We start from the raw sequence: 45,417 nt of genomic DNA, 5'->3' as shown, positions 1-45,417 counted from the left end.
GGTAGAGCACTGGATGGGCTAGGGGTCCTACCAGATTACCAAACCTAACCAAACTCCGAATACCGTCAACTTCTATTGTGGGAGTCAGACTACGGGAGATAAGTTTCGTGGTCGAGAGGGAAACAGCCCAGACCGCCAGCTAAGGTCCCTAAATATGCGCTAAGTGGGAAAAGAAGTGGAAATGCAGAGACAGCCAGGAGGTTGGCTTAGAAGCAGCCACCCTTTAAAGAAAGCGTAACAGCTCACTGGTCAAGTGATTCTGCGCTGAAAATATAACGGGGCTCAAGCGCATTACCGAAGCTGCGGATTCTTCGATTTATCGAAGGATGGTAGGGGAGCATTCCATCCGGGTAGAAGCTGGACCGTGAGGACCAGTGGACCGCATGGAAGAGATTATGCTGACATGAGTAACGATAAAGCGGGTGAGAAACCCGCTCGCCGTAAGCCTAAGGTTTCCTGAGTAAAGTTAATCTTCTCAGGGTTAGTCGACCCCTAAGCCGAGGCCGAAAGGCGTAGGTGATGGGAAACAGGTTAATATTCCTGTACCACCATGCTGGCGTTTGAGTGATGGGGGGACGCAGGAGGGTAGGCCAGTCGGGTGATGGACGTCCCGATTCAAGCCTGTAGGTGGAAGGAGTAGGCAAATCCGCTCTTTCTTAACACCGAGAGGTGATGAGGATCCGCTTTGCGGAACAAACTGGTTGATCCCATGCTGCCAAGAAAAGCCTCTAGCGAGTCAGTAAGGTGATCGTACCGCAAACCGACACAGGTAGGCGGGGTGAGTATCCCAAGGCGCTCGAGAGAACTCTGGTTAAGGAACTCGGCAAATTGACACCGTAACTTCGGGAGAAGGTGTGCCCTCGCTAGGTGAAGAAATTCGCTTTTGGAGCCGAAGGGGGTTGCAGAGAAATGGGGGTGGCGACTGTTTACTAAAAACACAGGACTCTGCTAAGTCGCAAGACGATGTATAGGGTCTGACGCCTGCCCGGTGCTGGAAGGTTAAGGGGATTTGTTATCTGCCCCTCGGGGTAGAGAAGCTTTGAACCGAAGCCCCAGTAAACGGCGGCCGTAACTATAACGGTCCTAAGGTAGCGAAATTCCTTGTCGGGTAAGTTCCGACCTGCACGAATGGCGTAACGACTTCCCCACTGTCTCGACCAGGGACTCGGTGAAATTGAATTAGCGGTGAAGATGCCGTTTACCCGCGAAAAGACGGAAAGACCCCGTGAACCTTTACTATAGCTTGACATTGGACTTTGGGCTAGTATGTGTAGGATAGGTGGGAGACTGTGAAATCTCGACGCCAGTCGGGAGGGAGTCGCCCTTGAAATACCACCCTTACTAGTTTAGGGTTCTAACCTTGACCCGTTATCCGGGCCGGGGACAGTGTCTGGTGGGTAGTTTGACTGGGGCGGTCGCCTCCCAAAGAGTAACGGAGGCGCGCGAAGGTTCCCTCAGGCTGATTGGAAACCAGCCGCAGAGTGTAAAGGCATAAGGGAGCTTGACTGTGAGAGAGACATCTCGAACAGGTACGAAAGTAGGTCTTAGTGATCCGGCGGTTCCGAATGGAAGGGCCGTCGCTCAACGGATAAAAGGTACTCCGGGGATAACAGGCTTATCGCCCCCAAGAGTTCACATCGACGGGGCGGTTTGGCACCTCGATGTCGGCTCATCGCATCCTGGGGCTGGAGCAGGTCCCAAGGGTTTGGCTGTTCGCCAATTAAAGCGGTACGTGAGCTGGGTTTAGAACGTCGTGAGACAGTTCGGTCCCTATCTTTCGTGGGCGTAGGATATTTGAGAGGATCTTTCCCTAGTACGAGAGGACCGGGATGGACGAACCTCTGGTGTACCAGTTGTCGCGCCAGCGGCATCGCTGGGTAGCTATGTTCGGAATGGATAACCGCTGAAAGCATCTAAGCGGGAAGCCAACCTCAAGATTAGATATCCCTCTCCGGATTCGTCCGGGGACTGAAGACCCCTCGTAGATGACGAGGTTGATAGGCCAGAGGTGTAAGTGTGGCAACACATTTAGCTGACTGGTACTAATTGGTCGTGCGGCTTGGCCATATTTTCACCATCCAAATGAATGAGACCTTTGATTGCTTGTCCTGTATCAGCTTTACTTTTGCTGGAGTTTTTCGGTGGCAATGGCGAAGAGGAAATACCCGTTCCCATCCCGAACACGGAAGTCAAGCTCTTCAGCGCCGATGGTACTGCGTGGGAGACTGCGTGGGAGAGTAGGACGCCGCCGAATTGCCTTTTAAAGCCCATCGCTTTGCGATGGGCTTTTTTTTTGGGTGCGCCCGGCAATGCGCCCTGCCTGGACCGAATCATTCTGTATGCCCGCAGTTTCGGATACATCGGTTGTGAGGGTTTTGATCCATCCTTTTCTGGAGGCTTGCACCCCGTATCGGCGCGGAGCATTCTGTGCTTGACGTGGACCTGCGGGGGATGTTTATTGATTTTCCGCCCGGAAATGTTCTTTTTTGCCCATCTCGGCGTCCATCTGCACATCTGCTTTCTCGGTGGCTTGCAGATCGCCTCCGCACAAACGATTGATTGTCTTGATCTTGGCAAAAAATATTCATTTCCCGGGTGAGCGCGATTTCATGTTCAAAGCTTCGTTGAAGAAGGAGGACCGAGTACCGGAGGTCTGTCTGGCCCCCTCTATTTCCGGGATACAAGAAGGGTGGTCCGCCGGATGGACACGGTGTGTGGTGTTGGAGAAAATTCTTGAAACAAGGAAGGTTTGCTGGCCGCCGCTCTGAAATCATGGAGGATCTTTGTGGCGTGGACGCCGCAAGGGTGGTCTTAGGGCCCCTAATGTGGGTTGCGTGTTGTGAACGATCGAGCTGAAGCGATGGGAGGAGTTGCGAGCGGGGCATCTTGCCCTTACCGGGATCTTTATATCTACGCTTTGGAGGGGAGGGTCCTTCCTGCTGATGAGTCGGGATTTGGATCCGAATTCATCGGCAATTGGGTGGAAGGAGACAGTTCATTTCTCTTTTTCAGTGAACCTGCCGATGAGCGTGTCGCCCGTCTGCTTGCACAAGGTCCTGAACTCACGCTGAGCGAGCGGTACCAGTTTGATTATGAGGAGTGGCAGGGCGGGGGACTGGATTGCATATCCGCAGGAGGGGTTACCTTCCGGGCGCCGTGGTCCCGGTTCGGAACAGATGACGGCAGGACCCTGCTCCTGGACCCCGGAGTGGTTTTCGGAAACGGCGTACACCCGACGACCCGTGACTGTTTGAGCGCCCTGGCTGACGCGCACGCGAGGTTTCCTTTTCATAGTGTGCTCGATCTCGGAACGGGGACCGGGATTCTTGCCCTTTATGCCGTGGCCGTGGGTGCTGAGCGTGTCCTTGCGGTGGATCTGAATCCCCTGTGCGTACGGACCGCCGTTCGGAACGTTGCCCTCAATGGATTTTCCGATGTGGTCCAGGTAGTGGAGGGGCGGGCAGAGGACTTTTGCCGGAACGGGGTCGACGTCGTGGTCGCGAATATCCATGCCGAGGTGATCAAGAGCCTGCTCGCCGTGGAGGCGTTTCTGCAAAGCCCGGTGCTCATCATCTCGGGTCTTTTGAGGACTCCTTTTCGGGAGATCCGCGAGAAGATCAGAGCGGCAGGCTATGACATACACAGGGTTTATGAACACGAGATGACGTGGCACACGCTCATGGCTGTGAGGCCGGCGCCTATCGACAGGGCCATGGGCTGATTTCAAGGTGAGTTTTGAGCGATAAGCTCCCGGCCCTGAAAGGGCAGCGCGGCTGCTTTTGACAACGGAGAGAACTTGAAGATGACCGAAAAACGGCGATATATCGAGAAACCTGTCGGCCACCACTGTTTTGGCTGTGGAACGGCCAACCCGGTGGGGCTGAACATGCAGTTCTATCCCTGCGGCGATATGCTCTGTTCCGATGTCGTCCTGAGGGGAGAGCACGTCGGCTGGGAAAACATCGCGCACGGCGGTATCATTTCGACCTTGCTGGATGAAATCATGTCCTGGTCGATCATCTACTTTCGCAGGGTGTTTTTCGTTACGCGGAAGATGGAGGTGAAATACGTCGCCCCCGTTCCTGTAGGGGCCCCGTTGACCGCCAGGGGGCGCATCGTGGATCCGGCCGACCCGCGGCATCTCAAGCTGGCCGGAGAACTGGTCGATGCCGGGGGGCGGGTTCTTGCGAAATCCAAGGGGGATTTTGTGGAACTGTCGCTCGAAAGACTGCCGGGGGTGCCGGAGGTGGTAAAAGAGGAAATGATGCGGCTGTTCTCCATTTATGCATCCGCCGGCAACGCTCGAGTGTCTGCGGAAGGGGCCGGGAATGGATAAACGGCTCGTTTCGGTTGTCCGCTATGATGAGGCGGCCCGCTCCGTCGAGGGTGCCGTGGCGCTTTGCGACGGATTAAAGGGCGTCCCACGGGACGCAAGGACCTTCATCAAGCCGAATATCGTCTTTTGGACCCGCCGCGTACCGTTTCCGAAATGGGGGGTCATCACCACTTCCCGCGTGGTGGCGGATGTGGTGGCTGTTTTAAAGGCCTACGGGATCGAGCATGTGACCATCGGAGAGGGGATGGTGACCTACGATCCGAAAGATGTCGCGACCCCGGCCCATGCCTTCGAGATGCTCGGCTATCGCCGGCTTGAAGAGCGTTACGGGGTCCGATGCGTGAATATCCACGAACGTCCCTTCAGAACGGTGGATCTCGGGGAGGGCATCCGCGCAAAGGTCAATGCGGATATCCTGGAAAGCGATTTTGTCGTGGACCTGCCGGTGCTCAAGACCCATTCTCAGACGGTTGTGAGCCTCGGGGTCAAGAACCTGAAAGGCTGCCTGGATATCGCTTCACGGAAGGCCTTTCATGATACGAGGGATGGACTCGGTTTGCACCGGAAGGTGTCCGGGCTGCCTGGCATGCTGCCGGAGCGTTCTCTGAGCATCGTGGATGGGATTTTCACGAACGAGCGTGGCCCCGGCTTCGACGGGCGGATCAGGCGGAAAGATATCCTGGTGGCCTCCGCGGACTGGCTCTCCGCCGACCTGGTGGGGGCGGCCCTGCTTGGCTACACCCCTGAAGAAGTGCCGCATCTGGACTATCTGGTGAAGAAAATGGGCCGGGCGCCGGATCTGCGAGATATCGAGATCCGCGGAGAAAAGATCGCGGATCAGCGTCTGTTGCACGCCTATGCCTTCCCTTATACGAAGGACGGCTCGCTGCCTGTGCCCATGAAGCGCATGGCCATCGAGGGGTTGGCTTACCGTCAGTATGACCAAACCCTCTGTACCTACTGTGCCCTGCTCAGCGCGGCCCTCGTGCCGGCGGTCGCCAGGGCATGGAAGGGGGAGCCCTGGAACGAAGTGGAGGTGCTGACCGGCAAGGTAATGCGCCCGACACCAGGAAAGAAAAAGACGATCCTGCTTGGCAAATGCATGTATCTGGCCAACCGGAATCATCCTGATATCGCTGAGATGCTCGCTGTGAAGAGCTGTCCTCCCTCGCCGGAGGAGGTCGTGGATGTCTTCCACCGCGCCGGAATCTTCATTGAGCGGGGCTTGATAGAGGACATCGAGGCGGTTCCAGGCTCGTTTATGCAGAAGTATGAGGGCAAACCCGAGTTTGACGAAAGGCTTTTCAGGATTCCTTGACGCTGTCCTGCCAGCCGTGGATGCCGATGAGGTCCACGAAGCGGCATCCGCCCAGGCCCTTTTCAACGAACTGGCCGTTTTTGCGGGTGATCCGCACGAGTTCCTGGCTGTACCGGTTGCCGATCGGAATGACCAGTCGGCCGCCGTCAGCCAGTTGATCCAGCAGGGGTTGGGGCATTTTTGGGGCGCCGGCGGCCACAATGATGGCGTCATAGGGCTCGTATTCCTTCCATCCGAGCGTGCCGTCGAACGCCTTGAAGAAGACGTTTCTGTAACCTAGCTCGGTGAGGATCCGCTTTGCATTCTCCATGAGGGGCCGAATCCGCTCGATGGTGTATACCCACCGGGATAGCTCGGCAAGGATCGCCGTCTGGTAGCCGCTTCCCGTGCCGATCTCGAGAACGTTTTCGTCGCCCTTCAGTTCGAGGGCTTCTGTCATCAGCGCCACAATATAGGGCTGGGAGATGGTCTGCCCGTGCCCGATCGGCAGGGGGTAGTCGTTGTAAGCTTCGCCGACGAGGGCTTCCTGCACGAAGCGGTCCCGCGGGATTTTGCCGATGGCCTGAAGCACACGCGGGTCCTTTATGCCACGGGTGATCAACTGGTTCTTGACCATTTTCTCCCGTGCAAGGCGATAGTCGATCCGTCCGTTCATCGTATCTCCTGCGGTGCCCCTGACTGTCGCCCGTCGAAAAACGATCCGGGGCAGGGGCTTGTTTTCGATTCGGCACCCGAATCGAGCCTCACATCTCATTCTCTATCACATGTTTCCCATCGATGCAATCCGGTCCATGCGGACCCTCCGGAAATCGGGATGGACGAGCGTTTCTCCTGCCGCCGTAGCTTCGAAGCCGCTTGACATCCTCTCTGACGTACCTTAGTTTTAGGGATACTTTCAACGGCTTGCGGTCAATAGGTTCGTAATGGATGGAATCCCGGGGATTCCATCGAGGCAAGCGTGTGCGGCGGGGGCTGACATGAAGAGGCATTTTCCCGTGAGTGAGAATGGGATTCAGGTGCCCTGTTGACATGTCCGACGACCAGAAATGATGACCCGAACAGGACGGAGGTTGAAGAATGGATAAGTACGTTTGCACGGTATGTGGGTATGTCTACGATCCTGCTGAAGGAGACCCAGACAACGGCATCGATCCCGGTACAAGCTTTGCGGATCTTCCCGGTGACTGGACATGCCCGGTTTGCGGCGCATCCAAGGATCAGTTCGAAAAGGAGTAATCCCGGAGTGAGGCCTTGATTGAAGAGCATGGGCAAGACAGAGAAGTACTTTGACCAGAATGAAGAATTGGTTTTTCTCAAACATGCGGTCGAGAATACCAATGAGGCCTTTGTCACGATCGACAAAGACCATAAGGTTTTGTTTTTCAACAAGGCGGCCGAGAGGATTTTCGGCTATGATCGGAAGGAGGTGGTGGGTCATGATCTGGACGTGATCATGGCCCCTACCTGCAGCCGAAATCACCGCGAGGCCGTGGCGCGCTATGTGGAGACCAAGGTGCCGCGGCGGATCGGGCATGAGACCGAGATCCTGGCGATGCGGAAAGGGGGAGAGATGTTCCCTGCATCCATCTCCTTTTCCGTCGCCGAGGTGGAGGGGCGTGTGATCTTTACGGGCATCGTGCGCGACATGACCGAGACCCGCGCCCTTCAGGAAAAGATCATGCAGTCAGAGCGCTTGGCGGCTTTGGGCCAGCTCGTCGCCGAGATCTCGCACGAGATCAAGAACCCGTTGATGATGATCGGGGGGTTTTCCCAGCAGTTGCTGCGGTCCGTAAGTGATCCCAAGGACAGAAACAAGCTCGAGATTATCGCGAAAGAGGTGAAGCGCCTCGAAAACCTGCTGGCAGATCTGAGGGAGTTCCACGGGAGGCGGGCCCTGGAGGCGGCTCCAGTCGATTTGCACAGGCTTCTGCAGGACACCATCGCCATCGTGAGAGAAAATAATCCCGAGAAGTCCGTCAACATCGAACTGATGGAAGATCCTGACGGTCGGTTTGTGTTCGGGGACGAAGAGCGACTGAAACAGGTGTTTTTGAACCTCATGAAGAATGCCAGCGAGGCGGTGGAAAGCGGCGGCAACATCCTGGTCGTCACCCGGGTTGCGGACGACAAGGTCGTGATCGACATCCAGGACAACGGATGCGGAATACCGCAGGAGCACCAGCAGAAGATTCTTTCCCCTTTTTTTACGACCAAAGAGAACGGGACCGGGCTCGGATTGTGCATTTCGAAGCGGATCATCGAGGAGCACGAGGGCGGCGGCCTCGAAATAGACAGCCAGGTCGGGCGAGGTACGACCATCCATCTGAAACTCCCCCTGTACCGGGAACCTAAAAACGCTTAGAGCCAGTCGATTCCATTGCTTAAGGCTGCTTGAAGGGATGGATTCCGACCTGATCGATGCCCTGTGCATAAAGGGTATCCATCCGGAAATGATTTCCTGGTAGAACTCAGTTTCCAATCCGGAAAGGAACACGATCTGACAGGCATCGTCACCTTTTCACAGTCGCGCCGCCTTGACAGGCAGAGTCATTTTGGCGGCGGCTGGCGGAGAGGTAGGTCAGGCGCAGGCAGAATGCCGGTTCGTAAATTCGAAACAAGAAGCAGGCACCAGGGGATTGACCGATGAGCTTTGAATCCGGAAAGAAATGCCGTGATTGCCGTGAATGTCAAGACTGCGCCGTCACCCGATGCCGGCAGTGTTTGAAGGGCAGGCATGCGGAGCCGGCTTCGCTTGGGCCGTTTCTCACGCGGGGGGATTACCTGGCCTGGCGCCAGGGGCGGGAATGCCTCGAAATTGGGGAATGCCACGAAGGAGAAGACCCTTGAAAGAGGCTCCGGTCATCAATTTGAAGGTGTGCACGGACTGCGGTTCCTGCCTGGAAGTCGCGCCGGGGATCTTCGCCCGGCGGACGGAGACGGGCGAGATCACCGTGCTCGAAAGGGATGACTACCCGGACGAAGACGTCCATGCCGCCGTGGCGATCTGCCCGGCGGACTGCATTACCCCCGGCGGCGAGTGAGACGTTCGGGGGATGAGGATTCTGATGGGCCGCCCTGGTTTTCCTTTGCGGCACGTGGAGGGGCAAGGCGGCCCTACCCCGGCCGAGCGGGGCAAGGATTTTTTCACGTAAACGGAGAGATATGGGCGGCCACCCTTAAGAGACGGCGGTTTTCAGCTATGCGTTTCTTTATCACCGGAGGAAGCGGTTTTGTGGGCTCCAGCCTGACGGCCGGACTGGTCGCGATGGGGGGATCCGTGACCATTCTCACGCGGCGCATCAAAGAGGGAGCCGTCGCGCCTGAAGGTGTCCGGTTCATAGAAGGGGACCCGACGCAGGAAGGTCCGTGGCAGGATGCCATCGCCGACCATGACGTGGTCATCAACATGGCCGGAGAGACGATCTTCCAGCGTTGGAACAGGGAGACCAAGCGGCGGATCTATGAGAGCCGCATCCTTACCACCCGCAATCTTTCGAAGGCGCTCAGACTCGCCTCCGGGTCCGCACGGACGCTCATCAGTACCTCGGCAGTCGGCTATTACGGCTTCAGCGGGTCTGAGGCCCTGGGTGAATCCAGCCCCGCCGGCGATGATTTCCTCGCCCAGCTTGCCCGGGATTGGGAGGGCGAAGCGTTCAGGGCTGCCGAAGGCGGCGCGCGCGTCATCATCTGTCGGTTCGGAGTCGTTTTCGGGCGGCGGGGCGGTGCGCTGGGGGAGATGGTGCCGATGTTCCGCAAGGGGCTCGGCAGTTCCCTGGGCTCCGGGCGGCAGTGGATCTCGTGGATTCACGAGAAGGATCTGGTGGGGATCTATCTTTTCTTGCTGGGTCAGTCCGAGATTTCAGGCGCCATCAACTGTACCTCGCCCAATCCGGTGACCAATCGCGAGTTGACCGAGACCCTGTCCACAGTCCTGGACAAACCGGCGTTTCTGCCTGCAGTCCCAGCATTCGTGCTCAGATTGAAGGTGGGCGAAATGGCCTCGATCCTCCTTAATGGGCAAAAGGTCTGTCCCATGAAACTCCTCGATATGGGATATCGTTTTCAGCATCCGACTGTGGAAGACGCCCTGACGGATCTTTTGACATAATGGATCGGGTTCTTGAGTAAGCGTTCGCACGACATGCAGGTCGAGGGTCTGGCCCGCTTCCTGGTTTACGTCCTGGGACGTCAGCCGGATGAGTTCGGCCTGGTCCCCGATGCAGACGGGTATATTTCTTTCAAGGAACTCCTCAAGGCCGTTCAGGAGGATTCGGAGTGGCGCCATGTGCGGCAGGCAGGCATCCGTGAGGTGCTGATGGGGGAGAAACGGGGCTGGTTCGAGGCGGACGAGCGGAAAATCCGCGCCGTCAAAAGGTCGTGGGCCTTGCCCGGGAGCGGTATGCCCTTGAGCGAGGTCCCCAGGATGCTTTTTGCGGCGGTGAGGCAAAGAGCCCATCCTGTCGCGATGGAGAAGGGTCTGATGCCTCAGGCCGACCCATTCGTGGTCCTTTCAGACGACCGGGAGATGGCTGCACGGCTTGGACGGCGCCGGGATCCGGAGCCGGTCGTGTTGGAGATCCGTGCATCGGCCTCCAGGGCGAAAGGGGTCCTTTATTTCGGGTTTGGCAGGCTGTTTCTAAGTCCAGGCATCTCGGCCGAATTCATCGCCGGTCCGAAGGTCGATCGAGCGCTGCTCGAGGCGCGGGCGCTGCGCCGCGAACAGAAGGAAAAGACCGCCGCGCCACAGCCGAATTTTACACCCGGGAGCTTTCTGCTCGAGCCTATGCGTGACCCGCAGGATCAGCGCAAGCGGAGCGGCAGAAAACGGAAGGGGTGGAAGGAAGAGAGCCGCAAGGTCCGGCGCAGGTGATGACTCCGTTTCTCGGTGGGTTTTTCGCTGTTGGCTCCAACGCCCGCAACCGCCCAGCATACCCTTCCGTCCCGAAATGGCCTCTTTTGTCCATTTCGGCGTTCATTTGCCCTTTTGGTTGTGCCATGTGCCGCAGATCTCCTTAGCACAAACGGTTGAGTTCTTCGATAATGGATCAGCCGGGACCCGCTCTTTCGAGCACGCGCCCCCAAAGCCCTTTCGGTGCGGTGCGTTCCGCCTTGACGGCCAGGAGCCGCCCCGATGCCCCCGATGCCCCCTCGAAAAAGACCGGTACGTAGTTGTCGCTCGTCCCGTGCATCACCCTCTCGGTCTCCGAATGCCAGCCCTCCGCCAGGACCTCCATCACGTCCCCGACATTCCTGCCGTAAAAATCCCTGCGCTTGCGCTCTCCTAGCGACCGGATCCGGGCCGCCCGCTCTTTGATCGCCGTCGGGTGAACCTGGTCCGCCATGTCGAAGGCCGCCGTCCCTTGCCGGCGCGAAAAGGGAAAGACGTGCAGATAGGAGATGGGCAAATCCTTCAGGAGCCCCGCCGTCCGCTGATGGGCCTCCTCGTCCTCTCCGGGAAAGCCTGCCATGACATCGACTCCGATGGCGGCCTGCGGCAAAGCCGAATAGATCCGTTCCACCAGGCGCGCGAAATCCTGCGGCCGGTAGCGGCGGTGCATCCTCTCCAGGGTGGTGGCATCCCCGCTCTGGAGCGGGATGTGAAAGTGCCGGCACAGCCAGGCCTCGCTGCCGGCCATCTCGATCAGGTCGGGGCCGATCTCGGTCGGCTCGAGGGAACTCAACCGGATTCGCAGCGGGAGCCGCTCCCTGCCAATGGATTGGAGGAGACCGGGCAGGCCGGGGCTGCGAGGGTCGCCGCATCCGTATTTGCCGAGGTGAATGCCCGTGAGGACGACTTCACGGTAACCGGTCTCGGCCAGGGCGGCCAGGGCGGCCAGGACCCCGGCCTCGGGGAGGCTCCGGTAGGGCCCGCGTCCGAACGGGACGATGCAGTAACTGCAGAAGGCCTCGCAGCCGTCCTGGATCTTCAGGTAGGCCCTCGCACGCCCTGAAAACCGGGAGACCGGCATGGGATCGAACGGAAGACCCGGCTCCAGATCCGGAACGCTCACCCGGCAGGTACCGGTCCGCGGGTGGGCCGAAATCCAGTCGAGAAGACCGGCCTTGAGCCGGTTCCCCGCGACGAGGTCCAGTCCTTCGATCCAGGCCAGTTCGCCGGGGGCGACCTGGGCATAGCAGCCGGTGGCGACGATCAGTGCCGCCGGATTTTCCCGGATGGCCTTGCGGAGCGCCTGGCGCGACTGATGGACGGCCTGCTGCGTGACCGCACAGGTGTTGATGATGACCAGATCGGCAGGGGTGGTGCCGGAGCCTTTTTGCCAGCCGGTGTTTTGGAGGGCCTCTTCCAGAAAGGCCGTTTCGTACTGGTTTACCTTGCAGCCGAGGGTGAAGGTCTTGAAGACGGGTGCCATGTTATACACTTTCAGGATTGAAATGATCGGACGATCCACCCGCCGCCGAGCACCGTCTCGCGGTCGTAGCAGACCAGGGCCTGGCCGGGGGTGACCGCCCACTGCGGTTCGTGAAAGGTGAGGAGGATCCGGTCCGGACCCGTGACCTCCAGTACGGCGGGCGCGGCCCTGTGCCGGTAGCGGATCTGGGCGAGGACCTCGATTTTCGTTTTGATGCGACCGATTCCCCCGGTCCAGACAAAACTCTCAGCCGCAACACGCGAGGAATAGAGATCTTCCTTTCGTCCGACCACCACCTCGTTTTGCTGCGCCCGGATTTCCATGACGTAATAGGGTCTGGGTGAGGCGATGCCGAGCCCGTGCCTCTGCCCGATCGTGTAACGGTAGGCCCCGGAGTGGATTCCGACAGTGGCCCCACGGGCATCGACGATCCGGCCCGTGGCGGGCGTAGGGGTGTCACTCTCCTGGATCAGATCGCGGTAATCCGCTCCCCCCAGGAAACAGATCTCCTGACTTTCGCAGCCGGGCTCAACGGGCAGCCCGAGCCGGACGGCCTCCCGCTCGGCATCGGCCTTCGTCATCGCGCCGAGAGGGAAACGGGTCCTGGTCAGAAGGCCCCCAGACAGCCGGTGGAGAAAATAGGACTGCTCCTTGCCGGGATCCGCCCCGCGCGCAATGACGGGCCGACTCCCTTCGGCGGTTGCGATGGCGTAGTGGCCGGTGGCGATCAGAGGGGCCCCCAGACGGTCCGCCTCAACAGCCAGCTGGGGGAATTTTACCCGTTCATTGCACAAGACGCACGGATTCGGTGTCAGCCCGCTGAGATAGGCCGCCCTGAAAGGTGTGATCACCTCTGTGCGGAACGCCTCTCGTACGTCACGGAGCAGGAGCGGTATGCCGAGGTGTTCGCAGATCCTGCGGGTCTTCGCGATCAGGGCCTCCCGCAGGTTTTCACGGCCGGGCAGCAGGAAGTGCACGCCGCAGACCCGTCGGCCCTCCCTTTTGAGGATGGCGGCGGTGAGGGCACTGTCGATCCCGCCGCTCACGGCGACCAGAATATCGGCTGAAGGGTTCATTCTGCGGGAAGCCTCGGGGTCGATGGGCCTTGCCTCCACCGGCGCCGCTCCGAAGGGCCGCGGGACTGCGTTCGCCTGCCCTCTTGTGTGGGTTTGAAACGAAACGCGCCGGCATAGATCGGTCTGCCGGCGCTCTGGATCGGAAGCGGAGGCCTATGCGCCTCCGCTTCGATCTTGAGACAGGGTTGTCGAGGCGCTTGTTCAGGAAAGAAGCGCCTTGTTGAAACGCACCTCCATGGCCCTGGCCGGGCAGACGGAGACGCAGAGTTCACAGGCGCTGCACTTTTCGCGATCGAAGATCACCTCCATCTCCGGGCGCTTGATCCAGAGCGCTCCCGTCGGACAGACGGCGGTGCAGGCGCCGCACTGGAGGCATTTTTCCTCGTCGCGCTTGATGTCCTGTGCGATGCTTTCCACCATGATCCCGAGGCCTTTCAGATACTGGACGCCCCGGGCGAAATCCTTTCGGTGCCCGCTCAGTTCGAGGACCATCAGACCCTCTTTACGGGGATAGATGGTGGCCTTGAGGATGTTGAAGGAAAGATCGAACTTCTTGACCAGATTGACCGCGATCGGTTCGTTGACGATGGCCTTCGGAAATCTGAGCGACAGGATCTTGGAATACATCCCGTTCTCCTCTCTGCTGCCTGAGATCCCGGTTCAGCGGTATTTCTTCATGACCTTGGCGAACCCGGGGATGGAGCGTTCGATGGTGCTGTCATTTACACAATAGGCGATCCGGAAATGTCCTGGGCCGCCGAAACCGCTGCCCGGGACCGTCAGGACATTCTCGTCGCGCAGTTCGCCTACGAAGGCGACGTCATCTTCGATGGGGGAGCGCGGAAAGAGGTAGAAGGCGCCTTCCGGTTTGGTGAAGACGTAGCCCGCCTGGCTGAGCCCCTTGCAGAGGAGGTCCCTCTTGCGCTGGTAGGCGCTGATATCGACGCTTTCCTCGAGCAGGCGCGGGATCGCGCGCTGCATGAGCGCCGGGGCGTTCACGTACCCGAGGATCCGGTTGCACAGGACGAGGCCCTGAATGATCCCGGACCGGTCGGAGATCTCCGGATGCGCGGCTACATAGCCGATCCGTTCGCCCGGAAGCGAGAGATCCTTCGAGAAAGAGGTCACGACGAAGCTTTCGGGATAGACGTCGAAGATGCTGGGGACTTCCACCCCGTCATAGACGATCTTGCGGTAGGGTTCGTCCGAGATCAGGTAGACGGTCTGTCCTGTTCGCTTTCTATAATCGGTGAGGATTTGCCCGAGCGCACGCAACTCCTCGACGGAGTAGACGCGTCCGGTCGGATTGTTGGGCGAATCGATCAGGACCGCCCGAGTCCGCTCGGTCAGCGCGCCGGCGATGGCGTCGAGGTCCAGTGAAAAATCGGGTTTTGTCGGCACGAGGGACGCGGCGCCCTGGTGGTTGTCGAGGTAAAAATTGTACTCGACGAAGTAGGGCTTGGGGATGACCACTTCCTCCCCCGGATTGAGGAGGGTTTTGAGGACGACGTTCAAACCCCCTCCGGCCCCTACGGTCATCACGATATCGTCGGCCGTGAAGCGGCAGCGGTTGTGCTTGTTCAGGTAGGCCGCGACGGCCTCCCGGGTTTCTGGATACCCCGCGTTCGACATGTAGGCGTGGGTGCCGGGATGGGGGTCTTTCACCAGTTCCAGCATGACCTCCTTGAAGCGCGCCGGAGGCTCCAGGTTGGGGTTGCCGAGGCTGAAATCGAAGACGTTCTCGGCTCCGAAGCGCTTCTTTCGCTCGTTGCCTTCTTCGAACATCTTGCGGATGAAAGACGATTTTTCGATGGATGCCAGGACCTTCCGGGACGCGGGCATAAAGGAACCTCCTTATTATGAACTAAAACAACCACATTAACCTTTTCTGTTGTCATGTCAACAAAAATGCGGCCCTTGCGGGCCCGCTCAGGGGCGCATTCGTTGGCTTTGACGCGGTTCTGGAATGCGCTTGACAGGTATGATAAACTCTTTTAGTTTGAGATGCTTGAGCGGCGGCTCCGGACGGCGGGTGACACGGTCGGCCGCAGAGAGAGCCGGGCCCCATGCAGATTCGGCACGGATGGAGAGTGCACAGGAAGCCATCACCAGGACGGGGTGAGAGATGAACGGCACAGCGACTGAAAAACCGGTCATTGCTATTCTGACGGGGGGCGGGGATGTCCCCGGCCTCAATCCGTGTATCAAAACCGTGGTTTACCGGGCGGCGAGCGAAGGCATCCGGGTCCTCGGAATCCGAAGGGGGTGGGCCGGTCTGTTGGAATACAATCCGGACGATCCGGAGGCCGCTTCGCAATGCTTCCAGGAGTTGACGCCCGCCGAGGTCAGGACCATCGACCGCTACGGCGGGACGTATCTCCACACGTCCCGCACCAACCCGAGCGCCGTCAAGAAGAAGAACGTCCCGGAGTTCTTGGCCCGGCAATTCAAGAAAACCGAGAAGACGAAAGACTTCACGAAACATGTGCTCACGAACCTGGAGCGGCTTGGTGTCCGGGCGATCATCCCCATCGGCGGGGACGACACGCTCAGCTTTGCCGAGCGGATCCACAAGGAAGGCTTTCCCGTGATCGCCATCCCGAAGACCATGGATAACGATGTCTTCGGGACGGACTACTGCATCGGTTTTTCGACGGCGGTCACGCGCGGCGTCGAGTTCATCCATGCCCTGCGCACCTGCACCGGCTCGCACGAGCGGATTGCGGTCATCGAGCTTTTCGGACGGTACTGCGGGGAGACCTCGCTGATATCGGCCTATCTGGCAGGGGTCGACCGCGCGATCATCTCGGAGGTGCCTTTCGATCCGCACCGTCTGGCGGAGTTGATCATGCAGGACAAGCGTGCGAACCCCAAGAACTACGCCATGATCACGATCTCGGAGGGCGCGCGGATGATCGGCGGGGATCTGGCGCTCTCGGGCGTCTCCGACGCGTTCGGCCACCGGCGTCTGGGCGGGATCGGCGAGGAAACGGGGGCCGTGCTCAAAGAGTTGACCGGCGAGGATGTGCTCAATCAGAGGATCTCGTATCTGATGCGGAGCGGGGCCCCGGACTCTCTGGATCTGATGGTGGCCGTCAATTTCGCCAACATGACGATCGATCTGTTCCTCAAGTCCACCTTCGGCCGCCTGGTGGCCCTGAGCGGCGGGATCTACACGGATATCCCCCTGAGCACGATCTCGAGCGGACAGAAGCGGGTGGACGTAAGAGAACTCTACGACGCGGACGAGTATCGTCCGAAGGTGCGGCATGTGAGCGGCAAGCCCATGTTCCTGTATTGAAGTCAGCCTCTCGGAAAGGCCCCCGCTGAACGGAAGGAAGCCTGCCCCACGGCCCTGCGCGGCCTGCCGGCAAGAAACGGGATTCGTAAGCCGCAACCATGATTCAGACCTGCGCGTCCCCCCTTCGATACCCATAGACCTGTTCGACCTTTGACCCGAAGCGATCTGCGCCGGGCGAGGGGGAACCTCAGGATTCGTCATGTTGGAGAGCATCCGGCGGCGCAGGACGCGCCGCATCGAAATCGGTTCGGTGCCCATCGGGGACGGAGCGCCGATCGCCGTGCAGTCCATGACCAACACGGATACCCGCCGGGTCGACGCCACCGTCGGTCAAATCCAGGCCCTGGCGCAGGCCGGCTGCGAGATCGTCCGGGTGGCGGTTCCGGATGCGGAGGCGGCCGCTGCGTTGCGGGAGATCCGGTCGCAGATCGGCCTGCCCCTGATCGCCGACATCCACTTCGATCACCGGTTGGCGATTGCCTCCATCGACGCCGGGGCGGACGGGCTCAGGATCAACCCCGGCAATATCGGCGGGCGGGCAGCCCTTGCGCGGGTGATCCACGCGGCCCGTGAACGGCGCGTGCCGATCCGGATCGGGGTCAACGCCGGCTCCCTTCAGAAAGACATTTTGGAAGCCTATGGTCATCCCACGCCGGAGGCCATGGTGGCGAGCGCCCTCGAATACATCCGCTTCTTCGAGGCGGAGGGTTTTACCGACATCAAGATTTCCCTCAAGTCCTCGCGGGTGCTCGACACGATCCGCGCCTATGAACGGTTCAGCGAAACAGCCGACTACCCGCTTCATCTCGGGGTGACGGAGGCCGGGACCCTGATCTCGGGGACGGTCAAGAGCGCGATCGGGATCGGGTATCTGCTCGCCGAGGGGATCGGGGACACCTTCCGGGTCTCTTTGAGCCGGGACCCCGTCGAGGAGGTCAAGGTGGCCTACGAGATCCTCCGGGCGCTCGACCTGCGGCACAGGGGCCCCGAGATCATCTCATGCCCGACCTGCGGACGCTGCGAGATCGATTTGTTCCGTCTGGTCGAAGAGGTGGAGACGGCCCTCGGCGGGATGACCGCGCCCGTCAAGATCGCGATCATGGGCTGCGTCGTGAATGGGCCCGGGGAGGCGCGCGAGGCCGATGTCGGGATAGCGGGCGGCCGCGGGCAGGGGATCCTCTTCCGGAAGGGCGAGGTGGTGTGCAAGGTCCCGGAGGCGGATCTGGCAAGGGTCCTCCTGGAGGAGGTGCAGAAGATCACATCCCGATAGAAATTCATCAGCAGAAAGGGCAGGTAGCGGTTTATGCGTTTCACGCAGTATTTCATTCCAACCTTCAAGGAGATCCCGGCCGACGCGGAGGTCGTCAGCCACCAGCTGATGCTGCGGGCGGGCATGATCCGCAAACTGACCTCCGGGGTCTACACCTATCTTCCGCTCGGGCTGCGGGCCGTCCGCAAGGTGGAGCGGATCGTCCGCGAGGAGATGGACCGCTCGGGGGCGATCGAAGTCCTGATGCCGACGGTGCAGCCGGCGGAACTCTGGCAGGAAAGCGGCCGGTGGGAGTACTACGGGCGCGAACTCCTGCGCCTGAAGGACCGCCATGGCCGTGAAGGCTGCCTTGGCCCCACCCATGAAGAGGTGATCACGGACCTGGTCCGGAGGGAGATCCACTCCTACCGGCAGATGCCGGTGAATTTCTACCAGATCCAGACCAAGTTCCGGGACGAGATCCGTCCGCGCTTCGGCCTGATGCGCGGCCGGGAGTTCATCATGAAGGACGCCTACAGCTTCGACTGCGACGAGGCCGGGGCCAACCGGAGCTACGAGATCATGCGCGAGACCTACCAGCGTATCTTTGCGCGCTGTGGGCTCCGCTTCAGGGCGGTCGAGGCGGATACCGGCACCATCGGCGGCAGCTATTCGCACGAGTTCATGGTGTTGGCCGACACCGGTGAGGACGTGATCGTGAGCTGTAACCAGTGTGACTATGCCGCCAACCTCGAACGCGCCGAGGTGCTGCCGCCCGCAGAAGGTGGCCCTCCGGCTGTGGCCGCGGCGGTGGAGGCGGTTGCGACCCCCGGCAGGCGGACGGTTGAGGAGGTTACGGCCTTCCTGGGGGTGAGGCCCGACCAGCTGATCAAGACCCTGATCTTCCTGGCGGACGGGGAGGCGGTGGCCGCGCTCGTCCGCGGGGACCACGAACTGAACGAAGCCAAGCTGAAGCGCTTCCTCGGCGCGCAGCAGGTGGAACTCGCCGGTGCGGCGCTGGTGGAAGAGGCGACCGGCGCGCCGATCGGGTTTGCCGGGCCGGTCGGGTTGAAGGCCAGGATCGTCGCCGACCACGCGGTCATGGCGATGGCCGATGCGGTCACCGGCGGCAACCAGGTCGATCTCCACCTGCAGCACGTGCATCCGTCGCGGGATTTCAAGGCGGCGGGGGTGGGGGATCTGCGGGTGATCACCCCGGAGGACCCCTGTCCACGCTGCGGCGGCGAAATCCAGTTCAGCCGGGGGATCGAGGTCGGCCATATCTTCAAGCTCGGCACCAAGTACAGCCGGGCGATGAAGGCCCTCTTCCTGGACGAAAACGGACAGGAACTCCCCATCATCATGGGGTGCTACGGGATCGGCGTCGGGAGGACGGTGGCGGCTGCCATCGAGCAGAACCACGACGCCGATGGGATCATTTTCCCGGTTCCGATCGCCCCCTTCGATGTGACCGTGCTGCCGCTGCAGATGCACGACAACGATGTGGTGGCGGCTGCGGAGAAGATCTACGCCGAACTCCAGGCTGCCGGTCTGGATGTCCTTCTGGATGACCGCGACGAGCGGGCGGGCGTAAAATTCAAGGACGCCGACCTGATCGGGAGTCCGGTCAGGGTCACCATCGGGGCGCGGGGCATCCGGAACGGGGAGGTGGAGGTGAGGCTTCGCTCCGCGGCCGAAAGCACGGCGGTGCGCCTGACAGAGGCGGTTGGCGTTGCCCGCCGAAAGGTCGCCGAAGGGTATGATTCGGTTAAATGACATCACCGAAAAGCTGCTGAGCTACCATCCCAAGGCGAATATCGCGCTGGTGGAGAAGGCCTACGTCTACTCGGCCAAGGTCCACCACGGACAAGTCCGCCTGTCCGGAGAACCCTATCTCTCCCATCTCCTCGAGACGGCCTATATCCTGGCTCGCCTCAAGATGGACGTGACCTGCATCGTCGCCGGGCTGCTGCACGACACGATCGAGGACACCAAGGCCAGCCCCGCGGATGTCGAGCGTCTCTTCGGACCGGAGGCCGCCCTGATCGTGGACGGGGTCACCAAGATCAGCCAGATGCAGTTTTCGAACCGCGAGCAGCGCCAGGCCGAGAACATCCGTAAGATGATCCTGGCCATGTCCTCCGATATCCGGGTCATCATCGTCAAACTGGCCGACCGCCTGCACAACATGCGGACCCTCGGATACCACACGTCCGAAAAGCAGAAGCTCATCGCCTCGGAAACCCTGGACATCTATGCCCCGCTCGCAGGGCGCATGGGGATCTACTGGCTGAAGTCGGAGCTGGAAGACCTTTGCCTCTACTACCTCGAGCAGGAGGCCTACCAGACCATCAAGATGGAGATAGCCCAACGCCGCGACGAGCGTGAGAAATTCATCCGCGAGGTCAAGGAACTCCTGGTCGCGAAGTTCAAAGAGGTGGGGATCGAGGCGGTCGTCAAGGGACGTTACAAGCATTTCTACAGCATCTATAGGAAGATGGTGGACCAGGACCTGACCGTCAGTCAGGTCTTCGATGTCTTGGCCTTCCGGGTGATCGTCGACAGCGTGAAGCACTGCTACGAGGCGCTCGGGCACATCCACGCGATGTGGAAGCCGATCTCGGGGCGGTTCAAGGACTACGTCTCGATGCCGAAGGCCAATATGTACCAGTCTCTGCACACGACGGTCATCGGCCCCTGGGGGGAGCGGATGGAGGTGCAAATCCGCACCTGGGACATGGACCGGGTTGCAGAGGAGGGGATCGCCGCCCACTGGAAATACAAGGAAGGGGCTGCGGCGCGGCAGACGGACGACAAGCAGTTCGCCTGGCTGCGGCAACTGCTCGAGTGGCAGAAGAGCCTCGATGATCCGGCGGAGTTTCTGGACACCGTCCGGATGGATCTCTTCCCGAACGAGGTCTATGTTTTTACGCCGACCGGCGAGGTCAAGGAGTTTCCCAAGGGGGCTACACCCATCGACTTCGCTTACAGCATCCACTCCGAGGTGGGTGAAAAATGCATGGGGGCGCGCGTCAACGGCAAGATGGTGCCGATCCGCTACATGCTTCAGAACGGCGACATCGTGGAGATCATCACCTCCCCCAAACAGCATCCCAGCAAGGATTGGCTGGACTTCGTCAAGACCTCACGGGCCAAGAACAAGATTCGGCATTGGATCAAGAACCAGGAGAAGGAGGAAAGCATCCAGCTCGGCCGTAGCGTCCTCGAAAAGATGCTGGAGCAGGAGAACATCGCGCTTCCGAGTATCATGAAAAACGATGTCCTGTCGGAGGTGGCGAAGGACGTCTCCTTCCATTCGATCGAGGAGATGCTGGCCCAGATCGGCTTCGGCAAGGTTTCGGCGAGGCAGGTGGTCGGGCGGCTCAAGACCAAGCTCGGCATCAAGGAGGACAAGGCGCCGGGACTGGTCGAGAAGGTCGTCAGCAGGATCCGCCGGAAGCGGGGCGGCACAGGGATCAAGGTGCGGGGGGTGAGCGACATGCTGGTGCGCTTCGCCAACTGTTGCCATCCGATCCCCGGGGAGAAGGTGGTCGGGTTTATGACGCGCGGGCGGGGCATCACGATTCACCAGAAGAACTGCCGACACATCCTGCATGCGGATCCGGACCGCGTGGTGGAGATATCCTGGGATACCGAACAGGATGACGCCCATATCGCCCGGCTCAGGGTCACGAGCATGGATCAGAAAGGGATCCTGGCGGATTTGAGTGCGGTCATGACCCAGAAGAACGCCAATATCGTTCAGGCCGATGTCAAGACCACGATCGACAAGAAAGGCGTTGCCCTGTTCACGTTGGAGGTGGAGAACTTCCAGCAGCTCCAGGATATCATCGCAGGACTCAAGCGGGTCAAGAACGTCCTCAAGGTGGAGAGGCTGTGACCCGCTTTCGGCGGGGCGGAGATCAGGCCTTGATGATGCGTCCGGACTTGATGCAGTCGGTGCATACACGGATCCTCACGGGCTGCCCGTTCTTGAGGCACCGCACCTTCTGGAGGTTCGGGTACCAGCGCTTCTTGGTCTTGTTGTGGGCATGGCTGACGTTGTATCCCGTTACAGGTTTTTTTCCGCAGATTTCACAGACCTTGGCCATGACAGAGCCTCCTTCGAAACACGACACATCGGCTTTCGGATGTGTTGGATGGTATGAGTGTTGCGGGCGTTTCGAGGCGATTCCCCCCGCTGCTTCGACGGGGCGGGGCATCGAAAGGCCCAACCGTCTTTATAAACATCAAACTCCAAAGCATACTGATTCTTTTTGAAATAGCAAGTCATTTTTGACAGGACTGTCTGTTAAAGGCCACAGGCCGGCCCCGCCAAGCGGGACTGGTCCCCATGCACACAGCGGATCGGCCCTCGGACTGTTCCTCCTCCCGGGTTTCTGTGCGGCCTGCGGGGACGGAAAAGGCCCTGTTGTGCGGATCGACCGCGGGAAGGAGTGCCTTGGCTCAAACGCTTACAATCGACGAGAGGAAACCGCTTCTGGATCCCGGCCTGAACCGCCTGCCCGGGAGGGCCGGTAGGATTCACCTGATGGGGATCTGCGGGACCGGGATGGCTTCCCTGGCAGGCATGTTGAAGGAGCGGGGCTGCACCGTCACCGGCTCGGACCAGAACACCTACCCGCCCATGAGCGATTTCCTGGAGGGGCTTGGGATTGCGGTGCGGCAAGGGTACGCTGCGGCGAACCTGACGCCGCGGCCGGACCTCGTCATCGTGGGAAACGTCATCACCCGGGAAAACTCCGAGGCCGTCGCCCTCGCTTCGGCGGGCATCCCCTATCTGTCTTTTCCGCAGGCCCTCCAGGCCTTTGCCTTCAAAGACAAGCGCTGCATCGTCGTCGCCGGGACCCATGGGAAGACCACCACCGCCTCCCTGGCGGCCTGGGTACTCACCTGCGCCGGTTTGCAGCCAGGGTTCATGATCGGCGGGATCCCGGGCAATTTCGAGCGGAACTTCAACGCGGCGGCCGGGCCTTATTTTGTCATCGAGGGGGATGAATACGACACGGCCTTCTTCGACAAGGGCCCCAAGTTCCTCCACTACCGGCCCTGGGTGACCCTCCTGACCAGCATCGAATTCGACCACGCCGACATCTACCGGGATCTCGGGCACGTCCGGGAGAGTTTCGCGCGGCTCATCCGGCTCATCCCGCCGGACGGCCGCCTCATCGTGAACGGGGAGGATCCCGTCGTGATGGAGGAGGCCCGGGGGTCCACGGCGCCGATCCTCCGCTATGGTTTTTCGGCCGGGATGGACTGGCGCGCCGAGGGGATCCGGACGATCGGGGCGGCGACGCATTTCGACGTCTTCAAGGGGGGCGAGCGGGTCATGCGCTGCGAGACCCCGCTTTACGGCCGCCACAATATCGCGAACGCGCTTTCGGTCATCGCCCTGGCGGATGCGCTCGGGATCGACGGTTTTGAGACCGCCCGCGCACTGAAGACCTTCAAGGGCGTCAAGCGCCGGCAGGAGGTTGTGGGGGAGGCAGCCGGGGCGCTCCTGATCGACGATTTCGCGCACCACCCCACGGCGGTTCGGGAGACCATTGCGGCCGTCAAGTCCCGCTATCCGGAGCGGCGCCTCCTCGCGGTCTTCGAGCCGCGCTCGAACTCCAGCCGGCGGAGCGTATTCCAGGACCGCTATGCGCTCGCCTTCGACGGGGCCGATGGGGTGTTCATCCCCGACCCCGTGCTGATGGAAAAGATCCGGCCCGAGGAGCGGTTTTCTTCCGCGCGGCTGGTGGCGGACCTCCGCGCCCGCGGTGCGAATGCGTTTCACGCCCCGCTTTCCGAGGGCCTTCTGGAGATCCTGCTGGCGGAGGTCCGGAAGGGCGATGTGCTCCTGTTCATGTCCAACGGAGGGTTCGACAACCTGCCCCGGAGGGTTCTCGAAAGGCTTGCCCGGAAGGGCTGACCCTGCGGGGAGGAGCGGTGACGAAGGTCGGGATGGCCGATTCCTGGTATGTCTTTGCCATAGGCGCGCTGATCCTCATGGGGATTCAGCGTTTTCTGTACAAGGTCTCCGCCGAGCGGAACTGCAACACGGCCTGGACCACCTTTGCCTTCATGGGAACCGTGACGGTCCTGAGCGGCGTGGTCTTTTTCTTCTCCGGCGCCGAAGAGCGGCACGTCCCGGTCCTCTTCCTCGTCTCCGCCGTCAACAGCCTCTCCTTCCTGCTCGCGACCGTGGCCCACATGGAGGCGCTCAAGGCGATCCCCACGAGCGTGGCCTATCCGATCATCCGGCTCAACGTGGTGCCGGTGGTGCTGTTCTCCGTCCTTTATTTCAAGGATGCGCTTTCTCCCTTTCAGGTGGCCGGCATCGTCCTCGCGGTGGCCGTGATGGTGATCCTCACCCGGGAGAGGGGCGGCCCGACAGACCGGTCGCGAAACGCCAGACGGGGCGTTTTCCTCGCCTGCCTGTCGCTCGCAGGCGGGGCGGTGGCCTCGATTTCGAGCAAGTTCGCCGCGCTCCACACGAACCCGCTCGCCTACATGGCCCTCTCCTACTTTCTGTCGACCGTGTTTTCTTTCGGGGTGCGGCGGCGCTTCGAGCAGGAAGGGGTGAGCCGCGACCCGAGGCCGGCCCTTCTGATCGGTTGCTCGATGGGTCTGATCAACTTCGGGGGCTACTATCTGTTCCTGAAGGCCTTGACCTCCGGCCCACTCTCTCTTGTCATCTCGATCGTCGGGATGCACTTCGTCATCCCCATCCTGCTTTCGGTCCTCTTCTATGCCGAACGTCTGGGCGCCTTGAGACTCGTCGCGGTCGCCATGACCATCGGCTCCATCCTCCTCATGCGCCTGTGACGGGGTTCAAAGCGATCCCCCCGCCGGGCCCGGAGCGGCTGGCCGCCTCATGCGCCCCCGACCGATGGGAAGAGGGACCGGTCCGTGTGTGGGATGAATTTCGCCGCGCTGAACAGGTTCATGAACTCCTGGTTGACGTTTAGTTCGAGGTAGGTGATGCGGTCCCGGACGGCGTGGCTCTCCCGGCGCGCGCCCGCCGACAGGAGCGCCCGGGTGGCCCCTTCGAGGGAGGTGTTGCCGAGGGAGACATAAGTCTCGAGCGGGAGGTCGGGGATCATGCCGATGGTGATCGCCGAGCGGGGGTCGATGTAGGAGCCGAAGGTCCCGGCGACGTAGAAGCGTTCGACGGCGTGCAAGGGGATTCCGACGGTGTTTCCGATGGTGGTGAGGATGGTGTACATGGCGGCCTTGGAGCGGATGAGCGCGTCGATATCGGGCTGGCTCAGGTAGAGCGGCTTGCCGGTCCCGGATGCCTCGGGTTCCACCACCGTGAGGTGGCGGATCCCGTCCAGTTCGATCAGCCTGTCGCCGCAGGCCTCCCGGACGAACTTTCCCCGGAGGTCGATCATCCCGGCCAGGAAAAGCTGGGCGGCGAGATCGATCAGGCCGGAGCCGCAGATCCCGATGGGGGGCAGTTCCCCGATCGTGTGGATCCGGGTCTCACGGGTTTCGGGGTCGATCACGACCTTGTCGATCACCCCCGGGGCAGCCATCATGCCCATGCTGGCTACCCCGCCCTCGAGGGCCGGGCCGGCCGCCCCGGCGCAGGCCATCAGCCAGTCCCGGTTGCCGACTACGACCTCGGCGTTGGTCCCGACGTCGACCAGAAAGGCCGTTTCGTCCCGTTCGGTCATCCCGGAGGCGAGGATCCCTGCGATCAGGTCCCCGCCGAAATAGCTCCCGACGTTCGGGAAGATGTAAACGGGCGCCGCGGGGTGGATGTTGATCCCGAGGCTGCCCGCGGTGGTGATCGGGAGGGTGTTTATCACCGGGATGTACGGCTCGCGGCAGATCCAGTAGGGGTCGAGGCCGAGGAAGAGGTGTGTCATGACCGTGTTGCCGGCGACCGAGAGCCCTGCCAGACGCTCGGGCGAAACGCCGTTTTCGGCCGCGGCCGCGGCGATCTCCCTGTTCAGGCGGTCGACCACGAGCCGCTGCAGGCGGGTCAACCCCTGCTTCTGCCCCGCGTAGTGGATGCGCGTCAGGATGTCCGGCCCGATCTCGATCTGCGGGTTGTTGAAGGAGCGCTCGGCCGCGATCCGGCCGGTGGCGAGGTCCACCAGGCGGAGCACCAGCGTGGAGCTGCCGAGATCCAGGGCGAGTCCGTAAACGTCCGCGGGGCTTTCCGACCGGGGAACGGCAGCGAAGACCGTCCACACGTCCTGATCCTCATAGACGAGGGCATCCACCTGGTAGTGCGCGTCCCTCAGGCGCTTCGGGAGTTCCGCCGCCAGGGTGAAGGCCGCGAGGACCTTCGGAGTCCCGAGTTCCCTGCGCAGGGCCTTCACGAGCCGATCGACGTCCGCCGTGTTGTCCTTCAGGCTGGGCGGATCGAGTTTGAGCGAAATGGGTCTGATCCACATGTCGTTTGGCTGAGGTGTAAACATGGTGCTCGCATTCCTGTTGGGTTTGTCGTTCCTGGATGCCTGGGCCTTCCGCGCGGATGACCCTTTGAACCGCTCCAGAGACTGTCAAAAATGACCGGAGGACACAAGCGTAATCTTATCATCCGGGCCTTCATGGGTCCAGGAGGAAAGGGGAAAATGGCAGGGATGTGGCTGCGGGGAAGCCCTGCCGGGTATTGCAGGACGGCTGTGAACGGGCGTATGCTTTACGCCGGAGCGGAGATCCGGTTTTAGGCAAGGGGCACTTTGACGACAGTGTTCCTTTCCGCCAGGGATCTTTCCTGCACTTACCGCGGGGCGTCGGCCCCGGCGCTGCGGGTGAAGGAAGCCCTCGACGATGTCGGTCTCGCCGGGTTCGAGAAACGCAATGTAAACGAGCTTTCAGCCGGCGAGAAGCAGCGGCTGGGCATGGCGTTCCGCCCTGAGCGTGGGCTGGCGTGGGATGCAGGTCTTTGCGCAGGCAGTACCCGGATGGACCTCGAGGTCCACCAGGAAGATCGTTTGCCTCCATCCTGCAGGCGATTACCATCTCTCGGACACGTACTGATCCAAGCCACCGTTTGTCACCGACCTCCGGGCTTTGCATCTCCGCGTCTTCATGATTGTTTTTGACTCCTTGCTGTGAAGTGTGTTATGTAAATTCACCTCACAATGGATCAGCCCGGCGCAGCCGAGCGCAGCCGTTTCCAAACAATCCTTTCACGAGTGAAAAGAGACCCTCGATGGGAGATGAATGTCTCTTCCCTCCGAGACCCTGTCCGAATTCCAACTCCGAGAACAAACCCGGGGGGAGAAGCCGATTGTACGTCACATCTTGAGTCGTGAACGTGGATGGACGCTATCGGGAGGAATCCCACGGTCCGATGCGTATTTTCGATCTGTGAACCTTAAGGACTGAAGGAGGATGAGGGGATGAGACGTTGGGCGATTGGAGCAGCTGTTTTGTCGAGTCTGGTGCTGGTGCTCGGTATGGGTCCGGCGTTTGCCGAAAAGCCGATCAAGGTCGGGATTGTCGACTGCTACTCGGGGCCGCCGAGCACCTATACCAATGACGTCCGGGATGCCTTCCAGTTGGCCGTTGACAAGGTCAACGCGGAGGGGGGTGTGCTCGGCCGGAAGATCGAATTCGTGACCCGGGACAGCAAGTTCAAGGTCGACCTGGGGCTGGCCGCCGCCAAGGAACTGCTCATGCGGGAGGAGGTCGACATCCTGATGGGGACGATCAACAGCGCGCTGGCCCTGGCGGTCTCGGACCTCGTCGAGAAGGAAAAGACCCCCTTCTTCGCGACCTTTGCCAAGAGCGACAAGATCAGCGGCGAGAGCGGCCATCGCTACGTCTTCCAGATCACGGAAAATACGACCGTCGCGGGAAAGGCCGCCGCGGCCGGTTTGGCAAAAAGACCCTATGTCAAGTACTGGATCGCCGGGGACGATTATGAATACGGCCACGCCCTGGCCGAAAACGCCTGGAAACACCTGAAGGAGCTGAAACCCGAGGTCGAACTCCTGGGGCAGTCCTGGTGGAAGGTGGGCGAACCGGATTTCACGCCCTACATTACGTCCATCCTTTCCGCCAAGCCCGATGCGGTGATCATTGCCACCGGCGGGGCCGGATGCGTCCCCTTCCTGAAGGCCGCCCACGCGACAGGCTTCAACAAGCAGGTGCCCTTCTTCATGCACACCGCAACGGAGCTGTCCACCTTGAAACCCCTCGGCTTGGATGCGCCGGAAGGGGTGATCGGGACCTCGAACTACTTCTACTATTATCCGGAAACCCCGGAAAATCAGAGCTTTGTGGAGGAGTTCAAGCAGACCTTCGGTCGGGAGCCGAAGGTGGGGGCCCTCTACGGTTACATCACCGCCCGGCTCATCATCGAGGGGTACAAGAAGGCCGGCGTCTTCGACACCGAAAAGTTCATCGATGCCGTCGAGGGAATGGACGTGGACACGCCGGTCGGCAAGGTGACGCTCCGGGCCTGCGACCACCAGGCCATGCTGCCCATGTACATGGGGGTGACCAAGAAGGTGGAGGGCTACGATTTTCTCATTGCCTCCGACATCGTGACTATACCGGCCGAAGAGATCATACCGAGCTGCGAGGAGATCGCCGAGGCACGCAAGGCCAAATAGCCCCGCCTTCTGAAATACGCAAGGGACCGGGACGAAGCCCCTGCCGATGGCGTGGGCGGCGCCCGGCCCCGGGTTGCCTTGACTGTATCCTGAGCGATACCCCGGGGATCTTCGCACCATGGAATTCGCCGCGCATGTGTCTTGGGAAGCACTGCTCCAACAGGTCCTCGTCGGCTTGAGCCGGACGACCATCCTCTTCATCGTTGCATCGGGGTTGAGCCTCGTGTTGGGGGTGCTGCGCATCCCCAACGTGTTCCATGGCTCGCTTTACATGATCGGCGCCTTTCTCGCCTACTCGGTCGCGGTCTCCATCGGGGGGCCGGCCGGCTTTGCGGTCGCCCTGTTGGCGGCCCCGCTCGGAGTGGCCCTCATCAGCCTGATCGTGGAGCGAGGGCTCTTCTGCCGGTTGTACGAGCGGGAGCACTTGATGCTGCTCCTCTTCACCTTTGCCTTCATGCTCGTTTTTTCGGATCTGGTCAAGCTCGTGTGGGGCTCGGATTACCGGTCGCTCTCCCTCCCGCCGATGCTGCAGGGTTCTTTCACTATCCTCGATCTCCCCTTTCCGCGCTACAACCTGTTTCTCCTGCTGGTCGGCCCCGTGGTGGCCTTCGGTCTGTGGTTCCTGACCAACAAGACCAAGATCGGCAAGATCGCCCGCGCGGCATCGGTCGACCGGGAGATGGTCGGCGCCGTGGGGATCAACGTCAGCTGGGTCTTCGCGGCGGTTTTCATCATCGGCTGCTTCCTGGCCGGCCTGGGCGGTGCGCTGGTCGCCCCGACCCAGAACATCACCCAGGGGATGGACCATGCCATCATCATCCAGGCCTTTCTGATCGTCATCATCGGGGGCCTGGGCAATATCTGGGGGGCGCTCCTGGGCGCCCTGATCTTCGGGCTGACCGACGCGATCGGCATCCTGATCCTGCCCCAGTTCGCCATCGTGTTCCCCTATGCCGCCGTGGTCATCGTCCTCATCTTTCGTCCGACAGGGTTGTTGAAAGCCACCTGGTAACGGAGTGCAACGTGTCCAAAGGGGTGTTCAGTCCAAAGACCTGGATCCTGCTGGCGGTGGTCGCAGCCTGTATGGCCGTGGCGCCGCAGTTCCTGAGCAGGTTTTACACCTATCTGATCTCCCTGGTTCTGGTGACCGGGCTCCTGGCCATGAGCCTCAACCTGGTGCTGGGCTACGGCGGGCTGTACCAGTTTCACCATGCCGTGTTTTACGGCGTCGGCGCTTACACGTTCGCCCTCATGCGGGTGAAGACCGACCTCCCGTCCGTCTGGGCCTATTTGGCCGCACCCCTGGTTGCGCTTCTGTTGAGCCTTCTGATCGGGTGGATCTGCGTGAGGCTTTCCAAGCTCTACTTCGGGATGCTCCAGATTTCCCTGGGTTCCCTCGTATGGGCCATCGTGTACCGCTGGTATTCCTTTACGGGAGGGGACGACGGCATCCACGGGGTGCCGGTCCCGGAGTTGCTCTCCTCCATCGACAACGCCTATTATTTCACCACCGCGGTGACGCTCCTCTGTCTGTTCCTGATGTACCTGGTTGTCAATTCCCCGTTCGGGCGCGTGTTCCAGGCCACCCGCGACAACCCGGAGCGGAGCGAGGCTATCGGGGTGAACGTGAAGCGGCACCAGCTCGTCGGTCTCATGGTCGCCGGTTTCTTTGCCGGCGTCGCCGGGTCGCTCTTCGTGACCATCGAGGGGTCCGTCTTCCCTGACATGATGTTCTGGACCCTGTCCCTGGAGATCCTGATCATGTGCCTCCTGGGGGGATGGTTCTCCTTCTTCGGCCCCATGCTCGGGGCCGCCATCGTCGTCGTCCTCCGGACTGTGATAGGGATCCACACCGAGTATTGGACCCTGATCCTCGGCGTTATTCTCATGCTGCTGATCTTTTTCCTGCCGGAGGGGGTGCTGGGTTATTTCACCGCCAGGTGGGGGTCCCGCCGCCGGGCGGCGATGGAGGATCTCTAAATGCTCGAGGTCAGGGACGTCCGCAAGTCGTTCGACGGGTTCATGGCGGTCAGCGAGGGGAACCTCACCGTCGAGCGGGGGAAGATCGTCGCGGTCATCGGGCCGAACGGGGCCGGGAAATCCACCCTCTTCAAACTCATAACCGGCCACTTGAAGCCTGACGGCGGCTCGATCCGGTACAAGGGCGAAAACATCGCCGGGCTGCCGCCGTATACGATCTGCCGGCGCGGCATCAGCCTGTCCTTTCAGATCGTCAACATCTTCCACCGGCTGAGTGTCTTCGACAACGTTCAGGCCGCCATCCTGTCCCGTCAGCGGAAGACCTTCAACCTGTTTACGCCGGCCGGCCGCCTGGCCCGGGACGAAACGATGCGGATCATCGACGCGGTCGGCCTCTCGGACAGGGTGGACGCCGTCAGTTCGACCCTCGCCTATGGTGATCAGAAGGTCCTCGAGATCGCCATCGCCCTCGGCAACGACCCGGAACTCCTGATCCTGGACGAGCCGACGGCCGGGATGTCGCCCGAGGAAACCGCCGCGACGATCGGCCTGATCCGGCGCTTGACGCGGGAAATGGGCCTGACCATCCTTTTTTGCGAACACGATATGGATCTGGTTTTCGCCATTGCCGACGAGATCATGGTGATGCGGCAGGGCGCCACGATCATTCAGGGGCCGGGAGAGGTCGTCCGCGCCGATCCGGATGTTCAGGAAGCCTATCTGGGGGGAGGCCGTTGATGCTGGAGGTCAGAGGCATTCACACCTATTACGGCCTGAGTCACATCCTCTTCGACGTGTCGCTGGATGTCCGGCAAGGCGAGATTGTGTCCCTCCTCGGGCGGAACGGCGCCGGCAAGAGTACGATCATGAAGAGCATCATGGGCCTGGTGCCGCCCCGGCAGGGCGCCATCCGTTTCAACGGTGAGGCGGTCACCGGGAAGCCGCCCTACATCATGGCCAGGAAAGGCATGGGCTACGTGCCGGACAGCCGCCGCGTCTTCGCCGATCTGACCGTGGACGAAAACCTCGAGATCTCGGAGCGGAATGCGGACAGACCCGACGGCTGGGACCGCGAAGCCGTCTACCGGTTTTTCCCGGACCTGCGGAGGATCCGCTCCCGCCGGGCGGGGTTTCTGAGCGGCGGAGAGCAGCAGATGCTGACCATCGCCCGGGCCCTCGTCACGAACCCCTCCTTCCTCCTGCTCGACGAACCTACGGAAGGCCTGGCGCCCTTGATCGTCAAGCTGCTGGAGGAGCAGATCCGCCAGCTCGGTCAGCGCGGCCTGACTGTCCTCCTGGCCGAGCAGAACCAGAGCGTCGCCCTGAGCCTCAGCGTCAGGGGCTACATCGTCGACAACGGCACGATCGCCTACCAGGGAACCATCGACGACCTGCGCGACAACGAAGAGATCCGCAAGAAATATCTGCTGGTTTGATTCCTCTTTGCTGTGGACTACCCCCTTCTCGAGATTTCTGATCTTGGATCGAATCCTGGTTCAGCGAGGGTAAAACAGTTCTAATTTCCGATCAGTTTGACGAGCACCCTCTTTCGCCGCCTCCCGTCGAATTCCCCGTAAAAGATCTGCTCCCACGTCCCGAGGTCCAGTGGCCGCCGGTGATGGCGACCACCACCTCGCGTCCCATGATCTGACGCTTCATATGGGCGACTGCATTGTCTTCCCCGACGTTGTGACGGTACCGAGAGACCGGTTCGTGAGGGGCCAGCTTTTCGAGCCACACATCGTAATCGTAGTGCAGCCCGGATTCATCGTCGTTGATGAATACGGATGCCGTAATGTGCATGGCGTTCACCAGCGCCAGGCCTTCCTGAATCCCGCTTTCCCGCACACAGTCTTCCACCTGCGGCGTGATGTTGATGAAGGCCCGCCGTGTGGGCACCTCGAACCACAATTCCTTGCGAAAATGCTTCATTTTGTGATGCTCCTCCCTACGTTCGGGCTGCTGCAAGGTTCGTGCATGCCGCGGATGAATGCGAGGGGCAGAACTTCTCGATTTATTTGTCGTTGACGTGTGTCGGATCAGTCCCCGGCCGGAATGCCCGATTCGCAGGGGACGCCCGTCTGACACAGGCCGCAGGCATAGCCTTCCAAGCCATAGCGGCTCTTGACATATTCCCTTGCGGCTCCGCCGACGTGCGCGGCGCACTTGCGTTTGTCCTTCCCCCTGGCGGTGATGGCCCCGACCGGGCAGCGGGGGATGCATTTGCCGCAGGTCCCCCGTCTGAAAAAGAGGCAGTAGGCCCGATGGTCGGTGTAGGGCCTTTGCGTGGCTGAAACTGGCATGCGGGCCACCACCGATCCCGTGCGCATGGCCTTTCCGGCCGGAGTGATCAGCCCGTCGCACAGACCGAAGGTCCCCAGGCCGGCTGCAAAGGCTGCGTGGCGTTCGGACCAGGTGGAGGCGAAGTCGTGGCGCGGGGATATCCGCCAGCTGAACTGAGGGCTGAGAACAGGGGCCACGGCCTGGATGCCCTTCGAAGCGAGGCTGACCACGACATGCCGGCGGAGTTTTTCATTGACGATCTCGCCGAAGACGCGCCCCCTGGCCCACCGCTCCGAGGGGTAGGTCTTTTCCTGGCTGTTTTCCGCTTTCGTGAGCGCGTTTTGAGGCAGGATCCAGCTGATGACGCCGATCTCCGCAGGGCGGACAGCGGGGTCGTCGAACGTGAGCGCGAGGATCTCCCAGGGCGTCAGGTGGAAAGGGCCGACATGCTCCTTGAAGGCCTCGAACAAGGGGTCGTCGCCCCTTGCGAAGCCTATCAGAGGCGAGGCGAAGGCCTTTTCGTTCGCGGCGTTCTGGAGGGTGTTTTCAGGCGAGTGGTCGATGAATTCCGTGATCAGACCCTCGATCCATCGGGCTTGCTCCGTCTGGCTCATGGCGGCTTCGGCCTCCGTTTGTCAGGGGTTGGGAAAAAGGTATTTTGAATGAGCATCACCCGATTGGCCTGTCGGACAGAATGCCTGGGCTGGATGGGCAGGTGGCCGGCAGCAAGCCCTGCTTCGAAGGGCTGGACGTCAAGGAGACGTCCACCCAGGCGGTCAGGACCACGGAAACTGCAGGGTGACGCGTTCACCGGATGGGACGATGGATCGCGGGGGAAGGAGGTCGATCAGGACCTCGGGGCGATCCTCTCCTTCCGGGCTGCTGACTGTGAGGGTGAAACTGTCCGGGAGGTGGTGTCCGGTGCGCTCCCAGAAGCGTGAGAATGCGGTTTTGAGATCGTTTTCGAGGGCGGCCGGGGCGAGCCCTTGGGGCAAGTGGTCTTTGCACCACAAGATAACCTGAGTGATCCGGGAGACAAAGAGCTGGTAGGCGAGGGAGGTGCCCGCGGCCGTCGTCTCGGCCGGGGTGAAGACCATGTCCTGGTTCCGGGCGGCCAGCAGGGGCAGGATACCGGCGCGGATGAACTGTGCGAGCCGCTCTTCGCTCAAAGGCATTTCGGTGGGGATCTGCCGCCCCTGAGCGATGTTCTGGAGAGGCCTGCCTTCCAAGCGGATGCGCTGCCACTGGGTAAAGCCGGTGGGCCACCCCGTCCGGTGCAGGCTTTGCACCAGGAGCGCGGCGAGCCCCCACACCGGCGCTATCCAGGGAGGCGCCTTCTCTTCGAAGGGGGCCGTGCGGGGCGGGTTGTCCGGACCGTAAGGAATCCTGGCGAGCAGGCGGTTGCAGGTGACGGCCAGCCAGCGCGCCTTTGGTTCCTTTTGGAACCGGCGCCACTTGGCGAAGGCCGGCTCCTCGATCGTGTGCGGCAGATAGGCGAGCCGGTCGAATTTACCCCAATCTTCGAGATGCAGAAACCGCGGCCCGATCCAACAAACGGCGGGTGAAAGAAGGGTCTCGGCGAGTGCGGCGACCCGTTCGAGGCGATCGATGCCGATCGGGGAGCTGTCGCAAGGGATATCCAGGAGGATCAGGGAAGGCGGCGAGGCGATCAGGCGATCGAAGGTGTGCTCGAGGGTTTCGGCGAGCGTCTCGGTCGAAGCCGGCAGAAGGCCGATGTCGACCGTGCCGTCTGTGCTTCCCTGATCCAGCAGGAGCTTGAGTCCGCGCCAGCAGCCTTCGAGGAGTTGATAGGACGGGTCGGAAAAAATGCGCTGAAGGGTCCGGGCGAGGAGGTTATCCAGAATAGCGGTGACGGATCGGGCGGAGAGATCCGGCGCCCCACCCGCTTCGGGCAAAGCGACCATTTCGAGGATCTTGTCGATCCCGCCGGCGGACGAATCGCGCGGCTCGGGTTTCAGCGGGGCCGGGCAATCGATGGGCGGCAGGTGCGGCCGCCCGGCCAGGGCGCTGCAGATCGACCGGTGGTCAAGGCCTTGGCGGCTGGATTCTGCGGCGAACGTCCTGGCCTCCAGGAGCGCCTTCAGGAACGGATCGGCCTGGATCAGGGCATCGGGGCGGAACGACTTGAAATTCTGCCAGGTGAGGTCGACGCCGCCCGCGGGGCAGAGTTCCTTCGGCAGGGGAAGGTGTAAAGCCGGCGCCAACTGCGCCAGCACCCGATCCAGGTTGGACGGATCGACTTCGATCGGGGCGTCGCGCCAGACGGCCTCCCCGGCTCCTCGAAAAGGTGCAATGGCAAGAATCTTGAACGGCAGGGATGGGATCTGCATACCGCCTCCTGATCATTCAGGGTTGCGGACGGTCAGCGGCTCCAGAACTTCTTCAGGATGGAGCGCGGGCCCTTGCCGGATTTGTCCGGCGGTTCAGAAGGGGCGCTGTCGGGGCTTTCCGCTGAGGAACGCTGAGGCTCCTGGGAGACCGGGGCCTCGAACTCGGCCAGTCGTCCTTCGCCCAGAAAGCGGAATGCCGGACCCTGAGGAGTCAGGCGCAGGGTGCAGTTCGGTTCCAGGGCCGCCTGCGGGTGGACCGGTTGCCCGTTTACGGAGAGGGTGCCGCGGCCGGTGAGATCCTTGACCCAGTAGCGGTCTGCATGGTGGAAGAACAGCGCGTGCTCTTCCAGGATCCCGGGCAGGGGCATGATGAGATCGCAGCGCGGGCCGCTTCCCAGGATGACCGGCAGTTCGTTGAATGTCCGCAGGGTTGGGCCATAGAGGATCGTCAGGGGTGCCCGCACCCGCTGCACGGGGATTTCCCCCGAAGGCTCCGCTGTCTGGGGGCGCGCGGGTGCTCCGGGTGGAGGAGGTTCGCTTGGTCGAAAGGGCGCACCGGGACCTGCGGATGGCGGCGCGGCGACCTCCTGTGACGTTTCCCGGCCGGGAAGGCCCGATTCGCGATGGTATGGTTCGATTGGAGCTTCTACCGGGGCTTGGCCGGGTTCCGGTCGCCCGGGGAACACGTTCGGCCCGGAGACATCGGCACGGGGCGTCGATCTTTCAGGCCTCACAGGGGGGATGAAGGGCTCTGCGGGTCTTTGGGGCGGAACCGCCGCAGCGTCGGCCCCCGCAAGGCTGCCCGTTTCAGGCTGCGCGTCGGCGATTCGGGTCAGGAAACTCACCTTGGGTCCGCCCTCGGCGAAGAGCAGGACGTCCCCATCCTTCAGATAGGCCTCCTTAACCCGTTTGCCGTTGACGAACGTACCGTTGATGCTGTGATCGATCAGCTTGAAGCGGTTCCCTTCGCGGATGATCTCGGCATGTTTGCGGGATACGATGAGGAGGTCCTTCGGAAACGACACCTGGCAGTCGGGGCTGCGCCCGAAGAGGATGGCCGGGTCGTCGAGTTCCTGGATCTCGCCCTTCCGCGGCCCCTGGATATGGACCAGTTGGATGGTAATCAGCGGCGGTTTCTGCATGGGCTCGCCCGGGCCTCCCATGTGTGGGGGTGCTGAACGGCTGCCTGTGGCGGGATCAGGAAACGGGTCGATCCCCTGGATCCCGAACGAACAAAGGCCGCTTGCAGCTTGCAGGATAAGACCGAACAGCCAAAGGAGGTTCCCTGCTGCGCCGAGCTTCACTCTGCAAACAAAAGGCGGTATTCCGATTATATGGTGGAAAGCCCCCTCGTTGTCAAGCGGCAAGCTTTGCCGACGCCGGGTAATTTTTAGAAATGATTGTTCTTTTCCTGGATTTCAGGTAAAGTCGAAAAAGGTTTTTATGTTGTCTCCGAAGGGTTGGCCCCGTGTGTGATCTTTACCTGCAGCGAACGGATGACGGGCACAGACGGCCGCCGCGAGGAGGAAAAGAGGAAAACCTTTCCGCCTGATGTTCCCGTGCACCCGGTGCTTGCGCCGCAAGGAGGGGAGGAGCGATGAGCAGGATGACATGGGCCGGTAAATCGGATGTCGGCCTCAAACGGCGGAACAACGAAGACACCTTCCTGATTTCCCCGGAGTTCGGCTTCTGCCTGGTGGCCGACGGCATCGGGGGCGCCGCGGCCGGCGAAATCGCCAGCCGCATCTTTGCCGAGACAGCCGCTGAGATCTTCCACGCCGCACACCCCATCTCCGAAAAAGATATCCTGCAATCCGTCCGGGAGACCTTCAAGGCCGCCAATGAGCGGGTGCGTGCCCACATCCGCCTGAACCCGGCCCACCTCGGCATGGGGTGCACCGCCGAACTCCTCGCCTTCCATCCTGACGGCTTCGTCCTGGGGCATCTGGGAGACAGCCGGACCTACCGCCTTAAAGACGCTCAATTCAAGCGATTGACGAACGATCACACCCTGGTGCAGGCGCAGGTGGAGCAGGGGCTGATCAGTCCCGAGGCTGCGCACACCCATCCGATGCGCCACGTGATCCTGCGCGCGGTGAACGGCGAGGAGGCTGTGGAACTCGATCTCATCCGGGGGAAAACCTTCCCGGGGGATTGTTTTCTCCTTTGTTCGGACGGATTGACCGATATGGTGGATGATGCCCACATCCACGAGGTCCTGACTGCAGGGGGTCCTTTGCAGGGAAGGGTGGATCGGCTGGTCGAGGCGGCGCTTGCAGCGGGCGGGCGGGACAACGTCACGGTGGTCCTCTGCGAGGTGAGCGGATGAACCCGTGCCGCGGGGCCTCAGCAGCGGCCTCAGCCGGGGCGGTAACGGCCGCACGGCGGAGCATCTTCGGAGGCGATGCCTGCCGGCTCAGGACTCTTCTGGCGTTTTGGCCGCTTCTCCCGGGGGTGGTTTTTTTCTGGATGACGCCATTGCAGCTGCATGCGGAGGATGGGTGGCGATCCTATCCCTTGCCGCTGGCGGAGCTGGAAGCGGTCCTGACAGGATGGCTCGAACGTTCGGGTTTCGAGGTCGGGCAGGCTACCCTTGCCATGGGGTACCGCCGCCTGGATGCTCGAAAGGGGGAGGAGGCCTGGGAGATCCGCCTGCGTCCGCAATCCCCGCTTGCCTCGCAGGTGCTGGCGGTTTTCACCCGTGGAGGAGATCCCAATACGGCCCGGGCGGCGGTGCTCGACAGGTTCATCGCGGATTACCTGGCTGGTTCAGGAGGATGGGCAGCGGGTGCTTCCAACATGGATATCCCCGCTGCGGTGCTTTCGAGGATCGAATCCGTGGTGTGCATCCGAGTCGGGGAGGGGGCTGCGGAGAGCCAGGTCTCGGGCCTGGTGCTCGATCGATCGGGGCTGATCCTGTGCGTTGCGCATGCCCTGGGGCATGGCGATGGTGTTCAGGCGGTTCTCCACGATGGGAAGATCCTGCAGGGTCATGCGGTGAGGCTGGACCGGAACCGTGATCTCAGCCTTCTCCGTGCGGCGGCGCGGCTTCCGCCGGGTGTATCGCCGCGGGAGGGACGGCGTCTCCTGGGGATGGGCGAACGGGTCTACTCCATCGGATGCCCTCTCAGCCTCGGCGGGACGGTCTTTCGAGGAACGGTCAATGGCCCGCCGCGAAAGGTCGACGATCAGCCGCTCTGGGTGGTCCGTATGGAGATCCATCCGGGAAGCAGCGGCAGCCCGGTATTCGATGTCCAGGGCAATCTGGTCGGGATGATCAAAGGCCGCTACCGGGGAACCGATTCGATCGGTTTTCTGATTCCACTCGAAACCATCCTTGCCTTTCTGAACGAGGGATGAGCCGCATGCAATACGGGCGCTTCGAGGTCCAGCGGGAACTGGGGCGGGGTTCGATGGGGGTGGTCTACCTGGCCTACGATCCCGATCTCGATCGGTCGGTGGCCGTGAAGGTCCTGCGCGAGGACCGCCTGGTCAGCGAAGATTTCGTGGAGCGCTTCCTGCGCGAGGCCCGGGCCATGGGCCGGTTGTCGCCCCACGCCCATATCGTGACGGTCTTCGACGTCGGGCGCGAGCACGGGACGGTTTACATCGCCATGGAGTATCTCGAGGGCGAGGCCCTGAGCGACCTCATGCGCCGGCGCCGCTTTTCCCCGGACGAAATCGTGGATCTGGGGGTTCAGGTAGCCGAGACGCTCGATTATGCCCACCGCAAAGGGATCGTCCATCGGGACATCAAACCGTCCAACATCATCGTCATGCAGGGAGGTGGCGTCAAGATCACCGATTTCGGGATCGCCCACATCGAAGACCCCTCTATCCAGCAGCGGACCCAGGCGGGTGAGATCCTCGGCACGCCGGTCTATATGTCTCCGGAGCAGGTCATGGGGCAGAAGGTCGACGGCCGCTCAGACCTCTACTCCCTGGGTGTCATCCTATATGAACTGGCGCTGGGATACCGGCCTTTCAAAGGGGAGAACCTGGCCGCCATCTTCAGGGCGATTACGCAGGATGACCCTGTGGACCCCGTTGCGGCGAATCCGGCTGTCCCTGCGACGCTGGGAAAGCTTGTCCTGCGGGCCCTGCAGAAGCCGGCCGAAGCGCGGTTCCAGACCGGTGCGGAAATGGCGGCTGCCCTCGAGGCGGTCCTGGGCGCTCCGGCGCCGACTCCTCCTCCGCCTCTGGATGTCTCCGCATCGACAGCGCCTGCCGGGACTTCCGGGCGAGTGCCTTTCGAGGGTCCGGGTCAGACAAATTCGAGCGGGGCGGCGCAGCGCAAAGGGATAGGCCGGCCGACGCCGCTCCTGATCGTGCTGCTTGGCCTGGTCCTCGCTGCTGCGGCGGTCCTGGGCTACCATTTTCTCAAACAGGAACCGGTTCCGGAAAAGGAGCAGGCGGTTGTCGAGCAGGTCCCTTCCGTCGAGGAGACGATCCCTGAACAAGCGCCGCCCCAGGCGCGGCTGGCGGTGGAAAGTTTTCCGGAAGGGGCCCAGGTATTCGTCGATCGATCCTATCGGGGGGAGACCCCCCTGGACCTCGATCTCCCGGCCGGCACTTACGAAGTCCTTGTCGAAAAGAAGGGCTTCCACGCCTGGGAGGCCCAGCTGACGCTCGATGAGGCCCGCGAAACCCCGCTCTCCGTGCGCCTGCTGCCGGAGGAGGAAGGACAACCTTGAAGCGACGGATGAGGTGACAGCATGCAGTTCAAAACAGGATGGATCGTTTCCCTTGCGGCCCTGATGGTGCTGATCGGGGGTAGTCTCGCCGCTGTCCCGGCGCAGATCCCTCCCGGGAAACAGGCGCCTGCCTTTGCCCTGAAGAGCGTCGAGGGCGCCTCCCACGCGCTTGACGCTGTAAAGGACCGCCCGATGGTGATCCTCTATTTCTTCGATGTCCAGTCCCGTCCGAGCCAGGAAGGCCTTCTGACCCTGGATCGGCTGGCCAGGCAGCACCGGGAAGCACGGCTGACGGTGTGGGGTATTACGCCTTCACCCGCGGACAAGGTCGCCGAATTCGTGGCGGCCCGAAGCCTCGGATTCCCGATCCTGGCGGACACTTCCGGTGTAAGCGACCTTTATCACGCACGGGTGGTGCTGCCGACGGTCTACATCCTTGGTCCGCAGTTGAAGGTTCTCGATTACTTCCAGGGCGGCGGCAGGACCACCGAGGTCATGCTGACCCGGTTGGCCGAGCGCACCCTGCAGGCTAGACAGCCGGCGCTGGCCCGGGCCCTCGGCGGCGAGATTGGCGCGAAAGACCCCGGAAATACGGATGCCCGTGCCGTCCAGGGCTATGCCGCACTGAAGGAGGGCAAACTGGAAGAGGCGACCAAGACCTTCGGCGACCTGGCGCAGAAGACGGGGCAGGCGGGGGCGGTCGGGAAGGAAGGGCTTGCCGCGGTGTATGCAAGGCAGGGCCAGACCGAAAAGGCGGTGCAGCTGGCCGATGAGGCGTCTCAAAAGGCGCCCGGGCGGGCCTATCCGCATGTCATCAAGGGAGACGTCTTATACAGCCAGGGCCGGCACGCCGAGGCCGAAAAGGAATATCAGGAGGCCACCCGGAAGGAGGAGGCCCCGCCTTTCCACCGGGCGGTCGCCCACAACCGTCTGGGGCGTTTCAATGCCGCGCAGGCACGGTACCCGCAGGCCCGGGGCTTGTACGACCAGGCAGTGGAGCTCGACCCTTACTATGTCGAGGCAACGGCCAACAAGGGTGTCACTTATGAGAGGGAGGGGCAGTGGGACAAGGCCCTGGCGGCTTATAAGGGGGCCCTTACGCTCGACCAGAACGATGTCTTTACCGCGGTGCTGGCGCGAAAGGCCCAGGAGCGGCTCGACCTCGAGCGGGATACCGCGCGCAAACAGCGGGTGGATGCCCTCGTCAAGGAACTGGCCGAAAGGTACCGTCAACAGAAGGCCGCACCCGTCGAGGATGCCGATGGGTGGACCTCCCGTCCGATGGTCCTGAGCTTCGTGGATATGCAGGAAAGAGGCGGCCTGCCGGAGCGGGACGGTTTTCCGACCGTCCTTGCCGAGGGCCTGACCGAGCAGCTCAACCGCTCGGGGCGGGTCAAGGTGATCGAGCGGGTCCTGATCGAGCGGGTCCTGGAGGAATTGAACCTCGGCTCTTCGGAGCTGGCCGACCCGGAAACCGCATCGCGCCTCGGCCGGATCATGGCGGTCAAGCTGATCGGGACCGGTACCCTGAACCACCTGCCGGGCGGGTCGCTCCTCAACCTGCGCCTGATCGACACCGAAACCACGGCTATCCCGCGGATCCTCACCACCGAACTCCACCCCGGTCCGGCCTTCGAAAAGACCTTTTTCCAGCTGAGCCGGCAGATCCTCGAGACCGTCATGGAGAAATACCCGCTGCGCGGATACGTGGTGGAAGCCGCCGGGGACGAGGTGATGATCAACCTCGGGGAGCGGCAGGGCGTGGTCCTCGGGACGCGCTTCGCCGCCGTCGAGGAACAGGCGCCGGTCGAATACAAGGGCAGGCTCCTCAAACGCGCGCAGCGGGGCATCGGAGAAATCGAGGTGACCCGGATCGAGCCGGATCTGGCTTACGCAAGGATTCTCGAGCAGGAGCGGCCGCTCAAGACCGACGACAAGGTGCAGGAAACGGGAGGGCCTGTCCGTGTCACGCAGTAGGCCTTGTCCGGTTTTCGGCCTTCGGGCGGCGTTTTCTGGAGCGCTTCCAGGACGGAAGGCGGGTTTCTTTCCCGGGACCGCGCTGCTTCCGGCCCGGCTGCGGATTTGGATCCAGGCTTGTGGGCTTGCTGTGATCCTGGGCGCGTGCGCCGCCGCAGCGCCTCCTGCGCCCCTCGGGCCGCCGGCGGTGGCGGTCTGGGACCTCGAGGACTTGAGTCCGGAGGGGTCGGCTTTGCCCGGATTGGGAGAGGCCCTCGCCGGCAGGGTGATCCAGGTCCTGGACGTCGAAGGGGGCTATCAGGTGATAGAACGGGAGCGGCTGGTCCGTATCCTGGAGGAGTTGAACCTGGGGTCGGGCGATCTGGCGGACGAAGAGACGCGTCTGCGTCTCGGACGGATCGCCGGGGCGCAGTGGATGGTCTTCGGCAGTTATCTGGTGATCGAAGGGACCGTCCGGATCGATCTGCGGCTGGTGGAGGTGGAGACCGGCAAGGTGCTGGCGGCTGCGCAGCGCAGCGCGGCAGGCCATGATATCCATGCCTGGCTCGGCGCCGCCGGCGAGGCGGCCGCCGAGCTTGCCGCCGCGGCTCCGGTCAGAACGTCGCGGTAAGGATGGCGGCGGCGCTCAACCCGCGGTACCGCCGGCCGCTCGTCGGGTGATACCAGGTCTCGTCATCGTCCACGATAAAGCCCTTGACCCCGACCTCGCCGGTCAGGTTGGGGAGGATCTGCCGGGCGATGGCGAAACCGAGTGCGAATTTTTGACGCTCCCCGACGTAAGGATCCTCTCCGCGCGGATAATCGTTGGCGTCGATCCACAGAAACTGGGCGAGCCCTTTCAGGGTGGTCCGGGGATCGAGCGTGTACCGGCAGGAGAGGTCCGCCACCCACTCATCCCCGTGGCTGTTTGCCTCTTCCTTCAGGATGCCCCCCGACGGCTCTTCGAAGCGGCTCTTGGCCCTCTGGATGCTGCTCAGACTGAGCGCGGTCTCCCAGGGACCGGCCGAGTGGATCAGGCCGACGCCGACCATCATAAAGTCGCCCTCCTTATAAAAGGCCGCATCCCGCACCGTGTCCTCGCCGTAATCGGCGTACTGCGCGAAAAGCCGCGCCTGGAAGGCGGCTGCAAACAGGTAATGGACCTCCGCCGACAGGGTGAAGATATCCCCGGGGTCATAGTCCTCGGCCTCGGTGCTGTAGTCGTAGCTTCCGCGCCACACGTATCCGACCCCGAGCCCGGCTGCCCAGCGCTCACCTTCCCGGCCGAGGATGAGGGTCGGGTTGACGTTGAAGCCCTGGCCGAGCTGGGTGATGGAAATGAGATCGGGATCCAGGTACAGCAGCAGCTCATCGGCCTTCAGCCGGGTCTTGCCGGTGGGGAGGTTCAGGTCCAGGCCGATCAGGATGTCGACCGGGAAACGGCCGATGATCTCGTAGGAGGCATTGACCTTGGTGTCGGCGAAATTGGAGACGGATACGTCATCCCTTCCCGCGGGCGATGTCTCGGTGTACATGACGGCGCTCAGCACGCGCATGGAAAAGGCATCGTAGCGGCCGGCAACCTCGATGGGCGTGTGGAACTGAAAACCGTTTTCATCGGCGTCGCTTCGCCACAGATCGAAGTGAAAGCCGGTATTGAGGGTGTATTCCAAGTCGGCCGCCGATGCCGGCCTGACCGTAATGAATGCGCTGGCCGCGCACAGTATCCCGATGACGATTTTTATGGCTTTCATGGCAGTTCCCTTCCTCCTGAATGGCCCGGGGTTGCGTCCTGCAAGGATCGTTTTCGTTGCCGCGATGTGCTTCCGGACGTGCTTGCGCGCGGGAACTCGGCTTTTTGCAGACCGGAGCGGACACCCGCAGATCCTTCCGTCAAGGTTGAAAGCGATCGGGTGGCGGCGGAGGCTCGGGCAGCGGCTGAGGCAGCTGGTCCAGGTCCTGTGGGGTCCGCTCGCGCCGGATGACGTCGTCTGATGAAAGCCGATCGGTCAGGGAGGTCCGGTCGCGCAGCGAACGTAGGAAGGCCCCGCTGCGCCGCTTCGGCGGGATGAGCCCGAGCGATCGCAGCTCTTCGAGCGCCTCTGCCGCCGCACCGAATCCGGGGTCCGCCTGCAGGGCCTCTTCATAAAGCTCGGCGGCCTTGGGGTAGAGGCCGCGGTCGCTGGCATCGATCCCTTCGGCGAACCTCAGCAAGGCCTCGAGGCTGAGGGTCAGGGGGCGCCGCAACGCCGCTTCTTCCTCCGCGGACGGTTCGACTTTCAAGAGGGCCAGGATCCCGAAGAGGATCTCCTTTTCCATCCGGAAGAACTCGGGCAGCGGTCCCTGGGCGGCGGGCTGCCCCAGGATCCGGCTGTCCGGTACGGCCAGTACGTCGGAGCGGATATCGATCACGGCGGCACGGTCACCCGCCATGTCACCGCCGGCAAGCCAGCGGGCCCCAAGAAGGCGGCCGACCCGCGGTTCTGTTCCCGGTGCCACCAGTCCCGAGGCCCCGAGCCCCAGTTCCTCCACAAGGGCTTGCATGCGCACCCGTTCGACGACCTGGAGCGATGAGATTTGGGTGAGGTCGGTGATCAGCATGGCGGCCAGTCCCTTCTGGAGGGGATCGAGCTCCGCCGCCCCCGTCCGGTTGCTGAAGTTCAGCACCGCGATGGTGTCCGCGGCACCGCCCGATGCTGCCAGGGCCTTTTCCTGCTGCAGGGCCTCTTTGGCCCACAGCCGGACCTCTTCCGTGATGACTTGTCCGGCCCATGCGGCCGATACGGTCATCAGCAGGATCAGGACGCATCCTGCCAGCGCTTTTCTGCTGCATTTATGCATTTGAGGACCTCACATGTTTCTATAGGTGCGTGGTTTCATCTCCCATCCGCAAATGGGCGGTTTGACCGGTCTCGGCGTCAATCCGCATAGCTGTTTCTGCGGCGACCTGCAGGTCGCCTCCGCGTAAGCAATCGATTTCATTGGTGTTGGCCAAGAATCCTCCTGTCCGGATTGGAGATCGGGTGCTGCCGGATCCTCCTGTCCGGATGGTTCCAGTTAGGGGCGCCGTTCCGTTTTGCCCAAGCCTTCCGGCAGCGGTGGCGGCAGGGGGCCATCATAGATATCCATCGCCGCTGCCATACCCCCAAGACCCCCCGACGGGGTGAGAGGCTCCGGCGGTATCAGGATTTCCACATCTCCGGGGGCCAGGTTTTCGATCCAGTAACCCTGTCCCATCCGCAGGACCGGAGCGACGGCATACTGCCCCGTTGCGCCGTCGTATCCCAGGATCACCCGGCTTGTCAGGGTGTTCTCGTCCGCGGTTACAGGGATGAGCGGGCCTTCTGTCCCGTCGCTGACCAGGACCCGCTCGTTCCAACCGACATCGAAAAAGAAAGGATCGGCGATCTGATTCCAGCCGGGGCGTAGGACGATCCTGCAGGGGCGCCGGATGGAGGCGGGTATCCCGGTGATATCCAGCGTGGTCGGATCGCGGGGGATCACCCAGTAACCGCGTCCGGGAACGCAGGCCTGTTCGGTCCCCCACTCCGGGCTGACGATCTCGATGTTTCCGGCGGTCTCAGGATCCCAGCGGAACAGCCTGAAGCGCTTGATATCGTATGGACCGAGCTGGGCTGTGATCTGCCTCAGGAGATCGGGGTCCGCCTCGACCGGAAAGCCCACCTCGGAATAGGCGCCGGAGGACAGAGTCATACGGAAGGACCTCGGGCTTCGGTCATCCACCGTGATCGTCACCGTGTCGGATGATGCCAGGCCGGAGGCGTCGCGGACCTCCAGTTCGAAATCGAGCCTCGCCCCTTCGAGAGGCACGAGCGGAGCGGTGAAGGTCGTTACGGCGGCTTCGGCATCGGAGAGGGTTACAGGAGGGCCTTGTGTTTGACGCCACCTGAAGGCC

General features: G+C 62.0%; 40 protein-coding genes, 2 rRNA genes and 1 pseudogene (2 of these 43 cut by a window edge). 28 read left to right on the top strand and 15 right to left on the bottom strand.

Annotation, left to right across the window (positions count from 1 at the left end):
• The 6 genes from ACZ500_RS14705 to ACZ500_RS14680 form a co-directional block, all read left to right on the top strand.
• Positions 1-2,067 (top strand): 23S ribosomal RNA (locus ACZ500_RS14705); it begins 960 nt to the left of the window's first position.
• A 70-nt stretch (positions 2,068-2,137) separates the two neighbouring features.
• Positions 2,138-2,254: ribosomal RNA gene (rrf, locus tag ACZ500_RS14700) — 5S ribosomal RNA — on the top strand.
• A 222-nt stretch (positions 2,255-2,476) separates the two neighbouring features.
• On the top strand, positions 2,477-2,599 hold the full coding sequence (locus ACZ500_RS14695; protein ID WP_464228098.1) for a hypothetical protein: 123 nt from the start codon (positions 2,477-2,479) through the stop codon (positions 2,597-2,599).
• A 381-nt stretch (positions 2,600-2,980) separates the two neighbouring features.
• Positions 2,981-3,721 carry a 50S ribosomal protein L11 methyltransferase gene (locus ACZ500_RS14690; protein WP_464228097.1) on the top strand — a complete coding sequence of 247 codons (741 nt, stop codon included), beginning with the start codon at positions 2,981-2,983 and terminating at the stop codon, positions 3,719-3,721.
• 81 nt (positions 3,722-3,802) lie between these two features.
• On the top strand, positions 3,803-4,336 hold the full coding sequence (locus ACZ500_RS14685) for a PaaI family thioesterase (RefSeq protein WP_464228096.1): 534 nt from the start codon (positions 3,803-3,805) through the stop codon (positions 4,334-4,336).
• Positions 4,329-5,654: a DUF362 domain-containing protein gene (locus ACZ500_RS14680; RefSeq protein WP_464228095.1), complete on the top strand. Its 1,326-nt coding sequence runs from the start codon at positions 4,329-4,331 to the stop codon at positions 5,652-5,654. The genes ACZ500_RS14685 and ACZ500_RS14680 overlap by 8 nt, the downstream gene beginning before the upstream one ends.
• Here ACZ500_RS14680 and ACZ500_RS14675 read toward each other — a convergent pair.
• A complete protein-coding gene (locus tag ACZ500_RS14675; protein ID WP_464233059.1) occupies positions 5,641-6,297 on the bottom strand; it encodes a protein-L-isoaspartate(D-aspartate) O-methyltransferase in 657 nt (218 codons plus the stop codon). The two genes, ACZ500_RS14680 and ACZ500_RS14675, sit on opposite strands and share 14 nt — an antisense overlap.
• Before the next feature lie 434 nt (positions 6,298-6,731).
• Between ACZ500_RS14675 and rd the strand changes: the two genes are divergently transcribed.
• The 5 genes from rd (at position 6,732) to ACZ500_RS14650 (ending at position 10,524) form a co-directional block, all read left to right on the top strand.
• Positions 6,732-6,890, top strand: a complete 159-nt coding sequence (gene rd, locus ACZ500_RS14670; protein WP_464228094.1) for a rubredoxin — start codon at positions 6,732-6,734, stop codon at positions 6,888-6,890.
• 28 nt (positions 6,891-6,918) lie between these two features.
• Positions 6,919-8,016: a two-component system sensor histidine kinase NtrB gene (locus tag ACZ500_RS14665; protein WP_464233058.1), complete on the top strand. Its 1,098-nt coding sequence runs from the start codon at positions 6,919-6,921 to the stop codon at positions 8,014-8,016.
• A gap of 481 nt (positions 8,017-8,497) precedes the next feature.
• Positions 8,498-8,695 carry a ferredoxin gene (locus ACZ500_RS14660; RefSeq protein ID WP_464228093.1) on the top strand — a complete coding sequence of 66 codons (198 nt, stop codon included), beginning with the start codon at positions 8,498-8,500 and terminating at the stop codon, positions 8,693-8,695.
• Positions 8,696-8,853: 158 nt separating this feature from the next.
• Entirely contained in the window at positions 8,854-9,762 is a 909-nt protein-coding gene (locus ACZ500_RS14655) for a TIGR01777 family oxidoreductase (protein ID WP_464228092.1), read from the top strand.
• A gap of 12 nt (positions 9,763-9,774) precedes the next feature.
• Positions 9,775-10,524 (top strand): RNA 2'-phosphotransferase, encoded by a 750-nt coding sequence (locus ACZ500_RS14650; protein WP_464228091.1) that lies wholly within the window; start codon positions 9,775-9,777, stop codon positions 10,522-10,524.
• Between the two features lie 175 nt (positions 10,525-10,699).
• Here the strand turns inward: ACZ500_RS14650 and mtaB are convergent, their stop codons facing one another.
• The 4 genes from mtaB to ACZ500_RS14630 form a co-directional block, all read right to left on the bottom strand.
• A complete protein-coding gene (gene mtaB, locus ACZ500_RS14645; protein WP_464228090.1) occupies positions 10,700-12,025 on the bottom strand; it encodes a tRNA (N(6)-L-threonylcarbamoyladenosine(37)-C(2))-methylthiotransferase MtaB in 1,326 nt (441 codons plus the stop codon).
• 11 nt (positions 12,026-12,036) lie between these two features.
• On the bottom strand, positions 12,037-13,140 hold the full coding sequence (gene mnmA / locus ACZ500_RS14640; RefSeq protein ID WP_464228089.1) for a tRNA 2-thiouridine(34) synthase MnmA: 1,104 nt from the start codon (positions 13,138-13,140) through the stop codon (positions 12,037-12,039).
• A gap of 162 nt (positions 13,141-13,302) precedes the next feature.
• Positions 13,303-13,728 carry an NIL domain-containing protein gene (locus ACZ500_RS14635; RefSeq protein ID WP_464228087.1) on the bottom strand — a complete coding sequence of 142 codons (426 nt, stop codon included), beginning with the start codon at positions 13,726-13,728 and terminating at the stop codon, positions 13,303-13,305.
• Positions 13,729-13,761: 33 nt separating this feature from the next.
• Complete coding sequence (locus ACZ500_RS14630; protein WP_464228086.1) at positions 13,762-14,943, bottom strand: pyridoxal phosphate-dependent aminotransferase; 1,182 nt, start codon at positions 14,941-14,943, stop codon at positions 13,762-13,764.
• A gap of 283 nt (positions 14,944-15,226) precedes the next feature.
• On the opposite strand from ACZ500_RS14630, the gene ACZ500_RS14625 reads away from it, so the two are divergent.
• The 4 genes from ACZ500_RS14625 (at position 15,227) to ACZ500_RS14610 (ending at position 21,552) form a co-directional block, all read left to right on the top strand.
• Positions 15,227-16,402, top strand: coding sequence for a 6-phosphofructokinase (locus tag ACZ500_RS14625; protein ID WP_464228085.1), 1,176 nt, complete (start codon positions 15,227-15,229; stop codon positions 16,400-16,402).
• 199 nt (positions 16,403-16,601) lie between these two features.
• Positions 16,602-17,672 (top strand): flavodoxin-dependent (E)-4-hydroxy-3-methylbut-2-enyl-diphosphate synthase, encoded by a 1,071-nt coding sequence (ispG, locus tag ACZ500_RS14620; protein WP_464228084.1) that lies wholly within the window; start codon positions 16,602-16,604, stop codon positions 17,670-17,672.
• Positions 17,673-17,705: 33 nt separating this feature from the next.
• Entirely contained in the window at positions 17,706-19,427 is a 1,722-nt protein-coding gene (locus tag ACZ500_RS14615) for a proline--tRNA ligase (RefSeq protein ID WP_464228083.1), read from the top strand.
• Complete coding sequence (locus tag ACZ500_RS14610; RefSeq protein WP_464228082.1) at positions 19,411-21,552, top strand: RelA/SpoT family protein; 2,142 nt, start codon at positions 19,411-19,413, stop codon at positions 21,550-21,552. Before ACZ500_RS14615 ends, ACZ500_RS14610 begins: the two co-directional genes overlap by 17 nt.
• Positions 21,553-21,574: 22 nt before the next feature.
• Here the strand turns inward: ACZ500_RS14610 and rpmB are convergent, their stop codons facing one another.
• Complete coding sequence (rpmB, locus tag ACZ500_RS14605; RefSeq protein WP_464228081.1) at positions 21,575-21,763, bottom strand: 50S ribosomal protein L28; 189 nt, start codon at positions 21,761-21,763, stop codon at positions 21,575-21,577.
• Between the two features lie 350 nt (positions 21,764-22,113).
• Between rpmB and mpl the strand changes: the two genes are divergently transcribed.
• Together mpl and ACZ500_RS14595 are read left to right on the top strand one after the other, a co-directional pair.
• Positions 22,114-23,586 (top strand): UDP-N-acetylmuramate:L-alanyl-gamma-D-glutamyl-meso-diaminopimelate ligase, encoded by a 1,473-nt coding sequence (gene mpl, locus ACZ500_RS14600; RefSeq protein WP_464228080.1) that lies wholly within the window; start codon positions 22,114-22,116, stop codon positions 23,584-23,586.
• A 17-nt stretch (positions 23,587-23,603) separates the two neighbouring features.
• Complete coding sequence (locus tag ACZ500_RS14595; protein WP_464228079.1) at positions 23,604-24,482, top strand: DMT family transporter; 879 nt, start codon at positions 23,604-23,606, stop codon at positions 24,480-24,482.
• A 47-nt stretch (positions 24,483-24,529) separates the two neighbouring features.
• Here the strand turns inward: ACZ500_RS14595 and ACZ500_RS14590 are convergent, their stop codons facing one another.
• Entirely contained in the window at positions 24,530-26,089 is a 1,560-nt protein-coding gene (locus tag ACZ500_RS14590; RefSeq protein ID WP_464228078.1) for an ASKHA domain-containing protein, read from the bottom strand.
• A gap of 264 nt (positions 26,090-26,353) precedes the next feature.
• On the opposite strand from ACZ500_RS14590, the gene ACZ500_RS14585 reads away from it, so the two are divergent.
• From ACZ500_RS14585 to ACZ500_RS14560, 6 genes are all read left to right on the top strand, one after another.
• The gene (locus ACZ500_RS14585) at positions 26,354-26,719 is read left to right on the top strand and encodes a hypothetical protein (protein WP_464228077.1); all 366 of its coding nucleotides are present in this window, start codon (positions 26,354-26,356) and stop codon (positions 26,717-26,719) included.
• A 300-nt stretch (positions 26,720-27,019) separates the two neighbouring features.
• Positions 27,020-28,237 (top strand): ABC transporter substrate-binding protein, encoded by a 1,218-nt coding sequence (locus tag ACZ500_RS14580; RefSeq protein WP_464228076.1) that lies wholly within the window; start codon positions 27,020-27,022, stop codon positions 28,235-28,237.
• A 118-nt stretch (positions 28,238-28,355) separates the two neighbouring features.
• Positions 28,356-29,249: a branched-chain amino acid ABC transporter permease gene (locus ACZ500_RS14575; RefSeq protein ID WP_464228075.1), complete on the top strand. Its 894-nt coding sequence runs from the start codon at positions 28,356-28,358 to the stop codon at positions 29,247-29,249.
• 11 nt (positions 29,250-29,260) lie between these two features.
• Entirely contained in the window at positions 29,261-30,217 is a 957-nt protein-coding gene (locus ACZ500_RS14570) for a branched-chain amino acid ABC transporter permease (protein WP_464228074.1), read from the top strand.
• Positions 30,218-30,955 carry an ABC transporter ATP-binding protein gene (locus ACZ500_RS14565; protein WP_464228073.1) on the top strand — a complete coding sequence of 246 codons (738 nt, stop codon included), beginning with the start codon at positions 30,218-30,220 and terminating at the stop codon, positions 30,953-30,955.
• Positions 30,955-31,653 (top strand): ABC transporter ATP-binding protein, encoded by a 699-nt coding sequence (locus ACZ500_RS14560; protein ID WP_464228072.1) that lies wholly within the window; start codon positions 30,955-30,957, stop codon positions 31,651-31,653. The genes ACZ500_RS14565 and ACZ500_RS14560 overlap by 1 nt, the downstream gene beginning before the upstream one ends.
• 80 nt (positions 31,654-31,733) lie before the next feature.
• Here the strand turns inward: ACZ500_RS14560 and ACZ500_RS14555 are convergent.
• The 4 genes and pseudogenes from ACZ500_RS14555 to ACZ500_RS14540 form a co-directional block, all read right to left on the bottom strand.
• Positions 31,734-32,149: pseudogene (locus ACZ500_RS14555) on the bottom strand (secondary thiamine-phosphate synthase enzyme YjbQ).
• Positions 32,150-32,256: 107 nt separating this feature from the next.
• The gene (locus tag ACZ500_RS14550; RefSeq protein ID WP_464228071.1) at positions 32,257-33,114 is read right to left on the bottom strand and encodes an epoxyqueuosine reductase; all 858 of its coding nucleotides are present in this window, start codon (positions 33,112-33,114) and stop codon (positions 32,257-32,259) included.
• Positions 33,115-33,276: 162 nt separating this feature from the next.
• Complete coding sequence (locus ACZ500_RS14545; protein WP_464228070.1) at positions 33,277-34,851, bottom strand: type VI secretion system contractile sheath domain-containing protein; 1,575 nt, start codon at positions 34,849-34,851, stop codon at positions 33,277-33,279.
• 32 nt (positions 34,852-34,883) lie between these two features.
• Positions 34,884-35,993 (bottom strand): FHA domain-containing protein, encoded by a 1,110-nt coding sequence (locus ACZ500_RS14540; protein ID WP_464228069.1) that lies wholly within the window; start codon positions 35,991-35,993, stop codon positions 34,884-34,886.
• 455 nt (positions 35,994-36,448) lie between these two features.
• On the opposite strand from ACZ500_RS14540, the gene ACZ500_RS14535 reads away from it, so the two are divergent.
• From ACZ500_RS14535 to ACZ500_RS14515, 5 genes are read left to right on the top strand one after another with little or no spacing between them, the layout of a single operon-like run.
• On the top strand, positions 36,449-37,180 hold the full coding sequence (locus tag ACZ500_RS14535) for a PP2C family protein-serine/threonine phosphatase (RefSeq protein ID WP_464228068.1): 732 nt from the start codon (positions 36,449-36,451) through the stop codon (positions 37,178-37,180).
• On the top strand, positions 37,177-38,211 hold the full coding sequence (locus ACZ500_RS14530) for a trypsin-like peptidase domain-containing protein (protein WP_464228067.1): 1,035 nt from the start codon (positions 37,177-37,179) through the stop codon (positions 38,209-38,211). The genes ACZ500_RS14535 and ACZ500_RS14530 overlap by 4 nt, the downstream gene beginning before the upstream one ends.
• 5 nt (positions 38,212-38,216) lie before the next feature.
• Positions 38,217-39,545, top strand: a complete 1,329-nt coding sequence (locus ACZ500_RS14525; RefSeq protein ID WP_464228066.1) for a serine/threonine-protein kinase — start codon at positions 38,217-38,219, stop codon at positions 39,543-39,545.
• A gap of 21 nt (positions 39,546-39,566) precedes the next feature.
• Positions 39,567-41,522 (top strand): redoxin domain-containing protein, encoded by a 1,956-nt coding sequence (locus tag ACZ500_RS14520; RefSeq protein ID WP_464228064.1) that lies wholly within the window; start codon positions 39,567-39,569, stop codon positions 41,520-41,522.
• Entirely contained in the window at positions 41,509-42,132 is a 624-nt protein-coding gene (locus ACZ500_RS14515; RefSeq protein ID WP_464228063.1) for a FlgO family outer membrane protein, read from the top strand. Before ACZ500_RS14520 ends, ACZ500_RS14515 begins: the two co-directional genes overlap by 14 nt.
• Here ACZ500_RS14515 and ACZ500_RS14510 read toward each other — a convergent pair.
• The 4 genes from ACZ500_RS14510 to ACZ500_RS14495 form a co-directional block, all read right to left on the bottom strand.
• The gene (locus ACZ500_RS14510; protein ID WP_464228062.1) at positions 42,116-43,255 is read right to left on the bottom strand and encodes a hypothetical protein; all 1,140 of its coding nucleotides are present in this window, start codon (positions 43,253-43,255) and stop codon (positions 42,116-42,118) included. The two genes, ACZ500_RS14515 and ACZ500_RS14510, sit on opposite strands and share 17 nt — an antisense overlap.
• Before the next feature lie 139 nt (positions 43,256-43,394).
• Positions 43,395-44,342, bottom strand: a complete 948-nt coding sequence (locus ACZ500_RS14505; protein ID WP_464228060.1) for a CsgG/HfaB family protein — start codon at positions 44,340-44,342, stop codon at positions 43,395-43,397.
• A 19-nt stretch (positions 44,343-44,361) separates the two neighbouring features.
• Complete coding sequence (locus ACZ500_RS14500) at positions 44,362-44,496, bottom strand: hypothetical protein (RefSeq protein ID WP_464228059.1); 135 nt, start codon at positions 44,494-44,496, stop codon at positions 44,362-44,364.
• A 62-nt stretch (positions 44,497-44,558) separates the two neighbouring features.
• Positions 44,559-45,417, bottom strand: the 3' end of a protein-coding gene (locus tag ACZ500_RS14495; RefSeq protein WP_464228058.1) for a PKD domain-containing protein. The gene runs 1,628 nt beyond the window's last position; only the last 859 of its 2,487 coding nucleotides appear in the window; its start codon lies off the right edge, out of view — the gene reads right to left on this strand; it ends in the stop codon at positions 44,559-44,561.

This window comes from Desulfatiglans parachlorophenolica, assembly GCF_055394735.1.
Note: the sequence above shows the minus strand (reverse complement) of the source record. Positions and strands in the feature narration are given on the sequence as shown.

What these genes read in the sequence shown, in the direction of transcription:
- ACZ500_RS14695 (WP_464228098.1), top strand. Translation starts at nt 2,477, where the DNA reads ATGTTCTTTTTTGCCCATCTCGGCGTCCATCTGCACATCTGCTTTCTC.
- ACZ500_RS14685 (WP_464228096.1), top strand. Translation starts at nt 3,803, where the DNA reads ATGACCGAAAAACGGCGATATATCGAGAAACCTGTCGGCCACCACTGT.
- ACZ500_RS14680 (WP_464228095.1), top strand. Translation starts at nt 4,329, where the DNA reads ATGGATAAACGGCTCGTTTCGGTTGTCCGCTATGATGAGGCGGCCCGC.
- rd (WP_464228094.1), top strand. Translation starts at nt 6,732, where the DNA reads ATGGATAAGTACGTTTGCACGGTATGTGGGTATGTCTACGATCCTGCT.
- ACZ500_RS14665 (WP_464233058.1), top strand. Translation starts at nt 6,919, where the DNA reads ATGGGCAAGACAGAGAAGTACTTTGACCAGAATGAAGAATTGGTTTTT.
- ACZ500_RS14655 (WP_464228092.1), top strand. Translation starts at nt 8,854, where the DNA reads ATGCGTTTCTTTATCACCGGAGGAAGCGGTTTTGTGGGCTCCAGCCTG.
- mtaB (WP_464228090.1), bottom strand. Translation starts at nt 12,025, where the DNA reads ATGGCACCCGTCTTCAAGACCTTCACCCTCGGCTGCAAGGTAAACCAG.
- ACZ500_RS14635 (WP_464228087.1), bottom strand. Translation starts at nt 13,728, where the DNA reads ATGTATTCCAAGATCCTGTCGCTCAGATTTCCGAAGGCCATCGTCAAC.
- ACZ500_RS14630 (WP_464228086.1), bottom strand. Translation starts at nt 14,943, where the DNA reads ATGCCCGCGTCCCGGAAGGTCCTGGCATCCATCGAAAAATCGTCTTTC.
- ACZ500_RS14625 (WP_464228085.1), top strand. Translation starts at nt 15,227, where the DNA reads ATGAACGGCACAGCGACTGAAAAACCGGTCATTGCTATTCTGACGGGG.
- ispG (WP_464228084.1), top strand. Translation starts at nt 16,602, where the DNA reads ATGTTGGAGAGCATCCGGCGGCGCAGGACGCGCCGCATCGAAATCGGT.
- ACZ500_RS14615 (WP_464228083.1), top strand. Translation starts at nt 17,706, where the DNA reads ATGCGTTTCACGCAGTATTTCATTCCAACCTTCAAGGAGATCCCGGCC.
- ACZ500_RS14610 (WP_464228082.1), top strand. Translation starts at nt 19,411, where the DNA reads ATGATTCGGTTAAATGACATCACCGAAAAGCTGCTGAGCTACCATCCC.
- rpmB (WP_464228081.1), bottom strand. Translation starts at nt 21,763, where the DNA reads ATGGCCAAGGTCTGTGAAATCTGCGGAAAAAAACCTGTAACGGGATAC.
- ACZ500_RS14590 (WP_464228078.1), bottom strand. Translation starts at nt 26,089, where the DNA reads ATGTTTACACCTCAGCCAAACGACATGTGGATCAGACCCATTTCGCTC.
- ACZ500_RS14580 (WP_464228076.1), top strand. Translation starts at nt 27,020, where the DNA reads ATGAGACGTTGGGCGATTGGAGCAGCTGTTTTGTCGAGTCTGGTGCTG.
- ACZ500_RS14575 (WP_464228075.1), top strand. Translation starts at nt 28,356, where the DNA reads ATGGAATTCGCCGCGCATGTGTCTTGGGAAGCACTGCTCCAACAGGTC.
- ACZ500_RS14565 (WP_464228073.1), top strand. Translation starts at nt 30,218, where the DNA reads ATGCTCGAGGTCAGGGACGTCCGCAAGTCGTTCGACGGGTTCATGGCG.
- ACZ500_RS14560 (WP_464228072.1), top strand. Translation starts at nt 30,955, where the DNA reads ATGCTGGAGGTCAGAGGCATTCACACCTATTACGGCCTGAGTCACATC.
- ACZ500_RS14550 (WP_464228071.1), bottom strand. Translation starts at nt 33,114, where the DNA reads ATGAGCCAGACGGAGCAAGCCCGATGGATCGAGGGTCTGATCACGGAA.
- ACZ500_RS14545 (WP_464228070.1), bottom strand. Translation starts at nt 34,851, where the DNA reads ATGCAGATCCCATCCCTGCCGTTCAAGATTCTTGCCATTGCACCTTTT.
- ACZ500_RS14540 (WP_464228069.1), bottom strand. Translation starts at nt 35,993, where the DNA reads ATGCAGAAACCGCCGCTGATTACCATCCAACTGGTCCATATCCAGGGG.
- ACZ500_RS14535 (WP_464228068.1), top strand. Translation starts at nt 36,449, where the DNA reads ATGAGCAGGATGACATGGGCCGGTAAATCGGATGTCGGCCTCAAACGG.
- ACZ500_RS14530 (WP_464228067.1), top strand. Translation starts at nt 37,177, where the DNA reads ATGAACCCGTGCCGCGGGGCCTCAGCAGCGGCCTCAGCCGGGGCGGTA.
- ACZ500_RS14525 (WP_464228066.1), top strand. Translation starts at nt 38,217, where the DNA reads ATGCAATACGGGCGCTTCGAGGTCCAGCGGGAACTGGGGCGGGGTTCG.
- ACZ500_RS14520 (WP_464228064.1), top strand. Translation starts at nt 39,567, where the DNA reads ATGCAGTTCAAAACAGGATGGATCGTTTCCCTTGCGGCCCTGATGGTG.
- ACZ500_RS14510 (WP_464228062.1), bottom strand. Translation starts at nt 43,255, where the DNA reads ATGAAAGCCATAAAAATCGTCATCGGGATACTGTGCGCGGCCAGCGCA.
- ACZ500_RS14505 (WP_464228060.1), bottom strand. Translation starts at nt 44,342, where the DNA reads ATGCATAAATGCAGCAGAAAAGCGCTGGCAGGATGCGTCCTGATCCTG.